The sequence below is a fragment of the Flavobacterium selenitireducens genome, from assembly GCF_014748335.1.
GTDB classification, from domain to species: Bacteria; Bacteroidota; Bacteroidia; order Flavobacteriales; family Flavobacteriaceae; genus Flavobacterium; species Flavobacterium selenitireducens.
In genome coordinates, this window is the sequence record NZ_JAAVIY010000002.1 from 461,372 (window position 1) to 518,003 (window position 56,632).

Consider the following 56,632-nt stretch of genomic DNA (forward strand, 5'->3'; position numbering starts at 1 on the left):
ATTCCCAAGTTGATCGTGCTCGAAGCCGATACGAACGAAGTCCGCGCGATTTGGGGCCCGCGCCCAAAGGCGGCTTCCGATTTCATCGCGTCCTATAAAAGCCAGTACGGTTCCATTGACGAGACGGCGCGAACCGAGCTCCATCTTTGGTATACGAACGACAAAGGAATTTCTACCCAAATCGAGCTGCTCGATCTCATGGAGGAAGTCGAGATGGCGCTCTACGCTAAAAGATAACGAGTCCCAACCCGAAACTTATCGATTTGATCTGGCCTGTATGGTCAAGCGAGAAACCGTATTGGGAAAATTCGGCAAAATACGATACGCCGTCGAGCCCTTCAAATCCGATGCTTGTCTTCCAGTAATACCCGTTTTTGTCGCCATGTCCCAATCCTAAAACCCAACCGGCTCCGGGTTGGATCACGAGCCTCTTGTAATCGTTGATCCTGGGTGCGATGCGTATGTTGTTGTAAATTGGGATTGCGATAAGTTTTTCGGAAAGACGCCATTCCGTCCCGGTGTGTATTCCCGAGGCGAACCAACGGTTCAAATGGATGCCTAGCCCGAATTTCGTGTTGATTCCGTCGGGCAGGAATTTAAGATTGTCCACATCGGCCTGTTTGTCGAAATGGTGGCGCAAGGGTAGGGCTACACCGAACGACACATATGTGATGCGTTTCTCGGGTTGTGGTTGGAATTCCGGGATAAATTGCGCTTTCGCGGAAAATCCGATAAAAATGAAAACGAGGAAAAGGTTATTGACGAGTGAGCGCATTTTGGAATTCTTCTGGTGTCTTAGCTAAAGTTACACCATAATCCCCAATTTTGGTGCGTCTCAAAGCAGTCAAATGCGCGCCCGAGCCCAATGCTTTTCCGAAGTCGTAGGCGATCGAACGGATGTATGTTCCCTTGCTGCACGAAATCCGGAAGTCTACCTCGGGCAAGGCGATGCGCGTCAGTTCAAACTCGTAGACAGTGGTTTTACGCGAGGCGATTTCAACCTCTTCTCCTGCGCGTGCGTGCTCGTAAAGCCGTTTTCCGTCTTTTTTGATAGCCGAAAAAATAGGCGGCTTTTGATCGATTTCGCCCGTAAATTGTCCAGATGCGATTGCCAAAAGTTGGGCTTCCGTAATGTGGTCTGTCGGGAAATGCGCGTCGATTTCGGTCTCGAGATCGTAGGAAGGCGTCGTCGCACCGATGTGGAACGTGCCTGTATATTCCTTTTTTTGGCCCTGGATGTCGGAAATGCTCTTGGTGAATTTCCCCGTGCAAATGATCAAAAGGCCAGTCGCCAACGGATCCAAAGTCCCGGCATGTCCGACCTTGATCTTTTTGAGTCCAAGCTCGGATTTAAGCAGCCACTTGATTTTGTTGACGGCCTGGAACGAGCTCCACGTAAGCGGTTTGTCGATGAGCAACACTTGCCCTTCGAGGAAGTCTTCGGCGGTCGGCATCAGTTGTAATTGAAGTAAATCAGCAAAATGATTCCCGCGACGATGCGATAATAGCCCCACGGCTTAAAACCGTATTTTTTGATCACGCCTATGAAAAACTTGATCGCGAGGATGGCCACGACAAAAGCGATGAGGTTGCCGACGAGGAATAATTTGAGGTTTTCCGGCCGCTCGAAAAGCAACTCATAACCTTTGAGGCCGGTGGTGTGGTAGGTTTTGACGAAAACCGAATATACCGTTACGGCAAGCATCGTCGGTACGGCCAGGAAGAACGAAAATTCGGCTGCGGTTTCCCGATTGAGTTTTTGCTGCATGCCGCCAATGATCGACGCGGCGGAACGACTTGTTCCCGGCATCATCGCCAAACATTGCCAAAACCCAATGGTGACGGCTTTTTTTATCGTGATTTCTTCTTCGGATGTAATCGTCGGATTTTTGAAATATTCGTCTATGAACAGCAAAACGATCCCGCCAACGATGAGCATGCAGGCGATGGGAATAGGCTTGCCGAGGATGGCGTCGATATAGTCGTCCAAAAGCAAGCCGAGTCCTAATGCAGGAATGACGGCGCATGCAAGTTTTATGTAGAAACTGAACTTCCGGAAATCGAAAAATTTTCTCCAATACAACGCGACCACGGCCAAAATCGCCCCGAATTGAATCGCAACCTGGAACAGCTTCGTAAAATCGTCGTCCTGTATTCCGTAAAACGAGCTCGTAAAAATCATGTGGGCCGTCGAGGAAACCGGCAAGTATTCGGTAAGTCCTTCGACGATGGCAATGATGATGGCCTGTAGGTAATTCATTAATTAGCGAGTGTGATAATTAGCGAATTAGCGAATTGGAGAGTGTAACAATTAGTTAGTCAGAACTTTGCAAAACAAAAATTTTTGTCGCAGCAAAGTGCATTCGCTAATTGACCACATTCGCTAATTCGCTAATTCTTTTTAGGGTTTTTAAGAATGGCGAAAATCGTCACGCCGAATCCTATCAACACGACAGTCGGAGCCAGACGGATGCGCCTGAAGTCGAAAACCGATTCGTTGAATACTTTGGGATCGTCGCTTCCGCCTCCAGACATCAGGATGAATCCGAGAGCGATGACCGCAATCCCGATCAAAAGAATTTTATAGTTGACTTTTTCAAACAGAAAGTCTTTGTTGTCTTGATTGTTTTCCATTTCAGTGTTTTTTTAGAAAGACCGAACAATGACGGCAACGTCACACTTCGGACAAATAAAAAGGTAATCGTTTCGAACTCCCGGACATTCGCTGTGCGGATAGATCGATCAATACAGATCGTCGGTACGCAAATTCAAAAAGCGTTGCGTGGCGATGAACGTGCTGATCCAGGTAATGATGACGCCGGCGACCAGGACTCCGACCAAAACGGCTCCCGTCATCAATTCGTCCCGCAACACGCCAAGTGCCGGATAGTTCGTATCGAGATAATACAAAAGCCCGATCAGCGCAATGACGGCCAAAACCGCTCCGATAATTCCCAATCGTATGCTTTTCCAGATAAACGGTCGGCGAATGAATGATTTCGTCGCGCCCACCATTTGCATCGTCTTGATGATAAACCGGTTCGAGTGGATCGATAGCCGCATCGATGAATTGATAAGCAAAACGGCGATCAACGCCATGATTCCGGAAATGATCAGGACCCACATACTGACTTTTTCGACGTTGTCATTTACCATCGTGACGAGTTGTTTGTCGTAATAGGCGTCGGCAAGCATCGGATTTTCGCGCAGGTGGCTCTGGATTTTCATGATGCTGTCATTCTCCACGTAATTCGCGCGCAAATGGATGTCGTAGGAATTCAACAGCGGATTCATGCCAAGGAATTCCATGAAGTTCTCGCCAATGTCTTTCTGCAAAGCTTGTCCGGCCTGTTCTTTCGAGACGAAATTGTAATCCTTGACCCAAGGGGCATTGCGCAATTCTTCACGGAAAGCCGTGTGCGTCGAGTCCTGGGCTTCGTCCTTGAAGTAAACCGTCAAAGGCACGGTCTCCTTGAAATCGTTCGTGAGGTTTTTGGAGTTGATTACGAAAAGCCCGAGTACGCCGAGCAGGAACAACATCAAAAAAATGCTCAGGACAACAGAAAAATAAGACGAAATCAACCTGCGTTTCTGGAACCGGTCAAACTTGGAGATCATAGGCGCTTATAATGAGGCGTAAAAATAAAAAAGAAAATCGGGTTACGCCGCAAAAGCTTGATAAACTAACGCACAAAGTTTTAAGATTCGGGTGCAAAACGTAACTTTGTGCGGCTTTGCGTATCGCGCGGTTTTGTTCAGGCCAAGGTGTTTTTGACATCTGTGGAAATTTGCTGAATCTGCGCCATTCGCAACCGGATAAAAATTCACGTTATTTCGGACATGGAATAACGAACAACGAATAACCAATAATGAAGTACATACCAAACGAAATCGAAGCCCGCTGGCAAAAATATTGGGCCGAAAACAACACGTTCGCTGCCTCCAACCATTCTGAAAAGCCCAAGTATTTCGTACTTGACATGTTTCCGTATCCGTCGGGAGCAGGGCTTCACGTCGGGCATCCGCTGGGTTATATCGCAAGTGATATTTATGCGCGCTACAAACGCCACCAGGGTTTCAATGTTTTGCATCCGCAAGGCTATGACAGCTTCGGTTTGCCTGCCGAGCAGTACGCGATCCAAACCGGTCAGCATCCGGAAAAGACTACGCGCGAAAACATCGCCCGTTACCGCGAACAGCTCGACAAAATCGGGTTTTCGTTCGATTGGGAGCGCGAAGTCCGCACATCGAATCCCGACTACTACAAATGGACGCAATGGATTTTCATCCAGCTTTTCGAATCGTGGTACAATTATGATTCCGATAAGGCCGAATCGATAAAAGTGCTGATCGACAAGTTCGAGAGAAACGGCAACGCCAACGTCAATGCGGCTTGCGATGACAATATTGAAGATTTCGACGCTGATTTCTGGAACAATTTATCCGAAAAAGCCAAGCAAAGAATCCTTCTTAAGTACCGCCTGACATACCTTGCTGAAACTGAAGTCAATTGGTGTCCCGGTCTGGGAACCGTTTTGGCCAACGACGAAATCGTCAACGGTGTTTCGGAGCGAGGCGGATTTCCCGTCGTCCGCAAGAAAATGACGCAATGGAGCATGAGGATCTCTGCTTACGCCGAACGTTTGCTGCAAGGCCTGAACGAAATCGAATGGACGCAATCGCTCAAAGATGCCCAAACGAACTGGATTGGGAAATCGGTGGGCGCTTCCGTAAAATTCCAGGTTACGGGCTACGAAGAGGAAATGACCGCAGATGAGGACGATCCGATAATCGAAGTCTTCACGACGCGTCCCGACACGATTTTCGGCGTCACGTTTCTCACGCTTGCGCCCGAACACGAATTGGTTTCACAAATTGTCACCGACGAACAAAAAGCCGCGGTCGACGCTTACATCGAAGCCACTTCCAAGCGTTCCGAACGCGATCGTATGGCAGATGTCAAGACGATTTCCGGCGTGTTTACGGGCGCTTATGCGACGCATCCGTTCAGCGCACTGCCTATTCCGATCTGGATTGGCGACTACGTCCTGGCCGGATACGGAACCGGAGCCGTCATGGCCGTTCCCGCGGGCGATCAGCGCGACTACGATTTTGCCAAACACTTCAACATTCCGATAGAGAACATTTTTGAAGGTGTCGACATCTCAACCGAAGCCTATTCAAGCAAAGACAATATCAAGCTCAAAAATTCGGATTTTTTGAACGGTCTGGATTACAAATCGGCTACGAAAAAAGTGGTGGAGGAACTCGAGCAGATAAAAACCGGAAATGGCAAGACAAACTACCGTTTGCGCGACGCCGTTTTCTCCCGCCAACGTTATTGGGGCGAGCCGTTCCCGGTGTATTACAAAGAAGATCTGCCTCAGATGATCGAGCTTGAGCACCTGCCGATCGCGCTTCCCGAAGTCGAGAAATATCTTCCTACCGAAGATGGCGCGCCGCCACTGGGAAATTCGAAAGAATGGGCTTGGGATACGATAAACAACAAAGTCGTTTCGAACGATCTGATCGACGAGAAGACGATTTTTCCGCTTGAGCTAAACACGATGCCGGGCTGGGCGGGAAGTTCGTGGTATTGGTTGCGTTATATGGACGCCCACAATGACAAGCGTTTCGTATCGGAAGAGGCAGAGCAATACTGGCAGAACGTCGACCTCTACATCGGCGGAAGCGAACACGCGACGGGCCACTTGCTCTATTCGCGTTTCTGGAACAAATTTTTGTACGACCGCGGTTTTGTTTCCAAAGACGAACCGTTCAAAAAATTGATCAACCAGGGGATGATTTTGGGGACGAGTGCGTTTGTGTATCGACTTGACGGTACCAACACATTTATTTCAAAGAATAAAATCGAAGGTAAAAAAGTTCAGCCGATCCATGCCGATGTTTATTTGGTAAACGCTTCAGACGAACTCGACATAGAAAGTTTCAAAAATTGGAGACCTGATTTTGCTTCCGCGGAATTTATTTCGGATGAAAACGGCAAATTCTACGTCGGACGCGAAGTCGAAAAAATGTCAAAATCCAAGTACAACGTCGTCAACCCGGACGATATCTGCAACGAATACGGAGCCGACACCTTGCGACTTTACGAAATGTTCCTCGGCCCGCTTGAACAAGCCAAACCGTGGAACACGGCTGGAATCACGGGCGTCTTCGGATTCTTGAAAAAACTCTGGAAGCTCTATTTTGACGATAGCGGATTGATCGTAACATCGAATCCGGCGAGCAAAGATGCGCTTAAGACGCTCCACAAAACCATCAAGAAAGTACAGGACGACATCGAAGGATTCTCGTTCAATACGTCGGTTTCCCAATTCATGATCGCGGTAAACGAATTGACGGCGATGGATTGCCACGAACGCGTCATTCTTGAGCCACTTGCGATCCTGATTTCGCCTTACGCGCCTCACATTGCCGAAGAATTGTGGCACAGGCTCGGACACGAAGGCAGTATTTCAGCGGTGCACTTCCCGGTTTTCAATCCGGAGCATTTGGTGGAAAGCAGTAAGGAATATCCGGTTTCGTTCAACGGAAAAACGAAATTCTTCATTGAGTTGCCGCTCGACCTGAACCCGAAACAAATCGAGGAGATCATTCTCAAGGATGAACGCGCACTTGCACAACTCGGCGGAAGCGCTCCCAAAAAAGTGATTGTCGTTCCGGGAAAAATCATCAACATCGTGTTGTAAATGAGGAAATACCGCGCGTCTCTCGATACATCGGCAAAAATCATCACGATTTCGATTGTGGTGCTGTTTGCCGTTATCGTCGCCGGAATTTGGGCCGATTATAAAACGGGAGATGCGCTCGGGCCCTATCTCTATCCGACGTGTTTCCTGCCCGCGATCCTCGTCGCGGCTTACTCGTTCGCCCCTTCGGGTTATTCGCTGGGCGACAAAGGAATCGCAATCCATCGGGTTTGGGAAAATGGTTTGATTCCATACGATGTTATCGAGAGCGTTTCCAGGATTGATAAGGTTGCCAGCAAAGGCTTGATCCGGACGATGGGCAACGGCGGATTGTTCGGATATTACGGTTATTTCAGCAATCGCGAATGGGGAGCGATGACGTGGTACCTGACACGCAGGCGCAATCTGTTGGTTATTAAGACGAACACGTCCAGATTTTTGTTATCGCCTGATGATTTGGAAGATTTTGAAGCGGCGTTGCAGTTAAGGTTGAATAGGAATGAGTTGTCGGTTTAACAATTTTTACGGATAAACTGTATTGGGGAGGTTTTTTGAAGGCGTAATTTTGCGTTGGGAGGGAGCGACAGCGCATCATCGACGTTTCCAGATTTAACAAAACTCCAACATGACAATTTGGCAAATGGTTTGAAATTTGTTCACAGCGCGTCAAACTAAATACACCAATAATTATGAGCTACTGGATCCTGATCATTATCATTATGGCCGCGAGTTGGGGCGTCGGACAGATGTTGAAAAGCAAATTCGAAAAATACTCCAAGATACAACTCCGGAATGGGTTGACTGGCGCAGAAATCGCCACTAAAATGTTGCACGATCACGGTATTTTCGACGTAAAAGTCATCTCCACACCGGGCCGTCTTACCGACCACTACAACCCAACCGACAAAACCGTAAACCTTTCCGAGGCAGTCTATAATCAACGCAACGCCGCCGCCGCCGCAGTCGCTGCTCACGAAGTCGGGCACGCCGTGCAGCACGCCACGGCTTATAGCTGGCTGCAATTCCGTTCTACGATGGTTCCTATAGTGAATGTCACGAGCAGCCTCGTCCAATGGATCTTGCTTGCGGGAATTTTGCTCATCAATACATTCCCTGCCTTATTGCTCATCGGGATCGTAATTTTCGCGTTGACGACGATCTTCTCTTTCGTGACGCTTCCGGTTGAGTACGATGCCAGCCATAGAGCTTTGGCCTGGCTTGAGAACAAGAACATGGTGACGCGCGAAGAGCACGCCGGCGCGAAAGATGCACTCAAATGGGCCGCCAGGACGTATGTTGTTGCCGCAATCGCATCGCTTGCCACACTGCTTTATTACATCTCAATCTACAATAACCGGCGATAACAAATACGGGGAAACGGTGTAGCATCATTTTAAATTTCCGATTTCACCTTCTGCAAAAAAAATCCGTCTCCGTGGCGGATTTTTTTATTTGGTTTAGCCAAATCCGCCGTTCGTATACTTTCAGAATAAATTGACGAAGCGACGGTTAATTTTGAAATCAAAACCGAAACCTATGAAAACACGATTTCTGATACTGTTATTGAGCGTCCTATTTTTGGGTGCGTGCAGCGACGACGACGCAAAACCGGCCGTCAACCAATTGACGCTCGCCGGAGAATCCCATCAGTTGAACCTTGCCCAATACGACTCGTTCGATGCCTCGCTGACTAATTTTACGTTGATGTATTATCCGGGAGGATCGCATGCGCTGAACTTCGTATTTGGGTCGATCGACGAGATTCCGAACGGAAAGTACACCTATAAGGCTATCGATGCTCCGGATTTTGATTCGGATACCAATTTCGCCGGAGGCAATCTTTACATCGAACCACAAAATGACCCGATTCAGATAACCGGAGGAACGGTGCGTTTTTCAAAAGTCGGGGAGGATTATAAAATCGTGTTCGACGTCGAAACATCGGCGGGACGCGTGAAAGGGAATTTTCAAGGACCGATAATCCAAATCTGAACGTCACGCCATCGTGAATTAGTAATTCCAACATCCGAACATGAAAAAGACAATCTTGCTGATTATCTGCATATTTGCGCTACTATCATGCGGTGACGACGACAAAGCGCCCGTGGTAAGCGAAGTCCGGCTCGAAAATCAAACGTACGCGCTCGATCAGGCACATTATGACAGCTTCGAATCGGCTTACGTTTATTTTGAAATTACGAATTCGCAAAGCCTGCACATGGTCCGCCTTGTTTTTAAGCAAATCGACGCCATGCCCAACGGCACTTATACGCTGCTGTCGCCTGACGATCCTGATTACGATCCCGCACTACATTTTGCGGGAGGTGCCGTATATCCCGCTTTAGACAAAGCCCCGATCCCGTTTGTAAGCGGGACGGTCAGGTTTTCGCGCTCGGGAAGCCGGCACACGATCGTATTCGATATCGAAACCACTCAGGGAAGTCTTGAAGGTACTTATGCCGGGCCTATCGTTCCGTGATTTTGGCAGCTATTCCCGCTGTCCGCTGTAGCCCTCAGTGGCCTATCGTGTTTTGCACACGTTTTTCCGGCTTCTAACGTCGCCGTCAAACTGTGGCAAATCCTAGATAGCCCAATTTCGGGGCTGCCGCTTCCATCGGGGCTTGACAACACACTGAGGTTTTGAAAAATTCGACCGTCGATTGAAAAGTTGTCGAAAGTAGGAATTCCTAAAGTCATCGCTTCATCGGTTGCGGCTTATGTTGTCTCATCCAAGTCCTGATGTGCTCGATTTCCTTTTTGTTGCCCGCATCCGAAAGCGTGTCGAATTTTTCAAAATCAATAAAATGGCGATTGGTGATATCATACAGCAAATCGGCGATAAGCCAGTTGAATTTGTGCAAAACCCTATTGTCCGAAAAATCCCGCCAAAACGAATAGCTCGGGATATAATCCTGGTTGGCTAAATGCGGAAGCAAGATTTCTGCTTCGTCCAGGCTTAGCTTCATATTCCGTATTTCGACGAACGGATTGATCACGTCATACTTTTTCACGTTTTGATAAGGATCTTGTTCGATTCGCGGAATTGAACTGAAAGCGATCGACTTTTGTACATCTTCGTAGAAAATTCCGCCTGGTTGTGAGGTTTGCATACAATTAAGTAAGTGAAGCCGATCAATTAAAAACGCGATTTGCTTTTTACGGGAGAGCGTCCTCTGTATTTTTTGCCAGCCCGAACTGTCGGGAATTGTAAGTTTCTTGAAATCTTGCGTGCGCCTTCGAAGCTGTTTGGCCAGGTTAACGGCGACTTCACGATACTGGAAATTTTCGTATTCGGGTGCGTCGACGTATGTTGCGAATTCAATCGCGGTTTTATAGTCGCGGTCGATCGAATATGCAGACAACATCTCGTTGAAATACAGGTTGGCAAACGCTTCGCCGGTTGTTTTTACATCGAACGGACTTCCGTATGCAATCACTTTCCTACAAAGATCGTCACGCCCGATCTCGCGTAGCCACGACGCTTTTAGGGAACTTTTTACTGTTTCGCAACCTCGGTATGGGCAATGAACCATCGATGGTGAGCGCTTATTCTGCACATCGCGTTCGGCTATCTGTTCCGGGTTCATGTTTTGGATGTCAATTATATAAAGCTTGGTAACTTCCGTTTTTACGCCATTGAAAGTCAATAACGATATTCGGTCTGCGTTTTCAAAAAGAATCCAGCCGGCTACTTTTTGGACAGGCTCTTTCATCTCAATGGTCACGGGTTTCCCGAATTGTGGGACATCGAATCGATTCAACTTCGAAAACAGTGCGATGGTTTCGTCAAAAGACAACCCGTCATTGTTCAAAATGGGTTGCGAGAAAGCCGTCAATGCGAACAGGCTTATCAAAAGCGCGGCGGTTTTTTTCATCGAATTTGACTTACAACTTACGGTTGCAGTTGCTGTGGAATCTTTTATAACTGAATCTGCCTTTCAATCTGCTGATCGAGCGAGATAAACGTTTCCGTTCTTGAAACGCCCGTGATCGGCTGAATTTTTTTGTTGAGCAACTGCATCAGGTGTTCGTTGTCGCGGCAGATCATCTTGATCAGGATCGACCAGTTTCCTGTGGTATAATGGCATTCGAGAACTTCGGGGATTTTTTTGAGTTCGCGCACCGCCTCGGAATTACTCGAAGCTTTTTCAAGATAAATCCCCACGAAGGCCATCGTCGAATAACCCAAAACCTTGGTGTTCACAACGAATTTCGAACCGGATATCACGCCGGCCTGCTCCAGTTTGCGCAACCGCTGATGGATCGCTGCTCCGGAAATTCCGATCTTGTTGGCAATCTGCAAAATGGGTTTGCGCGCATCTTCCATCAAATCGCGCAGGATTTCCTTATCGATGCCGTCGATTTCGAGTTGTAGGGAATTGATCTTCATGGCTTCCGGTTTGAAAGCGAAGATACGGTTTTGGCTTTTAAAATGGAACAGGAACGCGCTTAAAGCCGATCTTGGTATTTTGCGAGAATGTCGATGATTTCGTAAAATGCCTTTTGCCCTTCCTTATTCGTAAAGTTGGTATTGACGATCACATAGCGCCCGATTTTCGTCTTTGGGTCTATGAACATCAAGCTCGAAACGCCAGGGTCGCCTCCCGTGTGCCCAATCAATCCGGTAGGGCCGAATCCGATGAAAATGCCCACATTGTACGATTCACTGTACGGATTTTTCTGGTTGCGGTTTTTAAATTTCGCGTCGTCCAACTGCGGTCGGAAATATTCGGCATAGCTCGCTTTGGACAACAATTTTCCTTTGCCTTGATAACCGTTGATGAGTTCGCTTATGAATTTCGACATATCGTCGGCGGACGTCACGAAGTTGCCGTCGGGATACGTCGTCAGTTCATAAAAAGGCAACGGTGTGGCAGGATTTGCGTAAAGCCTCGAATACGATTTGGAATCTACCATCGAGAAGCCCCAGCCGGAGGCGTTCATCCTGAGTGGTTTCATGATGTGTTTTTCGGTAAACGTCCCAAACGGAACGCCGACGGCCTGAGCTACCACATAGGCGGCCAATGCCGTTCCCGTATTCGAATAGTCGTAGGTTTCGCCCGGTTTGCCCACGTAAACATCGTCTGCGTAATATTTTCCGTCAGGTGTGAGCACAGCCTTTAGGTAATTTTCCAATGTCATGGCCTGCGATCGCGGAATGAACTTTTGATCTTCGTGCGAAAGCGGCAAACCATCGAGATTTTGGTCAGGTTTGAGAAAATAGTTGTGGTTGAGGTAGGCGTCCGTGTCTACGATAGAAGACGTATGGGTAGCCAACTGCCGCAGCGTGATAGGAACGTTCGGGAAACTCGGGTTCGAGACCTTGAACGGAAGGTACAAATTGATGTCGTCGTCGAGCTTGAGCTTGCCCATTTCCTGAGCCTTCATGATCGCAATTCCTACGACCGTTTTGGAAACCGACGCGATATTCTGTATGGTTTTGGAAGTGTAGGGTTTGCCCGATGCGACGTCCGAAGAGCCGAATCCCTTTGTGTAAAGCGTTCCGTCCGCATTTGCGATGGCCACCGAAAAACCGTTGAAAAATCCTTTTTCCTGGAGCGCGCTGAGTTCAGCATCGAGCGCTTTGCCGGCGTCCCGATCAGGTTGTTGGGCGAAACAAGTCGCGCAAACCAAGAAGACGAAAAGTCTCGCGTATCGCATCATATCAGTTTGTCCGGGTTGTAACCGATGTACGGCATTTCGGTTTCCTTGAAAATCACACCGTATTGTTCGAGTTCGGCGAGTATAGGATCATACACTTCCTTGGTGATAGGAAGCTGGACGCCCGGAGTCGTGATTTTTCCGTTAAGGATAGCCAACGTCGCCATCGCCACCGGCAATCCGACGGTTTTCGCCATCGCGGTGTACGTCTGGTCGTCCCCGATACAAACCATTTTCGAGTCGATCTGGTGTTCTTCTCCATCGAGTTCATACCCAAATTTGTGGTACATCACGATCATGTCCTTATCGTCCGGGTTCAAAGTCCATTTCTCGCTGAGGATTTTTTCGAGGATTTGAGCCGGAGTCGCCTCTTTAAGCCCGACGATTTTCTTCGGATTGAAAATGTCGAGTTCGAGCAATTTGTCCCAAATGATATCGTCCTGTTCGATTCCCAATTGCAAACGAAGCTTGATTTCAACGGAATCCGTAGGATGATAGGGCAAAAACAGGTTCAGGAATTCGCGGTAGGAAATCGTTTCCGAATTGTCGATCACATAACTGTCGTCGGTCAAGCCCAATTGCACGAAAACATTCCACGCACGCGAATAACCGACGCGGCGAATCGTTCCCCTGTATAAGGTCAGGACGTCATCCAACCCGTAAACGCTGCGGTATTTGAGCGAATCGCGGTTGGCGTAGCCTTCGAATTTCCCGTAACCTTCCACTTCGAAAAATTCGGTGCGACGGAACAATTTATGGTACGGAATGTACTTGTACTTGCCTTCCTGGATGAACTTTGCCGCTCCGCCCTGACCGGCCAGGACGACGTTTCTAGGCGCCCACGTAAACTTGTAGTTCCATAAATTGTCGTCAGATTCCGGGGCGACGAGACCGCCGCAAAACGACTCGAACAGCAACATTTTCCCGCCTTTTTCGCGAATTTCATCGATGACTTTCATCGCGCTCATATGGTCGATTCCGGGATCGAGCCCGATTTCGTTCATAAAAACAAGGCCGTTCGCTTTCGCGCTTTCATCCAAACTTGCCATCGCATCGCTTATGTAAGAAGCCGTGACCATGTGTTTTTTGAGTGCGATACAATCTTTGGCCACCTCGATGTGCATGTGGGCCGGCAGCATCGAAATCACGATATCCGACTTTTCGATTTCAGACATCCGCTGGGTTTTGTCCTTGATATCGAGGGCGATCGCAGTAGCGTTTTTATGGCCGTTCGCCTTGCGTTGTGCGAGCTCTATCGATAGGTCGCCAATGGTAAGGTGAAGGTTTTCGACATCGGATTTTTCAAGCAGGTATCGAATCAGGGACGAAGCCGAACGCCCGGCTCCAATTATAAGGATGTTTCTCATTTTTGAAATTCTGTTGCGCCAAAGGTAAACGCGACGACTTTAATATCAAAATCCAGATCGATTGCGTTAACTTTGTGGGATTCGTGCTGGTTAGGCCGACTTCACAAATAGAAATCTTTACAAATGGATAGGAAACTGCTCGTAGCCGGTTCTTTCTTCGGAATGACAGCGATTGTTTTAGGTGCTTTCGGGGCTCACGCATTGAAAGAAGTCTTGACGCCCGACCAATTACAGACGTTTGAAACCGGAGTCAAATACCAAATGTACCACGCGCTGTTGTTGTTGATGGTCGGAGTGTTTTCCGGCGTTTCGGCAAAAGCGAAAAAGGCCGTTTTTTGGCTTGTGACGGTAGGCGTGATCCTGTTTTCGGGCTCCATTTATTTGCTTGCGACGAACGCGGTTGAAAACTTTAACAAAATTATCGGACCCGTAACACCTCTTGGCGGAACGTTGTTAATCATCGGCTGGTTTGTACTTCTTATCGATTTTTTTCGTCAAAAATCTTAAAATTACGAAATCGTTATAGTTGATATGAATTAATTTCTATTTTTGTCTCGCAAAACAACTAGTACGAACCATTTTTATGGAGAATTACGCTCAAATTACGAAATCGATTTCGCTTTCCAGATACGGAATCGAGAATGCGGAAGAAATCATCTACAATCCAAGCTACGAGCAACTGTTTGAAGATGAGCTGAATCCGGCCCTGCAAGGGTTCGAGAAAGGGCAGATGTCCGAACTCGGGGCCGTCAATGTCATGACCGGGGAGTTCACGGGGCGTTCCCCAAAAGACAAATATATTGTCAAGGACGAGACCACTAAAGACACGATTTGGTGGACTTCTGAAAAAGCCGCAAACGACAATAAGCCGATTTCTCAGGGAACTTGGAATGCGCTTAAGGAAACGACCGTTAAGCAGCTTTCCGGCAAGAAATTATACGTTGTGGACGCTTTTTGCGGAGCCAACGCCGACACCCGTCTCAAAGTGCGTTTTATCATGGAAGTGGCCTGGCAGGCACATTTCGTCAAAAATATGTTCATCCGCCCGACTGAAGAAGAACTCGATAATTTCGGCGAGCCGGATTTCGTGGTAATGAACGCGTCTAAAACGCATTTCGAGGATTACAAGGCGCACGGCCTGAATTCCGAGGTCTATATCGCCTTTAACCTTACCGAGAAAATGCAGCTTATCGGCGGCACCTGGTACGGAGGCGAAATGAAAAAAGGGATGTTCGCGATGATGAACTATTACCTGCCGCTTCAGGGAATGGCGAGCATGCATTGTTCGGCTAACAAAGGGAAAGATGGAGATGTTGCCGTGTTTTTCGGATTGTCCGGAACCGGGAAAACGACGCTTTCCACAGATCCAAAACGCGAACTTATCGGCGACGACGAGCACGGATGGGACGATCACGGCGTCTTTAATTTCGAAGGCGGATGTTATGCAAAGACCATCAACCTGAACAAGGAAGCCGAACCGGACATTTTCAATGCGATCCGACGCGATGCGCTTCTGGAAAACGTAACAGTCGACGCCGACGGAACAATTGATTTCAACGACGGTTCGGTAACACAGAATACGCGCGTTTCCTATCCGATCAATCATATCGACAATATAGTGAAGCCGGTTTCTAAAGCCGGTCACGCATCAAAAGTGATTTTCCTTACGGCCGACGCTTTCGGAGTCATGCCTCCGGTGGCAAAATTGACGCCTGAGCAGACACAATATTATTTCCTTTCTGGATTTACAGCAAAGCTTGCCGGAACGGAGCGCGGAGTAAACGAGCCCCAACCAACGTTCTCGGCCTGTTTCGGCAAAGCTTTCCTAACGCTTCACCCGTCAAAGTACGGAGCGGAACTCGTGAAGAAAATGGAGCAGCACAATGCAACGGCCTATATGGTCAACACGGGTTGGAACGGTTCGGGAAAACGCATTTCGATTAAAGATACGCGTGCCATTATCGACAGGATTCTTGACGGATCCATCGAGAGTGCCGAAATGCACCAGCTTCCTGTGTTTAATCTGAGCGTTCCCAACGTGCTTGAAGGTGTCGATACCGAGATCCTCGATCCAAGGAATACATATGCAAATGCGTCCGAATGGACGGAGAAAGCGAATAACCTCGGAAAACTCTTTGTAGAGAATTTCCAACAATATACAGATACGTCTGAAGCCGCAAACCTGGTGAAAGCCGGGCCGCAATTGTCTTAGTTTTTTTGATTTTTAGAGGTTACGAAAGAGCGCTGTCACACGTTGACGGCGCTTTTTTATTTTGGGCTAGGTCCTCGCTTTGCTCGGGCTCAGGTGACGCCAAGCCACGAAGCGGCGAAGGCGCAAAGGATGGTTTGTCACGCATAAAAAAAGCCGTCTTTCGACAGCTTTTATGTTATTGGAAAAAAATTACTTTTCCTTATTAACCTTAGCAATGTACTTGTCCAGCGCCATCGTCATGCTCGGCGCTTCAGGTGACGGTGCCATGATATCGACGCGCAATCCGTGAGCTTCGGCCTCTTTCTGAACCGAAGTTCCGAAAACCGCAATCCTTGTTTCGTTTTGTTTGAAATCAGGGAAGTTCATGAACAGCGACTTGATTCCGGTCGGGCTGAAAAACGCGAGAACGTCGTAGTAAACATCAGCGAGGTCGGAAAGATCGCTCATTACCGTGCGATAAAACGTTCCCACTGTCCAGTCTACTTTGAGGTTGTTGAGCGTTTGAGGCGCATCCGGATTTTGTGCATCCGAAGCAGGCAAAAGAAATTTCTCGTCTTTGTACTTTTTGATCAGAGGCGACATGTCGGCGAAATCTTTCTGCCCGACATAAATTTTGCGCTTGCGGTACACGACATATTTTTGCAGGTAAAACGCGATGGCTTCCGACTGGCAGAAATATTTCAACCCTTCGGGAACCTTATAGCGCATTTCCTCAGCAACGCGAAAGAAATGATCGACCGCATTCTTACTGGTCAAAATAATGGCTGTATATTGGCTGATATCGATTTTCTGCTGGCGGACTTCTTTCGCAGGAACGCCCTCGACATGAATGAAAGGCCTGAAATCGACCTTCACTTTATGCTTTTGAGACAGCTCAAAGTAAGGGGAATTTTCTACCTTGGGTTCCGGCTGAGATACCAGAATAGTTTTCACTTTGTTTGGCATTTTCTAACTTTTTGTAAACCAATAATACATGAAATAGTAGGGCGCTATTTCGAGTGCGCAAAGATACAAAATAAAATAGAACAACTTGCCTAGTAATATGTTTTGATAATTTCTTAATGATATGGCATACGTGAGTACGTTGATTATCAAAATGGAACCGATTATCGCGAATATGACAGTTTTCGATGTGCCCGAACTGAAATACAGGATGATGTCAACCGGTAAAAGCAACAACCCGATGTAGGTGCGATAGCTTACTTTCTGGAGATTGAATTGTTCGACGAACTCTTCGATATTGAACGACGAGGCAATTATCTTCTCGATCAGGTATTTGCAAAGGATAAAAACGCCGAGCAAACCAAAGATCCTGATAAACAGCAGCCAATCGCCTTTTTGCCCGAATCCGAAGTTGTAAAAAGCGATTTGTATAAAGAAGGCCAGCGAAACCAAATGGATCACGAAAAGCGATACATTGAACCAGCTCATCAAACTGCCGTTGTCGCGATACACCTTGATGTATTTGTCCGAAATGCCCAGCTTCGAGAATTCCGCGAACCGCGTCTCGAATACCGAGCGCGTCAGGGCGATCAGCGCCAGGCAACCCAAAAAGATCACAATGGCCCAATCTCTGTTTTCAACCAATCTCGGAATCAGGAAACTTTCATTCATATCGCTGCAAAAATACTAAAAACACAAGCGGAATTATTATAATTTTCTTGGGATTCATCTGATGCAAATACCTTATTTTTGCCCCGAAATACGCACTTCATGAGCGACGGACTGGTCATTATCCCAACCTATAACGAAATCGAGAACATTGAAAGTATAGTTCGCGCCGTAATGACCTTACACCACCAGTTCGACCTTTTGGTTGTCGACGACGGCTCGCCTGACGGAACCGCCCAAAAAGTGATCGAGCTTCAATCGGAATTTGCGGGAAGGCTCCACATCGAACAGCGACAGTCGAAATCCGGATTGGGAACCGCTTACGTACATGGATTTAGATGGGCGCTTTCCCGTGAATACGCTTATGTTTTCGAGATGGATGCGGATTTTTCGCACAATCCGTCCGACCTTGAAAAATTGTACGAAGCTTGTCATTTTGCAGGTGCCGATGTTGCCATAGGCTCGCGATACGTAACCGGAGTGAATGTCGTGAATTGGCCGCTTGCGAGAGTGCTGATGTCGTATTATGCCTCTCGGTACGTCGAAATGGTGATGGGAATGGGCATAAACGACGCCACGGCCGGGTTTATGTGTTACAAACGCGAAGTGCTCGAAGGCATCGGTCTTGACAAAATAAAATTTGTCGGCTACGCGTTCCAGATTGAAATGAAATACCGCGCCTTCGCCAAAGGGTTTAAATTGGTCGAAGTGCCGATCATATTTACCGACCGAACCAAAGGTCAATCGAAAATGAGTTCCGCGATCTTCAAAGAAGCCATGGTTGGCGTACTTGGACTGCGATGGAAAAAAATGCTGAAAAGACTCTAATGAATAGGATTTTAATCAAGAATGCCAAAATTGTAAACGAAGGGAAAATCGTCGAAGGCGACGTGCTCATCGAAGGCGAAATCATAGTTGAAATTGCCGAATCGATAAGCGCCAAGTCATCGGACACCAAAATCATTGACGCCGAAGGAAACTACCTGATTCCGGGCGCGATCGACGATCAGGTGCATTTTCGCGAGCCGGGGCTGACACACAAAGGCGATATTAGTTCGGAATCGAAAGCCGCGATTGCCGGTGGCGTGACCTCGTTCATCGAGCAACCCAACACGGTCCCGAATGCGGTAACACAGGAAATTCTTGAGGATAAATACCAGATCGCATCCGAAAAATCCTACGCGAATTACTCGTTCATGATGGGTGCCTCAAATGACAATCTGGAGGAAGTGTTAAAGACGAATCCTAAGAACGTCGCCGGAATCAAGATCTTTCTCGGGTCGTCGACAGGAAATATGCTCGTGGACAATGAGGCCGTCCTTGAACGCATCTTCAGTTCCACGCCTTTACTGATTGCGGTTCACTGCGAGGACGAACAGACCATCAAGGACAATCTTGAAAAATACAAAGAGGAGTACGGAGAAAATGTTCCGGTAACGGCCCATCATCTTATCAGAAGTGCCGAAGCGTGTTACAGTTCGTCTTCGAAAGCCGTGGCGTTGGCCAAGAAAACCGGAGCGCGCCTTCACGTTTTCCATCTTTCGACGGCCAAGGAAATGGAACTTTTCCAGAACAATATCCCGCTTGAGGACAAAAAAATCACGGCCGAAGTCTGTGTGCACCATTTGTGGTTTACAGATGCCGATTATGCCACGAAAGGGAATCTGATAAAATGGAATCCTGCAGTAAAGACCGAAGCCGACCGCGATGCATTATGGGAAGCCTTGCTCGACGGACGCATCGACGTCATCGCCACCGATCACGCGCCTCACACGCTCGAAGAAAAAAAACAGCCCTACTTGAAGGCGCCATCGGGTGGGCCGCTTGTGCAACACTCGGTCGTGGCGATGTTCGAAAAACATTTCCAGGGAAAAATTTCCGTTGAGAAGATCGTCGAGAAAATGTGCCACAATCCTGCAAAATTGTTCAGGATCGAAAAGCGCGGATTTATCAAGGAAGGTTTCTATGCCGATTTGGCTATCGTGAATCCGGCTTCCCCGTGGACGGTCAACAAATCCAACATTTTATACAAATGCGGATGGTCGCCATTCGAAGGATTCAGCTTCAAATCGCGCATTATGCATACTTTCGTGAACGGACAGCACGTTTTTGCTTCCGGAAAGGTCAAGGAAATTAAAGCCGGTCAACGCCTTTTGTTCGACAGATGAGAAAAATCGTAACAATAGCCTTGGTTTATCTGCTTGCTGCCTGCGGAAATTCGGTTGAGAAGCCTGACAAATTGGTCGCCGAAGACAAAATGGTCGACATTTTTTACGACCTGGCGCTGCTTGAGGCAATAAAAGCCCACAAGCCGAATTTGATCCAAAGATCCAAAGATCCGAACCAATACATCTACAAAAAATACGGCATCGACAGTTTGCAGTTCGCCCAAAGCAATCGCTATTACGCGTCGGACATCAGGCGATACAAACGGATGTACGGACGCGTCGGCAAACGTTTGGAAGGCAACAAAAAAACGCTGGATTCGATTGTTGCGAAAAAGACCGGCCAACCAGGTGTGGAAAGCATCGTAAAGTAACTATTTACGGCGCTGGACATCCACCGCTTTCCTGATGCAATCGCGAATTGGCGTAAATTCGAATGAAGGCAACGCATTGCGCAACCTGGCGTTCGAGAATCGCCTGTGACGGTGAAGCGCTTTGGAGGTTTCTCTGAACAACCTGCGTTTTTTACCGAACAATGAGGCGATCCAATCGGCGAAAACCGCAAGTTTAGTGAGAAAAACGCCTGCTTCATATTTCGGTCGGTTCACTTGTAGCGCATCGGCAATCTCGAAAGCCACATCGCGCAAAATACGATGTTCGGAAATGACGATGAACCGCTCTCCCGAAATTTCACTTTCCGTCAGGGCCACCATCGCCGAAACGACGTCGTCTACGCCCACAAATCCTGTCGAGCCCTCCGTGTAGAATGGAAACCCTTTCTCGATTGAAGAAAAGATGACGCCGCTTCCCTCGTTCCAAAATCCTGGGCCGAGAATGATTCCAGGCACCACGGCGACGGTTTCAAGGCCTTCCTGCCAACCTCTCCAAATTTCCATTTCGGCTCCGTATTTCGAAATGCCGTAATCCGAATGGTGTTTTTCAGGATTCCACTCGGTTGCCTCATCGAGCACGTCTTCTCCCTCTTTCAAATCGCCCAACGCCGCCACCGAACTCACATGGCAAAGTTTCTGTACACCAAAATCGATTGACAGGTTCACAACGTTCGCGGTTCCTTCAATATTCACTTTCCGCAATTTTTCTTCGTCTTTCGCATCGAACGAAATTAGCGCCGCACAGTGGTAAACGCGCTCGATCCCGGGAAATGCCTTTTCGAGAGCCGGAACATCGAGAATGTCGGCCTCGATCCAATCGATTTGGGAGAACAAGTCCGCCTTTCCGTAAAGGTTGAAGAGATTTTGCGTCTTGACCTTGCCTAATTCCGATCTGAAAAGACCGCGTACACTTTCGCCTTTTTCGAGCAAATGCAAAGCGAGATGGGAGCCGACGAGGCCGGTTGTTCCGGTGATGAGGTTCATTTTGTAAAATTAGCGAATTAGCGAATTAGCGAATGGGATAATGATGACTTTTTACGTATGATCCATTGTGTCTATTCTCAGGCTTTGATGTGATTCGAGACAGGCGATAAACACCAGACGGTAATTATCATTAGTTTGGTTTTCGGATTTTTTTAACGGTTGGATAATGCTAATCGAATACGGTTAAAAGTGCCTTTTTGGAGCGAAATCATTCGCTAATTCGCTAATTTTCTAATCCGCTAATTAATATCTTTGCCGAAATTTATTTTTCATGAAAAACCTAGTAGAAGAACTCAAATGGCGCGGGCTTTACCACGATGCCATGCCTGGAACCGAAGAGCAACTTTTGAAAGAGGCGACCACGGCGTATATTGGGTTCGATCCTACTGCCGATTCGCTCCACATCGGGTCGATGGTGCAAATCATTTTATTGTGCCATTTGCGAAAGTTCGGGCACAAACCTTTGGCATTGGTTGGAGGCGCGACCGGAATGATTGGCGATCCTTCGGGAAAATCTGACGAACGGAATTTGTTGAATGAGGAAGCTTTGGCTAAGAATGTCGCGGGAATCAAAAGCGTTTTATCGCGCTTTCTGGATTTCGACGCCACTGACGCGAACGCTCCGGTTTTAGTCAATAATTACGATTGGATGAAGGAATTCTCGTTCCTTGATTTTGTGCGCGACGTCGGGAAAAGGATTACGGTCAATTACATGATGGCGAAGGATTCCGTCAAGAAGCGCCTGACCGGTGAAATCGGGGATGGCATGTCGTTCACGGAATTTACTTACCAATTGATACAGGGTTACGATTTTTACCATTTGCACAAAGAATACAATTGTGTGCTCCAAATGGGCGGCTCCGACCAATGGGGAAATATCACCACGGGAACGGAATTGGTCCGTCGGATGAACGGTCATGAGGCGAAGGCTTTCGCATTGACTACGCCGCTTGTAACGAAGGCCGACGGTTCGAAATTCGGCAAATCGGAAAGCGGTAACGTGTGGCTCGATTCCGATAAGACGTCGGTTTATAAATTTTACCAGTTTTGGGTGAACGTGTCCGATGAGGATGCCGAAAAATACATCAAGATTTTTACGTTCTTGGACAGGGGAACGATTGAAACATTGACAGAAGAACACCGTCAGGCGCCTCATTTGCGTGTGCTGCAAAAGCGCTTGGCCGAGGAAATTACGACGTTCGTACATTCAAATGAAGAATTGGAAAAGGCGATAAAAGCGTCGAATATCCTGTTCGGCAACTCAACGGCCGACGATCTCAAATCGCTGGACGAACAGACGTTTTTGGAGATTTTCGACGGCGTTCCTCAGGCTGAGATCGCAAAGTCCGAACTTACGGCAGGCTTGGATATCGTATCGGTAATGAATGAAAAGTCGGGCTTTATGAAATCGAACGGCGAGGCGAGACGCGCATTGCAGGAAAATTCGATTTCGGTAAACCGCGAGAAGATTGCCGATGGTTTTATCCTGACCGAAAACGATCTGATAAACGGAACTTTCGTGCTTTTGCAGCGCGGAAAAAAGAACTATTTCGTGTTGCGTTTTACGTGATTCGAAACGGACTTGATTTATAGCCGCTAGTTCGCAATACTCATATTCGCCAATTCGCGGCTATATTATTTTTACACAGACCGGAAAATCCAAAGCACTCGCGACGACCTGTTAGAGGATTTTAAGGCGACAAGTATATCGGCAAACAGTTCGAGATAATCCACTTGTGACAAGCGCCTAACTTTATTTATAGCCGCCAATTCGCGAATTCGCGGCTATTATTTTTTACTCTGACCGGAAAAATCCAGAACAAGCACGACGATAGGTCGAAAAAATTTAAGGCGATAAGTCTATCGGCAAACGGTTCGAGGTAGTCCAACCGTAATAAGCGCCGAACTTTATTTATAGCCGCCAATTCGCGAATCCGCGGCTATATTATTTTTACACAGACCGGAAAATCCAAAGCACTCGCGACGACCTGTTAGAGGATTTTAAGGCGACAAGTATATCGGCATTCGGTACGAGGTAGTCCAACCGTGACAAGCGCCGAGCTCTATTTATAGCCGCGAATTCGCGAATCCGCGGCTATTATTTTTTACACAGACCGGAAAATCCAATGCAAGCACGACGATATGTCGAAAAATTTAAGGCGACAAGTCGATCGGCATTCAATTCAGAGTAGTCCAACTGTGACAAGCACTGAGCAATATCTGCAGCCGCCAATTCGCGAATCCGCGGCTATTATTTTTTACACAGACCGGAAAATCCAATGCAAGCACGACGATCTGTCGACAAAATTTAAGGCGACAAGTCAATCGGCAAACGGTTCGAGGTAATCCACTTGTGACAAGCACTGAGCAATATCTGCAGCCGCCAATTCGCGAATTCGCGGCTATTATCTTTTAACACAGACCGGAAAATCCAAAGCACTCGCGACGACCTGTTAGAGGATTTTAAGGCGATAAGTCTATCGGCAAACGGTTCGAGGTAGTCCAACCGTAATAAGCGCCGAACTTTAGTTGTAGACAAGAATTCGCGAATCCGCGGCTATTATTTTTTACTCAGATCGGAAAATCCAGAACAAGCACGACGATAGGTCGAAAAAATTTAAGGCGATAAGTCTGTCGGCATCCGGTTCGAGGTAATCCAACCGTAACAAGCGCCTAGCTCAAGTTGCAGCCGCCAATTCGCGAATTCGCGGCTATTATTTTTGCACACGCAGAAAAATCCAAAGCAAGCACGACGATATCTCGAAAAATTTAAGCAGATAAGTCGATCGGCAAACGGTTTGAGGTAATCCACTTGTGACAAGCGCCGAGCTCTATTTATAGCCGCGAATTCGCGAATTCGCGGCTATTATTTTTGCCCACGTAGGAAAATCCAAAGCAAGCACGACGATATGTCAAGAAATTTAAGCAGACAAGTCGATCGGCATTCGGTACGAGGTAGTCCAACCGTGACAAGCGCCTAGCTCTATTTATAGCCGCGAATTCGCGAATTCGCGGCTATTATTTTTTACACAGACCGGAAAATCTAAAGCACTCGCGACGACCTGTTAGAGGATTTTAAGGCGACAAGTATATCGGCATTCGGTTCGAGGTAATCCACTTGTGACAAGCACTGAGCAATATCTGCAGCCGCCAATTCGCGAATTCGCGGCTATTATTTTTGCACACACAGGAAAATCCAAAGCAAGCACGACGATATCTCGAAAAATTTAAGGCGATAAGTCTATCGGCATCCGGTTCGAGGTAATCCAACCCGTGACAAGATGAGGTTCATCGAGCAACTTTTCCATATCGACCGCCTTGAATTCGTCGTACAATTCTTCCTTCATCAAATGAGCGGAGAGCTCGAACACGTATTGATCGTTGGAATCGAGGTAATATTCCATTTCGTCATACCGCTGATAGCGCTCGTGATCCCAAGCCATGACCACAGAAAAGAGCTTCGACTGTTTGGGTTCGAGTTTCATCAACGAACTCGCGATATAGTCGCGCCGTCTTTTTAGAAGCAACTCGACATCACGGTTTTCGCTGCGGACGGAATTCAGCTTGCGCTCCATTTCAGCATCGGACATCCAGGTCGCGACGCCGAAAGTGAAAACTCCGGGCGCGTCGACAGGTTTGCCATCTTGGAACAATCGGTAGTGGACGTAAGCCGAAGAAGAACTCGAAATTTGCGGAATGAAACCCTCGGTTGTCGTGAGAAAGAAGGCGATGGGACGATCGGTTTCGTTTGTGAGCGAATACGAAATATTGTAGAGACGTACTCCGGTTTTCGAACGGTCGGTCTTGATGTCGAGCAGTCCTATCGCAAGCGGCTTTTGGGCCAACATCGAGCATCCGGTAAGCAACAGCAAAACGAATCTCATAACACCATTAAATTACATCCTCTGATGTCCGAATTGTCGAAACGGCCTAATATTTCGAAACTTCCGTCGGGATATTTTTTGCCCAAATCCTGTGTCGCGATAAACGCACACGAATTGATATTGGCCAGGTCGATCACGTTGACGCCTCCGGTTTTCCCGGGATCGACGTAAGACAGGGCATCTTCGGTATCACGGGTTAGGATCTGCATCCAGTTCGGACACTCAAAAATCCCTTCTCCAAGCGAATACGCCTGCGAAAGCAATTCCGTCATGCCGTATTCCGAATGTATCGATGAGACTCCAAATCCCTTACAGAGGATATCGTGCAATTCCTCCCGGATCATCTCCTTTCGCTTGCCTTTCATGCCGCCGGTTTCCATGATAACGGTATTTTGCAGCTCAAATTGCTGCATTTCCACGAGGTCGAGCAGGGCATAGGTAACGCCAATCAGCAATACGTTTTTCCCGGACATGTCAAGCGATGTCAGTTTTTGGATGAGCTCGTCGTAATTGTTGAGGTAAAATCCACTGTCCGGATTGTTCGAGCCTTCAATGAGATCGTTGACCATATAAATCAATGAGGAACCTTCGCGGTCGAGATAACTCGGCAGCAACGCCAAGACCACGTAATCTTCGATGTTTCCGTAAAATTGTGAGAATGCCTGGCGGAAGCTGCGTTCGTACAAGGAAACGTCCGTGACAAGATGTTTGCTCGTGATGGCGCCCGTCGTTCCCGAACTCGTAAACGTCTCCTGAACCTGTCCGTTTCCGGTAATCACATCGCGGGATTTGAAGAATTGTATTGGAAGAAACGGAATTTGCGCAAGCGATTTGACGAGATGGATTTCGGTTCCCAAAAAGTTGCAGAATTCGCGGTACACCGCATTGTTCTCGTACTGATAACGAAAGACTTTCAACGCGATTTTGTCGAATTGCTTTTGCGAAGAAATGTTGAAGATGTCGTCAGGTGTGATCAAAGGGAAATTGCTTGGATGCAAAAATAGGAAATAAAAAAAGCCCCGCGAACGAGGCTTAGTTTGTATGTCGGAAATCAGATTATTTAATAACCAATTTACGTGTAGCGGTTTTACCGTCTTCCGTAACTTTCAAAACGTAAACTCCTGTTTTCAAAGCAGAAACGTTAACCGTTTGCTCAGTAGAAGTTTTTACGACTTGCTTTCCAAGGATATCGAAAATAGCGACTGATTTTGTGTTGCCGTTATCTGTATCGATGTAAAGTGTTCCGTTAGAAACTGGGTTAGGGTAGACTTTCAATCCAGCGATTTGGTTTTTACCTACGCTTAAGTCGTTGTCAACTAAAGAAACGTTGTCATAGAAGATAGCACCTGAGTTACCGGTATCTTGATAAACACGGAAATCAAGGCGGAAAGCTGTAGCTGTAGCCGGAGCATCCAACGTGTAGGTTACCTGCGTCCATCCAGACGTATTCACCATATAATCTGGTTGTAGGACATCAAGGTTATCAGTAAGTTGGGCGGTGCCAGCTCTCCAAGAAGCCCAGTGTCTTCCGCGAGCGTCGTCTGATTCGTCTTTGTACCAGTAAGAAAACGTGTATTCGTGACCCGGTGTAACAGGAATGTCAGTCCAAGCTGCACGAACGTTGCCAGTTCCTGCAGGAGCTGTAAAACGTATTGAACTTGTTCCGTTCTGAACATTTGCAGCAGCCGTTTCCTGAGCTACGCTTCCACCGTTTGCCGGAACGGTAATCGTCCATCCTGTCGGAGCGCCGTCAGCCCAAGTTTCAAAGTTTCCGTTTGTAACCAAATTCTGCGCGTTGGCAGAAATTCCCAAACAGACAAAAGTTAGTAAAGAGTAGATTTTTTTCATCATCAAAAATTTAGTTCATTTTACGGCAAAGATAAACTGATTTCACACGAGTAAAAAATTTCCAATGTAAAAATTGTATTAAAAAAAAGGCCCCGAAACGAATTCAGGGCCTTTTTAATTACTTGATTATCAATTTTCTTGTGACGGTCGCTTCTCCTTCGCGTATTTTAACAATGTAAACGCCGGGTGAAAGCGATGCGATGTTGAGTTCCTTGCTGACGGTCTGTTGGAGTACCTGTCTTCCCAATACGTTGAAGATCGTCACGTCCTTGTCCATTGAAGTCTTCGATGTGATGAAGATCTTGCCCGTACTCACCGGATTCGGGTAGAAGCCGAGATCCTTTCCCTCCTGAGCCAGAGCGCCCAGGGAAGCGAAAAAGGTGAAAAGCGCAATATAAAAGTAGTTCTTTGCCATTGGTGCAATTTGGTTTTGTAAAAGTACAAAAACAATTTTCAAATACGATGCCAAAATCAAAATGCTGTAAATCATGAGTATTAAAATGAAACTCTATATAAGTGAGGGCGCATTGATAGGGTCAGTTATTGTCTTGAACGCCCGCGAGGGTCGCTTTTAACGCGATCCGCTTGTATGAGATTTCTAAGTGCTGCTGCCTGAGCGGTCGTGGTTCGATTTCTTTGCGCGAGGCGACGATTGAAGTAATAGGGCTGGATCCGGTACTGTCAGGAAGAGTTCGTTTGAATGACCTTGGATGCGGTTGCTACAAATAAAAAAGGCCTGATTAACTTAATAATCAGGCCTTGGTTTTATTAATGTCAAGTCTTAGAGACCAGTCGTCCAGCCAGCAGTCCACGAAGGAGCAGCAATCCCGTTTCCAGCACCTTGAGATGCACCGGCAGTTACGGCGGCAGCAACGTCTACTGAAGTTCCGGCAGTATTTTTACCTACAGTAAGGTTAGTCACATCAGATGCAACAGAAACGTTTGTAGCTTTCAAAGTTGTTCCGATCGCTGCGATAGTTTCATCGTGCTCAAGTGCAAAACCGTTTTTCCAACCTGACAAGACTACGTTCGAGAAAATTCCGCGAGTTCCTCTTCTCAATTTGATAGCGTCATTTTCAGCATATGCAGCAGCGTCAGCAGTACTTCCCGCACCGATAAGGGTAAGGTTAGAGATTGTAGGGTTCGCTATCGGAGTATTTGCAAATCCATCTTCGTAGTTGTCAGCCTCGATACCGCGGTTTCCTTTTCCGAAAGCCACTTTTCCATACCAGTCAGTGTTTGTTCCGATCCATCCTTCAGTCCAGTCGAAAAGATCATCCTCGTTTCCAAGAGCGACAAGACCTTTCGTGTTGACAGTTCCTCCGAAGAATTCGAACCCGTCGTCAGCACCATGAACAGCCTGAACGTATTCTACTACTGTTCCGGAACCAACTCCGAACAACGAAAGTCCGTTGAATTCTTTTAGTTGGTTATAAGCAGCACCAGCATACTCGATTCTCAAGTAGCGAAGAACGCCTGAGTTATCGTTGGCGATAGTTCCACCGTAAGTAAGTTCAGAAACCTCTGCAGAAGCGGTAGACTGCCCACCAGTTACGCGGTTGATCGGCGCTTTACCACAAATTACAAGTCCGCCCCAGTTTCCTGCTGCAGGAGTTGCCAAACCACTTGTCATTACAACCGGGTTGTTTTCAGTTCCGTTAACGAAAATTTTTCCGCCTTGAGCTACAGCGATGTAAGCAGCAGTTCCACCAACACCTTCGATTCTGGTTCCGGCAGGAATAGTAAGGGAAGCACCATCAGCGATCAAAAGTCTACCTGTAAGTTTGTAAGTAGTACCGGCGTTAAGCTGTACTTCTCCATCAGCGATAGTTCCTTGGAAATTGTTAGCGTCGACTACAAAAGATGAAGATGGGGCATTGTTGTCGTCATCAGAACAGCCAACGAAAGCCGCTGCAACAATTGCCAAAGCCATTAATTTTCTGAATGTTGTTTTCATAGATTCTTTGTAAGGATTTTGATAGTTTCAAATTATACGGCAAAGATGCCGCGTCTTTTTCGTTAAGGCGTTAAGCCGATGTAACGGTTTCATTAACATAAGCCTAAGTCTGTATTATCTAAATGTGAAGAACTTAAATTGAACATTAAACAAAAAGGCCGCTCGCGGCGACCTTTATGTGTTTTTTGCTGCGGCTTTAGAACGTATAGTTCAGGCTAAGGCTGATTCCTGTTCCTTTCTTGTAAGTTTGGGAAAGAACATCGCCGTTAGGATTTTCCTGAACTTGCTTGATTGCGGGATTTGTCAGGTTTCTCGCGGTCAAGCCGATGCCGAGGTTTTCATTGAGCTTCGATTTAATGATGAAGTCCAGTGTCCCGACGCTTTTGTCCACGAGATTGCCTCTTTGTTGCGTTCCCAAAGCGTAAATGCGGTCAGAAAACAAATTGTAGGCAACGGTGGCGGTAATGTTTGCACGTTTCTGATTCCATTCCGTAAAGTAAGACAAGTCAGCATTTCCTAACCAATCGGACGCTCCCGTGAACGCGCTTTTACTGTCGGTAAAGTCAACATTCAAATTGGTTTCGGCGGCCACTTTGTCATTGTTGAGCTCTTGTTCGGTATACAGATACGAAACATTTAGACCTGCGCTCAAGCGTTTTGAATTCGTTTCTTCTGTCTTGAAAATGTTTTTACGGACTTCGATCTCGATACCTGCGGCGTATCCGTAATCACCGGAGTTCAGATAAGAGATATCGTTCGTCGAAGAGTTTACGACTGCTTCGTTAATTGGATTTACGATGTACTTTCCGAAAGCCGTCGCAGAGAACACTTCGTCCGATGTTGGGAACATTTCCCACTTCAAATCGAGATTGTAGTTGTCCGATTCATAGAGGTTAGGATTACCAAAGTAAACCTGTGTAGCTCTTTCATAAGCGAAAGGCGCGCGCTCTTTGAACTGCGGAAGCGTGTACGTCTTGCTGAAGGCAAAGCGAAGGTTCTGTTTGTCATTCAGGGAATATTTTACGATCAAGCTTGGGAGAATCGCAGTTTTTGTCAATTCATTTTGTCCTGTCGGAGACAAAGACGTGTCCCATTCCATATTTTGTTTGATCATTTCGCCTCTCAACCCTAAAACGGCCGTCAGGTTTGGATTGAATGTGTACTCGATAGAGCCGAAAGCCGCGTGTACGTCCAGGTCGCCATTGTACGTTTGAGGACGCGTCGCTCCCGGGACTTGTGCGCTTCCGCGGAAGGTAGAAATCTCGAAGAAGCCGTTTGTCAAATTGGTCTGGTTGTAGAAAGCATCGAGGTTGTCCGGATCTACGATATCGCCAAGGTGCGTATTTGTTGCCTTGAAATTGTATTGGGTAGCGGCAAAATCACGCTCTTTCATACGTCCGTTGTAGCCAAGGGTCAATTTTCCGTTGTAATCGCTGTCCCCGTTTTTGAAGATTTTGTAGTCAACCGAAATGTTGGCATTGTATTCTTTTTCGGTCAATTCCTGGAAATAGCGGTTGTTGTTCGGAGCAGATTGGGAGTTGATCGTAAACCCGTTCGCCTGCTCGTTGAATGTGTTCCACGTCCTGTCCGGCTGGTCGTCGTTTACGTTGTTGAACGCTCCCGACCAGTTCAATTGCAATCGATCGGTAAACTTGTGCTCTCCAAGTAATTGGTTAATGAACAATGAGGTTTTCGTGAACGTGTTGATTCTGACGAAACCGTTTCCGTCATTGGCCAAATCGACGATGTAACCGCGGTACTCGTCCGTTTGTTGGTCACTGGTATTGATGAAAAGCGAGTTAAATTTGATCTTGTGGTTCGCGTTGATCTTGTACGCGATGTTCGCCATTCCGGTAGTGTTCGTCGCGTAATTGAACGAGTCGAACGAGTCATATCGCTTGTTGATCACGCCTGTCGGGCTGATGCTTCCGTTGGCTTGTCCGTCGGTAATCGACTGGTATTCGTTAGAAAAAGATCCCGTAGCGAAAAGGCTTAGTTTTCCGCTCTCGCCAACATTCCAGGACTGCCCGCCGCTAATGCCAATCGAACCACCAAACGGACTCTTCGTGTCCATTCCCAAGGTTTCGTAATTGTACTGTGTCAAGGAGTTCGATGGTTTTTTGGTCATGCCGAAACCCGATGCGTTCGGGCTTGCGTGCAACCTGAAATTGTTTTCGGAAACCGCATTAGTGTTGGCGTTTGATCCGATATCGATCCTGAAGGTGCCTTTTCCTCTGTGTTCTTTCGAAACGATGTCCACATTTCCTCCCGCAAAATCGCCATACAATTTTGATCCGTACACTTTGTCGATAGAGACGTATTCCACAATTTCGGTCGGGAAGATGTCAAGGACGATGTTTTTCTTTTCTGCATCGTTGGACGGAATCGGTAACCCATTCATAGTTGAAGCGTTGTAGCGGTCGCCAAGTCCACGGACAAAAATGTTCCCGCTTCCTTCTTGTTTGGTAACGCCGGTAGTTTTTACAACGGCTGCCGCGACATCAGTAACGCCTTTGCGGGACAATTCCTGAGCGCCGATGTTTTGTTTGATTTCGACCGCGTTTTTCTGCTCAAGCAAAAGCGAGCTCTCCTTCTGTCGATTCACCTGCGCCTGCACCTTCACATCCTGCAACGTGTAACTTCCTGCTCCAAGCACTTTGTCTACCGTAACCGTTTCTCCTGAAACGATCGTTACGTTTTCGGTTTGCGTTTCGTATCCTAAAAAGCTATATTCGATGACGTAGGTGCCGGCCTCGAGTGCAAAGGTGTATTTCCCGCTTTCGTCAGTTGTAACGGCATTCGTCGTACCTTTAACAAGTACATTGGCGAACGGAAGCGGTTCGTTATTGAGGTCTTTGTCGGTAATGGTTCCGGTGAGCGTGCCTTTCTGGGCAAACGCGACAACCGAAGTCAGTGCCATCAATAAAACCAAGAGATGTTTTCTCATGAGAAGTGTATGTTTTTTATTTTGGCGCAAAGTAACCGCCTGCTTATGAGGGCAATGTTAACAACCCGTTACGTTTCGGTTTGCAAAAGTTTACCGAATTGTTAACAGATTAAATAATGGTTAATCGCGATTTGACAGATTTTTTTATCTTTACTTTTACGCCGCAAAAACAACTTTTTCATAACAGAATGAAGAAAAAAGAAATCAGGATCTTATTGGTCGATGACGAACCGGATATCCTTGAAATTGTGGGGTATAACCTTTCTCAGGAAGGCTACCAAATATCAACGGCAGAAAATGGCAAGGACGCCATCGCCAAAGCAAAAAAAGAACAGCCGCATCTTATCATAATGGATGTGATGATGCCCGAAATGGACGGCATGGAGGCTACCGAAGCCATCCGCAAAATTCCCGAACTCAGCAATGTTATCATAACGTTCCTTACCGCCCGCAGCGAGGATTATTCGCAGGTTGCCGGTTTCGATGCCGGTGCAGACGATTACATCACAAAGCCTATCAAGCCAAAATTGCTTGTGTCCAAAGTTAAAGCGTTGCTGCGCAGGCTCAAAGACGAGGGTAAAAACGCCGAAACGCTTAACGTCGGAGGAATCGAGATCAACCGCGAGGAATATAAAATCATCAAGGAAGGCGTCGAAATCATCCTGCCGAGAAAAGAATTTGAACTGTTTTACCTTTTGGCATCGAAGCCGGGCAAAGTGTTCAAAAGAGAAGAAATCCTCGACAAGGTCTGGGGCAACGAGGTTATCGTTGGCGGTCGTACAATTGATGTTCATATCCGGAAGCTGCGCGAAAAGATCGGGGAAGAATTGTTCAAAACCATTAAAGGCGTCGGCTATAAGATTGAAGTATAAATGTCGATACAGTTTAAGAAATCCTATCGGTTTGCCGTAAAATCATCGCTTTACATCACGCTTTTTTCCACCGGATTGATGGGCGGGATTCTATGGCTGACCGATATTTCCAACTGGTTGATTGTGGTTTATTTTGCGCTCGCAGTGGGCGCATTTTCATTTTTCGTGCTCCAGTATCGCGTCGAACGCTTTATTTACAGACGCGTCAAAAAGATATACGACGACGTTTCGTTTCTAGAATCGAGCTCGTTCCAGGGTCAACACGTCACGACTGACATGGCCACGTTGACGCGCGAAGTCAAGAAGTTTGCTACAGACAAAAAAGTCGAAATCGAAATGCTCCGGATGCGCGAAGATTACCGACGCGAGTTCCTCGGCAACGTTTCCCACGAATTAAAAACGCCGTTGTTTACGGTCCAGGGCTATCTTTCAACATTGCTCGACGGGGCGCTCAACGACAAAAACGTCCGAAAAAAATACCTCGAAAGGGCCGAAAAAGGTGTGGAGCGCCTGATCTACATCGTCAACGACCTCGACATGATCGCCAAGCTTGAAATGGGCGATCTCAACCTCGACATTGCGGAATTCGACGTCGTGAAGCTGGTGCAGAATGTCTTCGATCTGCTCGAAATCGAATCGACCAAAAAAGACATCTTACTCTCGTTCGACCAGCGCTACAACAAACCGATCAAGGTTTTGGGCGACCCTGAAAAAATTGAGCAGGTCGTCATCAACCTCGTTATGAATTCCATCAAATACGGCAAAGACCAAGGTTCTACCGAAGTTTCCATTGAAGAATTGACCGAGGATAAAGTAGTCGTCCGCATCAACGACAATGGAGAAGGTATCGAAAAACAGTACATACCGCGACTTTTCGAACGCTTCTTCCGCGTCGACAAAAGCGGTTCGCGAGACGCCGGCGGTTCAGGTCTTGGCTTGTCGATCGTAAAGCATCTGATCGAGGCTCACGACGAGAAAATCTTCGTCAAAAGCGAGTTCGGCAAAGGTTCCGAATTCTCATTCACTCTCAAAAAGGCAAAATAAATTCTTCCAGTGAATGGATGTTTCCGTCTGCGGCAAGCCTTGGTACAAATCGACTTCCAATAAATTTTCGATTCGGAATTCGTCTTGTTTTGCAAATGGAACCAGGCCGTCTTTTTTGAGTTTTTTCGCAAGGTATTCCTGCTCGTATTGACCGGGCGTCGGAATAAAAAAACACTTTTTGTTGAGCTGCGCCAAATCCATTACCGTCGTGTAACCCGATCGGCACAGCACCATTTCGCTTTCGTTTATCGCGTTTTCAAGTTCAGATGACGTCATGAAATTGTAATAGGTAACGTTGGCGCACTGTTCCGTTTTTTGCTCGGCTTCGATTTTTCCTTTTACGAAAAGTACTTTTTTACCAAATAATTTTACTTCATTCTTGAGTCGGTTTTCGAGTAGGGTGCGTTGCGGCTCAGGTCCGGAAAGCAAGACCATGAGATCGTTTTTTTTCGGAAGTTCCTTTTTCTGCAAGCGGCTCAGCGGCCCGATGTAGCGCAAATCGAATTCGGGTTTTTTGAGGTGCCCGAGCTTACCCGTCAAATTGGGTTTGTCCTCAAAATCGGGAACCCAGCATTCGGTGTATTTTTTTATGATTTGTCGGTGCAATTTTCCCGTGATCCAACTCGTGTTTCCCGTTAGCACGTTGAGTTGGTGCGTGATAAATACCGACGGCACTTTTTTGGATATCACGCCGAGGCGGTTGTCTGAAATGATGCCCTGCAGATGGTGTTCGCGCACCCATCGCTTTACGATTTTTTTCTCGTCGGAGATTGCGTCGAGCATGCGCGGCAGTCCTTTGATCATCTTCCATTTGAAATCTTCCCCGTCTTTCGGATATTCGATTTTGTACGACGGAAGCTCGAGTGCTTTGAGTTCGGGAAACTCTTTTTTGAGGATTTCCAATGCGACGCCGTCTGAAGCGATGATAGGTGTGTACCCGTTTTCCGACAAGGCTCTGATGATCGGGATGCAGCGTGTGGCGTGGCCCAATCCCCAGTTTAGCGGTGCGACGAGGATGTTGCGTTTTTTCTTGTCGGGCATAGTTGGGTTTTGCGCGCAATTTAAGGAGATTGTTTCCTTTTTGTGTTTGGGGAGGTTTGTTAAAGTGTTAAGGGACTGTTGCGGCGTCGCTTTTTTTGCTGCGCTTGCTGCTTTTCTCGCTGCGCTCGCTGCTTTTCTCGCTGCGCTCGCTGCTTTTCTCGCTGTGCTCGCGGGAGTCTTCGCCTGCCGGCGGGGCCTTCTTTTTCCTCGCAGAAAACCGAGGCACGAGGTTCATAGAAACCTTAAAAAACAATAAATATCAATGAGATAAAAGAAGCAAAAATGCGGGAGCGGCAAACCGCTCGGCGACCTGACAGCTCCTTGCATCGGAAATGAAAAGAACTCGCCGACAAACAATCAGGTTATGGCGCTTTTTGTGACGGCTCAAACAGCTTTTCATTTCTTCGATGCGTCGGAACGTCAGGTGCCCGCCTGCGCGGTTGAACGCCGCGACAAAGCGGAATTTGTTCATTGTTTATCCTCCGCTGCGCTGCGGATAAAGGGGTTTCGGAGGGAACTTTTTAGGTGTGTCTTTGACGGGAATATCGGATACAAAGAAAATTTGTGTTCTAAAAAGACGTGAGAATTAATACAGATTATATGGCGAAAAAGTTCGGGAAGCCGAATTGAAGAGGCCTAGCTCCACAATTTACAACTTTCTTACTTTGCTTAAACCTTCAAATATTCGAAATATATGAAAAGGCAAGCTCAATATTTGGAGTCATTCTGGCGTTAAGTGATTTGGAGTCATTCGGAAGCTCAAAATAAGCCTGTTAAAAGCCTTCGGTACGGTCAAATCGAGCTGGTTTTGGTCGACAAACTTCTTGTTTATAAGCTTCAGACCAATGTCAGCATCCTCTTTTCAAAAATCATAACATGAAAAAATTTTTCGCTTTAGTTCTTTGTGTCATTTCGCTCCATGTTCAAGCGCAGGACAAATTGGTGTTTAACTCGAAATTTGTCCAGAGTGAAGACAAATGGATAGCTTTTAAAGCCGATTCGCTTGGTTCACATACGTTCGGATTTATATATATCGATGCCGATGCGGGTTTGACCTTCGATTACGCAGGTTCGTTTACGGTTCAACCAGATGGACGATTCCTGCTTAAGAATAAATCGACTGAAAGTTCAGTAAAACATAGATTGCAACCGAGCAATCTCCCGGTTGCGATCATTCCTGAATCGCATTTCGGCGAATTGGAAATTCTTAAATATCCGGAATGGTTAAAGCATTACAAAGATGGGGAAGGCACACCGGAACGGTTATATAAGTGGGGCTATATGTATAATAGCTGGGGCGAATGTGCCAAAGCGCTGGAATTTCTCGAAAAAGCGAATTCGATAAATCCTGATTTCAAAGGGTTGAGAGTAGAACTTGGGTTTTCCTACAATTGTCTGAAACAGTTCACGAAAGCCATCGACGTGCTGAAAATAGCAGCACAGCGCGATACGAAAGATGCTTACGTACACAAAGAATTACTCTACTCCCAGATCCACAACAATCAAATCGATGATGCGGTGGCGACTTACGAAAAAGTCATGGCAACCGTCCCTGACAAAACGTATAATGCAGAAAACGCGATCAATATTTTGGGGGGCTACTTTCGCCAAGGTAAATTGAAAGAATTTGACGATTGGGTCAAAAAGACAAAAATTGATCGTGACCCAAAATTCGGGCAGTACGTTCAACCGATGAGACAGGAACTAACTAAAAACTAAAAGTGGCGCTTTGAATAAAATGAGTTTTTGTTCCCGATTACCGATGGACATTTAACGGCGTACATATTTCGGGCGCAGCGCAGCAAGCCCGCAAATCAAATAAATACTTCCGCTTAATTGCGGCGTAAGCGCGCAGGCGGGCACCTGACGCCTCGAAGCGTGGAAGAAGTGAAAAGTTGTTTGAGCCTGAACAGCGGTCCAACAATCGCAAAAAGCCGAGGGCGAGTTTTTTTTATTTCCGACTCAAGAGGCTGTCAGGTCGGCGAGCGGTCCCGCCGCATCCGCATTTTTGCTACTTTTATCTCATTGATATTTATTGTTTGTTAAGGTTTCGATGAACCTCGTGCCTCGGTTTCTGGGAGGAAAAAGTAAGCCCCGCCGGCAGGCTACCCGCGGTAGCGAACTTCTGAAGCGAAGGTGTCGAAAACAAGTACGGCAAAACTCATTCGGGCTAAAAAAATCCCCTATCACACCATTAGCCCGGATGCCGGCAACTAGCCTTTTGCAGAAAAAGCCCTCCTTTTCCCGGCTCAAAACAGCGCCCGCAGCAGCTCGTTTTGCGCCATGGAAAAACCGGCTTATTCAAAAAAGCTAGTGCCAGACAGCCGGAGAAAGCTTCAAAAAACAAAATAAAAGAAAAAGAACTACTTTTGCACGCCTTTAAACTCCACCTCATGGGAAGCAAAAACAAACTCAAGCGATTCAAAGAAAACGAAACTTTCGCCAACGTCATCCAGCCATTGCGCGATGAGGTGCTTTCCGATACCTTTCCGCTTAAAGGAAAATGGAACTCCGATTTCTTCAAAAACGAAAATCCCATCGTGCTCGAACTCGGTTGCGGTAAAGGCGAATATTCCGTGGCATTGGGCGAGAAGTATCCGGAAAAAAACTTCATAGGCATCGACATCAAGGGCGCGAGGTTTTGGAGAGGAGCAAAAACAGCGGTAGAAAAAGGCATTTCCAACGTTGCCTTTCTTCGGACGCAAATCGAGTTGATCGACAAGTTATTCGCAACAGCCGAAGTCTCCGAAATATGGATCACGTTCCCCGATCCTCAAATCAAATACAAGCGCACCAAGCACCGCATGACCAACATGGAATTTTTGGCGCGATACAAGAAAATCCTAAAAGCCGACGGTATCGTCCACCTCAAAACCGATTCGGAATTCATGCACGGCTATACTTTGGGGCTTTTGCACGGGCAAGGCCACGAGGTGCTTTACGCCAACCACAACATCTACCGCAACGAAGGCGCGCCAGAAGAAGTCACTGGAATCCAGACCTTTTACGAACAATTTTATTTGGAACAGGACAAACCGATTACGTATATTAGGTTCAAAATAAAGTAAAATGCAGTACGCGCTGTCGCTGTTCATGGGGCTGTTTGCCTCGATCATCGGGATCATGCCGCCCGGCTTGCTCAATATGACAGCGGTGAAGATCAATCGCAACGAAGGCAATACGAGAGCGTTCGTTTTTGCTATTGGAGCGGCGATCGTGTTGGCGGCTCAAAGTTTCCTGGCGGTCGTTTTTGCCAAATTCCTCGACAAGCATCCTGAAATTATCGTGATGTTACGCGAGGCCGGCCTGGTCATCTTTTCAGGCTTGACGATCTATTTTTTGTTCGTCGCAAAATCATCCCGTCCCAAGAAGAAAATCGTCAAGTTCAAAAGCAAAAGAAGCCGTTTCTTTTGGGGAATGCTGCTGTCGAGCCTCAATTTCCTGACCATCCCGTTTTATGTTTTCCTGAGCCTGACGTTGGCGTCCTACCAAATTTTCAGTTTCGAGACACCATATGTGATCGCGTTCGTGGCCGGAATCCTTTTCGGAACCATGACCGGGTTGTACTTTTTCGTTACGTTTTTTGAACGGATGGAACACCGCACGACCTTTATAATACGCAACATGAACTACATCATTGGTAGCGTCACCGGCATCATTTCGCTGATCACGCTGCTCAACCTGGTTCGCTATTATTGGTAAATGGAGCAGAATTTTTTTCAAAAGGTCTACGAGGTCGCGCGCCAGATTCCCTACGGAAAAGTCACGTCTTACGGCGCCATCGCAAGGGCGATAGGATCCGCTCGCTCGGCGCGAATGGTCGGTTGGGCGATGAACAATTGTCCCGATGACGTTCCGGCCCACCGCGTCCTGAACCGCGCAGGCGTTTTGACCGGCAAGATGCATTTCGACGGGACGAACCTGATGCAACAACTGTTGGAAAGCGAAGGAATCGAAGTCTCGGGCAATCAGGTCGTCGATTTTAAAAAACACTTCTGGCAACCGCCGATCCAGTAGATTTGCGATTGGGCGTTGCCTGCGGCCGGGCTTTCCGCACTCGCTTTTGCCTCGCCAAACCTCAAAGGTTGAAAAAAACCTTTGAGGTTCCCGCTCGCAAAGAGCTCACACAATCGCTCCAATCCCTAACGCGGCCGCGGTCGCCCAAACACCGTATTTGTAAACAAAAGAATTTTCCGAACTTGCGATCGTCCCAGTTCAAAGGCCGGATATTTTCCATAAATTGGCATCTCACAAAAAAGCCCGCCGTTTCCAAGCCAAAAACGGTTATCCGGGAAACCAGACAAGCAACGTCCAACCAACTGTAACCTGATGCAAACCAAACCGCTACCCGAACTTACGAACGAAGAACTGGCAAAGGAAGCCAAAAAGCGCAAAAACAACTACCTGATGGCCTGCGTCATGATCGGTTCCATTTTTGGGATTGCAATTTATGCGACCGTGACGAATGGTTTTGGGATCCTCACGTTTCTTCCCGTCTTCTTTATCCCAATGTTTCGGCCTGCGACAAAAAGCTACAAAGAGGCAAAAGCGGAAATTGAATCGCGTCAGAAAAAAATCCAACCTTAAACTTCAAACCACCAAACAAACCACAAATTCCGTCTTTCCGTCTCTTGGCGCGTAATTCAGATAACCGCCATGCGCCTCGACAATGTTCTTTGAAAGCGTCAGGCCAATGCCGGCCCCGTCTTTCCGCGTGGTAAAGAACGGCAGGAAGATCTTGTCGCGAATCTCGTTTTCGATTCCCTTTCCGGTGTCCGAAATTCCGATAAAAACCCTATTCGGTTCGGTCCAGGATTCGATATGAATCTTTTTTTCCGTTTTCTCCTTCAGCGCCAGGATGCTGTTCGTGATCAGGTTGATGAACACCTGCTCGACCTGTTGGGCGTCCAATTCAATAGCCGATATTAAATTCACATTGTTCTCGATCGCGATTTCTTCCTGTTTTAGGATCGGAACCATTATTTTCACGCAGTTCCCGATCAAGTCGTTGAGGTTCGTCGGTTTTTTGGCAGGCGTCGGAAGCATCGTCAGTTTGCGGTAATTCTCCACGAAAAACGTCAGGTGGTTGCTTCGGTTCACAATCGTCGAAAGCCCGTCGCGGATATCCTGCAAATCATCGGCATCGGGAGTTTCCTGTTGCACGATTTCGTTCAGGCTCTGCGAAAGCGACTGAATAGGTGTCAGGGAATTCATCAGTTCATGCGAAATGACGTTCATCAGGTTTACCCATGCCTGTTTCTCCTTTCGCTCGACGACTTTTTGTATCGAATCGAGCAAAACTACATAATACAGTTCATCAAATGACTGAGTGCAAGAGGTTTGGATAGAAAACGTTTGCAGCTCGCCTTCATCGATACGAATCTCGGCCGACGATTTCATTTCGGCAAAACCGCCTTGCTCAAAAATTGCGGCAAGCGACGGGATTTTTTCGCGCAAACGCTGCCAGTTGCGCAACTTCGGGACGCCGAAAAGCCGCGAGAAATAGTCGTTCATCAAAAATACAGCCCAATCTCCTTCAGATTTTTTAAGGATCAGGATAGCAGAATCGACATTGTCGAGAAGCGAGGCAAAAACCAGGTCGCGGGACGATAATTCATATTGCTTCTTTTTGGCGCTTTGGTAAAGTTGGTAAAGGTTCGTGTAGGTTCCCGTCCGGAAACTTTCGGGCAAACCCGCAGAGAAATCCTCGTGCAGGATCGACAGGATTGTTTTGTCGTAGATCAACGCCCTGTTTTTCGTGTAGAAAAAGAGTTCGGTTATGCAAATCACGCAAACGCAAACAGCCAGCAGCGCGCTGTACGGCATTTTCCCGAATACGAGAAATGAGCCGAGCCCGAGCAGCGCGATGATCAGGAAAATGCGCAGGAACAATGCGGTGTGGAACTTCATATCACTTCGAGCCTAAGTTGTACTTTTCCATGCGACGGTACAATGCCGGGCGTGAAAGCCCGAGTTCATCGGCGGTTTTAGAAATATTGCCCGAGTGTTTGGCAAGCGCTTTTTCTATCGTCTGGCGCTCCAAATCTGAAATTGGCCTGTTTTCATCGAGGCTCACTTCAGGTTGGTAATCGAAAATGTCGAGGTCGGAAACCGAAATCACGCCCGAATCGCTTAAGATCACCGCGCGTTCGATCTTGTTTTCCATCTCGCGTATGTTTCCCGGCCACGGATAGCGCTCGAGCCATTCGAGATTTTCGCTGTCGAAAGCCAGGTTGTGAAGGTTGTATTTTTCAGATTTTTCGGCGAGCAGGAATTCGGCCAAAGCTAAAATGTCCGATTGTCGTTCGCGCAATGGCGGAAGCGTGATTTCCATGGTGTTGATCCGATAAAACAAATCCTCCCGGAAATTTTTGTGCCGGACCTCTTCCGCAATATTCACGTTCGTGGCCGAAATGATCCTCACATCGAGCGGACGCGGTTTGCTTTCCCCAAGCCGGATCACCGATTTCGTCTGTAAGACAGATAGCAACTTCGCCTGGAGATGCAGCGGCACATTGCCGATTTCGTCGAGGAATATCGTGCCGCCCTGAGCCGTTTCGAAGCGCCCGGCCGTGTCCGATTTGGCATCGGTGAACGCCCCTTTTGCATAACCGAACAATTCGCTTTCAAAAAGATTGTCGCTGAGCGAGCCGAGGTCGACGTGCACGAACGGTTGCTCCTTTCGAAGGGAGTGACGGTGGATGTATTCCGCCATCACGTATTTACCGGTTCCGTTTTCGCCCAAAAGCAACACGTTGGCGTCGGTTTTGGCAACCTTATCGGCTACGGCATACACTTGTTTTATCTTGGCCGACGTGCCGATAAAGTAGGATTTGTCACCCGAAAACGCAATCGGTTTTTTCTGTCGGCGCCTGCTCTCGGCCACCGCTTTTTCGACGACATCGAGCAATTTTGTGTTTTCCCAAGGCTTCATCATATAATCGAACGCCCCGATTTTAATGCCTTCGACGGCGGTTTCTATCTTTCCGAACGCGGTCATCAGGATTACGCACGTATTCGGATACAAATTCGATATTTCGCGCAACCAGTGGATGCCCTCGCGACCGTCTTCAAAGCCGATGCGATAGTTCATGTCGAGCAGCACGACATCGGGTTTGTGTTCGGCCAAAAGCTGGTAGAGCGTTTTGGGATTACTTGTCGTCAGGATCGTTTCGAAATGCTTTTTGAGCGCCATTTTCGCGGCGAAAAGTATTTCTTCCTGATCGTCTACGACCAAAATCGTGGCTAGTTTTTTCCTCATGTGCGTTTGCTGTCCGAAAGTGTACGGTCACTGTCCGAAATCGGACACCTCAATTATTCGGTAACTTTTTAACTAATTGTAAAACAGCGACTTGACGATTTGTTTTTCGTTGGCACGATTATGCCAAATGGTTATGCGTAAAACAAAAAGTCATGGACACCGTCATCATTCGTAAAAGTAAAAAATTAAAGGTTGCAACCATTGCGGGCGTTGTGATTTCGGCTTTTTTACTCATGGCATATTTCTCGTTTTCCAAGAAACGTTCGCTAAATGTAGTGGCCTCCGAAATTATGATCAAAACGGCATCCCAGGAACAGTTCGAGGATTTTATAACGTTCGAAGCACGCGTCGAGCCGTTGCATTCGATGTTCGTCAACATCGTCGAAGGCGGATCGGTTCAGGAGATTTTTGCCGAAAACGGAACGCATGTAGAGAAAGGCCAGGCGCTTGCCAAAATGTACAACCCGAATTCCGAATTGGGATATATGACGCAGGAGACCGCCATCATCGAGCAAATGAACAACCTCAATGTCGGGAAGCTGAACATACGCAACCAGGAACTTGGGCTTATTAAGGATCTGTCCGGTATCGAACACGATTACAACGACGCAAGACGGCTTTATGAACTCAATAAAAAGTTGTTCGAAAAAGACGTGATCTCGCGCAACGACTGGAATTCGTTCGAAGAAAATTTCCGCTACCAAACCGAACGCCGCAATCAGATAAAAGAAAGCGTGAACCGCGAAAAGAGCAGCAACCGCATCCAGGTCGCCCAAATCGACCGCTCGATCGCCACGATGGAGAAAAGCCTTGAGATCCTGCGGCAAAACAAAAAGAACTTCCTGATCACCGCAACGCAATCGGGTACGTTGACTTCGTTTGAGCCGATCATCGGGAAAACGTACCAAGCGGGCGAAAGCATCGGAAAAATCGATTTGCGCCAAGGCTATAAACTCGTCGCGGACGTAGACGAATTCTATCTCGAAAAGGTCGCCGTCGGCCAAAAGGGAAATATCGAAATCAAAGGGCAAACCGTCGAAGTAACGGTGATCAAGGTGCTTCCGGAGGTGAAAGGCGGGCGGTTCCAGGTCGAACTTGCATTCGCGAAAGACGCCAATCTGACGCTTCAACAAGGCGTTACGTTTGGCGTGCGGCTCATCTTGTCCGGAAAGGAAAAACAAATAGTCGTACCGAAAGGGCAATTCTTCCAGGAAACGGCCGGCAAATGGATATTCGTTGTGAACGGCGCGAAAGCAGAACGACGGGAAATCAGGCTCGGACGCGAAAACCCGGAGTATTACGAGGTAATTTCGGGCCTGAAACCGGGCGAAAAAGTGGTCGTTTCATCTTATGTCGATTACAAAGATGTAGACGAACTGCGGTTGAGTCAATAATGAATAATTTAAGTCCGGCGACTCCGATTATAGCGATTTCATCAATCATCATATCATCAATTTCGCCCTAATCAGGCGGTTCGCGAGGCGGAGCATAATCAACTTCGTCTCGCCACGATCCAGGGTTTCAATCACATCAATCAATCAAAATCAATCTTTAAATCAAAAAAAATGAAACATCTTATCACCACAGCGCTTTTACTGGTTTCGGCAGTGATGGCCGCGCAGCACTTGAAGGTTTCGGGCACTCATTTCGGCCAGGGCGTCGATAGCAAAAAGTGGAGCAACACAACCAGCCAGGAAAAAACATCGGCGACATTCAAGTCGTTTACGGGAGAAACGTACGTGGCTTTCGTATCCGATAAGGATCTCGATCTCAAATTGGATTATGAGCTCCGACTTTCAGAAGGTGAAGCCGATGTCGTATTTTCGGGCAACGGAACAGAAGACCATCTTGCCAAGCTTCACGTCGACAACGATGGCAAAGGCAAGGCGCAGCGCTCAAAAACCGTCCATCTCAAAGCCGGAGTCGAATATCGTTTGGTATTCAGAGGCGAAAGGTCAAAAGGTATATTTGTGTGCAACTGGAGCGAATCATCAACAATCGGCAATGAATAAGCAATAGTGATTGGACGGATATCCATCACCAATTATCAAAAAACATCGACGAACTATTAATTATTCATTATCAATTTTTAATCAAAAGAAAATGATCACCATCAATAACCTCTCAAAAGTTTTCCGCACGGAAGACGTCCAGACCACCGCACTCAACGGCATCAGTTTAACGATCAACCAAGGCGATTTCCTGTCGATAATGGGGCCGTCGGGTTGCGGAAAATCAACGTTGCTCAACATCATCGGATTGCTCGACAGCCCGAGCGGCGGCAGTTACTTGTTGCTCGATAAGGAAATGGTCGGGCTTAAGGAAAAGGATAGGGCCGAAGTCCGCAAGCACAATATCGGATTCATCTTCCAAAATTTCAATCTCATAGACGAACTCTCCGTGTTTGACAACATCGAATTGCCGCTTATTTACAATAAAGTTCCGGCTTCCGAGAGAAAAAACAAAGTCGCGCAAATCGCAGAAAAACTCGGAATCGCCCACCGTTTGAAGCATTATCCGCAGCAGTTGTCCGGAGGCCAGCAGCAACGTGTGGCCGTGGCGCGTGCGTTGGTCAACGATCCGAAAATCATTCTTGCCGATGAACCGACAGGAAACCTAGATTCCAAAAACGGTAACGAAGTCATGGAACTCCTGACCGATTTACACGCAAAAGGAGCCACGATATTGATGGTGACGCACAGCGATTACGATGCTTCGTTTTCCCAACGCACGATTCACATGAAAGACGGTGTGGTGTTTTCAGAAAAGCACAACCAGCGCAACGTCGATGTATTTATGGACGCAAAAATCTGAGCCATGCACAAGATCATCTTCAAATTCGCCACCGTGGTCACCACTGCGATCGTCAGCCATACGACAAGCCCGAAACTCGAATGCCCGAGAATTCTTAAACCTGAAATCAGGGTAGAAAAAGTAAAAGCGAACGATTTCGCTCCCGAAGTAAAACTCGTGTCCAACAAAAAAACCGCATTGTCATGATCAGGAACTGGATCAAGGTTTTTATCTATCACCTCAGGCAGAACAAATTGTTCTCATTCCTGAACACGTTGGGACTGGCGATCGGGATCAGCGGCATCATCTTCGCGGTTTTGTACTGGAACGACGAGCAATCCTATAACGACTGGAATCCCGAAAAAGACAGGGTTTTCCAGGTAATCAACGATGTCGGAGGCGATGTGAGCTGGCCGTATTCGTCTGAGCCTACGGGGCGTTATCTCTTAGCTTCAAGTGCTGACATTTCGGGTTATTGCTATACCGAAACCGGCTATCACAAAGACGTAGTGCGTTTTCAGGACAAGAAGGTGCTCGTCGAGAAAATCTTTGAAAGCCAACAGCAATTCTTTGACTATTTTCCGTTTGAATTCGTGGAAGGCAACGCGTCTTCTGCATTGGCCGACGAAAGCAGCATCGCCATCGGTGAGGCGACGGCACATAAGATTTTCGGAGGCGAGAAAGCGCTCGGCAAACAAGTTTTCATATCCAAAAAACCGTATATCGTAAGGGGAGTTTACCGGGTTCCGGGAAAATCGTCGATGGCACCTGAAATCATCACGCGCAAGATCGACCAGTTTTTGAGAGACAACAAAGACCAATGGGGAAATTTCAACTTCAACCTCATGCTCAAGCTCAAAGATCCGTCCGACAAGCAAAAAGTCGAACGGCAACTCGAGAAAATTTACCTTGAAAACCGAACCGCCAAGTATGCCAAAGAAGCAGGGCTTTCGCTTGCCGAATTCGTAAAGAAACACGGTCAGACCAAAGTGACGCTGGAGCCGCTTTCGAGCACAAGGCTGCATTCGTCGGTAGACGGTTATCCGGAAGGTAAAGGCAACTACAAATTCCTGCTGATCATGTCGGCTTTGTCTGTGCTGATCCTGTTGTTGTCGATCGTGAATTACGTGAACCTGGCCACGGCGAGCGCCATCAAACGCGCCAAGGAAGTTGGTGTCCGCAGGATTATCGGCGCAAGCAAGTCGAACATCGTCTGGCAATTTTTATGCGAAACGGTCGTCACCACGATTTTTTCCATATTGCTTGCGTTAGCCATAGTCGAGCTCGCGCTGCCGTATTACAACGAATTCCTCGACAAAGACCTGATCATGAACGGCAGCCAGTTTTTTGCCAAACTGATCGTGATTTTCCTTGCCGTGATCTTGGTTGCGGGAATCTTCCCGGCTGTCTACGTATCGAATTTCGAAACGCTGAAAGTGCTCAAAGGCAACTTCGGGCGCAGCAAAAGCGGTGTCTGGCTGCGCAACGGAATGTTGGTCCTGCAATTCGCGATCGCGACGTTTTTCGTCATCGGATCCCACATCGTCTACGAGCAGGTCGAATTTATGAGTACGAAAGACCTCGGGTTCAAAGGCAATCAGGTCGTCGACATCGTTTATCGCAACGACTACGATTGGCGCGAGCCGGATTACCAGAAAAAACTGCTGAACCGTTACCGCGTAATGAAACAGGAATTGCTCAAGATTCCCGGCGTCACGGCCGTCACGGGTGGTGCGTTTTCGTTCGGTAACGACGCCAATTCCTCGTCCGGGTTCAATTACAAGGAAACCCAAATGGTCCAGGCCAAGAACATGGCTGCCGATTTTGAATTCCTCGACATGATGAACATCAAGATCGCCCAAGGCCGCAAACTGTCGCCTGAATTTGCGTCCGATACGATCAATTCCGTACTCATAAACGAAACGGCTTTGCGTCAGATGCAGGAGAAGGCACCGCTCGGCAAAAAATTCAAGTGGAACAACCACGAGTTTACGATAGTGGGCGTCGTCAAGGATTTTCACATCGCCGGCCCGCAACAGGAAATTCCTGCGATGATCTTTTTCCACTACAAAACCGTCGACTGGATGATCAACAACACGAACCACGTCATGGTCAAGCTCGATCCTGCCCAAGCCGGGGAGGCACTCGAAAAAATCGAGAAATTCTGGGTAAAGAACGTCGACAACGAATTCCCGTTTACGTATGATTTCGTCGACAAGAATTTTGAGCGCACTTACAAAGCTTTCGTAAACCAGCGCAATTTGTTCCAGTTGCTGAACGCCGTTGTGATCGTGATCGCCCTTTTCGGATTGTTCGCCCTGGCGTCGTTCTCGATTGAAAGGCGCATGAAGGAAATTGCCATCAGGAAAACGTTGGGAGCCGAGACGAGTTCGCTGCTCAGGGAACTGTCGAAGCAATATTTGGTGTTCTGCATCGCAGGGTTCGCCATCGCGTTTTTCCCTACGCGCCTCATCCTTTCGAAATGGCTTGAAGATTTCGCCTATAGGATCGAGATCGCGACGATGCCTTTCCTTATCGGATTCCTGGTCCTGGTTACCCTTACCATAGCGGTTGTAGTCGCAAAAGCATACAAAGCCACGCGAATCGATGTTTTGCAATATCTCAAATACGAATGATATGAAAGTACTTTTTACAGCATTACTGATTTTGGCCGTTTCGGTCGGATTCGGTCAGAAAAAAATCAAATCGATAGACGCCACGGTCGCCGCGGTAGACATACGCGAAGGCGCGAAATTTCGCAAAAACGCCTGGCGGATTTCGCCTGAGGTCACGCCGGACGTGTTTACGACCTCAAGCGACAAAGTGACGTTTTATACCGACAGGGATTCGATCACGGTGAAAGTCGATCGGAAAAAGCCAATCGATTTCATCATCAAATTCGACGGCAAGGATGCCTTGACCCGAATCGCCTACGAGCCGAGCTTTCTCGACAAATTGAGAGCGGCAAAAACGTACGACCTTAAAGAGAAAGCGCAATTGCCCAAGTTTTCTTACCAATCGAAGGACGACGCTTATCTCGTCACGTTGCGAAACAAGTTCAAGCTCGATTCGATAGCCGGAGAAGGGAACCAGACTTCGCGAATCCTGAACCTGATGCACTGGATGCACAACACCGTGCGCCACGACGGCTCGAGTCCGAATCCCGAATCGCGCAATGCAAACGACCTGATCGCGATTTGTAAAAACGAAAACCGTGGCGTGAACTGCCGCATGATGGCCATCGCCCTCAACGAGTGTTACCTGGCACTCGGAATCAAGTCGAAATTCGTTACGTGTATGCCGAAAGAGGAAAATTTCGACGATTGCCACGTGATCAACATGGTCTTCAATACCGATTTGAACCGCTGGATCTGGGTCGACCCGACGTTCGCCGCTTATGTGATGGACGAAAAAGGGGAGCTCCTCGGGATAGCCGAAGTTCGCGAACGCCTCATTTCCGGGAAAACGCTGATCCTGAATCCCGATGCGAATTGGAACCGGGAAGAATCGCAAACTGCCGATTATTACTTACAGACGTACATGGCCAAAAACCTGTATCGCATCCAGGTTCCGGTAAGCAGCCAAGCCGATTTCGAGACGTGGAAAGACGGTCAGCAAGCACAATATGTGGAATTGCTTCCGCTTGACGGAATTTGGCAAACGAAGGCAAAAACCGTCTACCAACGCGACGAACCCAAAATGGAATTCGTGTATTATCAGACAAACAATCCGGACGCTTTTTGGGCAAAGCCGGAATAGCGATTACATTTTTTAGTTTTATCTGTTTAGGCGGTGGGATTGTCCTGCCGCTTTTCTATTTTTGGGCAAATCGAAAAGTATGCGATTCGAAATTCCCTTCGACCCGGAACACTATAGGCAAAAAAGCGCCGTCCTATTTGACGTATTATGGGAAAAGGGACGTAAAGCCCGCATCAAGTTAGGAATAGCCAGCGTCGTACTTGGGGCGTTTGGTTCCTTCGCCATCATCGGGAACAGCGATTTGGGATATATTTTTGTCTGTATTTCGGCCATTCTTGGCATCGTGGTCTGGCGCAATTATTATTTTCAAAGGAGGAGCCGCAAGGAAATGGACACTATAATCGACAGGACGCTTTCAAAGCAAACGGCGGAAAAAACGATAGTGGAATTCACAGCTGATTTTTATTCGGCTGAAAATGCGGACGAACATTACAAACTCGCCTGGAAATCATTTAGGTCTTATCGCGAGATCCGGCAGACGCTCTATATTTTTGGAGACACCAGTTTGTCGTTTGCGATTTCGGAAACTGAACTTGGAACCGAAGATTATCAAAAAGTGCGATTTTTGATCAGTTCCGTCCTGCCCGACAGTTCGTTGTGGAAGACCATGTAACCTCAAACAGGCGTTGTCAGAAGCTGACGTTTCGGCACTTACCCAAACTGAAAAAGCAGCCTTTCCAGACTGCTTCGTATCATCAATGTTAAACTTTTGTTTTATGTAATTTGGTGTTAGAAACGATAACCTGCCGATAGCGAAACCACGCTGTTGCGGGTTTTGTCGTTTGAGCCGTCGTCGTTGATGTTCACGAACCCGACGTTGGCGCGGACGCTGAAAAAGATGTCGTTCTTGAGTTTGTATTCCACATCGCCTACCAACCCGATGTCGATTGGCTTGACGTCGTCCTTGATGTCGTTTTCGTTTTCGTCCCGGTCGCCAAAGACCACGCTGTCGTACTTTTGCTTTGCGCTTAACAGCACGCCGACTTGTGGACCAGCTCCAACGCTAAGGCCTCTGACTTTGGCAAAATGATACTTGACCAAAACCGGCATGTTGAGGTAGAAAAGCTCGACGCGCATATTCTCGTATCTCACCTCTCCATCCCAATATTCATCTCCGCTTTCGGCTCCTTGCATCGATAGCAAGAGCTCTGGCTGAACAGAGAAGTTTTCGTTGAAATGGTAATTCACCAAACCGCCGACGTGAAAACCGGCAAGGGCTTCGGCTTCTTCAAAATCGCCCGCAAACGTACTGAGTTGGGCACCGGCTTTTACGCCAAATTCGAACTTTTTTTCCTGGGCTTGAGCCGATAAAGCGCTCACGGCAAGTGCTGCCGCACAGATGATTAATTTTGTCATGATTGATTGATGTTGATTGATGATGGCGCAAATGTAGAACGGTCTTGTGAGGTCGCAAAACCTTGATTCTTAAACATTTCTTAAATGGTACAAAAGGCCCATTTTGATAGTTTTGGGATTTTTTTCCGAAGATTTTTTATGGGAAAACGTTGTAGTGGCGCGGTTTGTCGATTGTTGGGACATTTCGCTTTTCCGAGGGCAACATCCAATTCCTAGAAATTAGGATTGCGAGTTCCGTTCAACGGTCGGAATCTTGTTTTTTAGACTTGGAATCCGATTCTGAAATCACATTCCGACATCCTATATTAGCTTTCGGAAGCTAACTTGGGGAACAAAACGGTAATCTCCAAAATTGTGCGGTTCGGAAAGTGCAACCCAAATGGACAAATCAACAAATGAGCGAACAATAACAATTAACGAATTTTAACCTCCAAAACGCGATTTCAATCGACAATTATCCATTGCCAGTTCTCATTTCCAACCTATCTTTGCAATCTGAAATCAGTCTTAATAAAGGCTGTCCTACAACTTATGAAACTCGACAGAAAAGAAATACTCAACGTTCTTGAAACCATAACGATAGCCGGAGAAGGCCAGAATATGGTAGAAAGCGGAGCCGTCAAGAACGTGCTCACATTTGGCGATGAGGTCGTGGTAGACCTCGTACTTTCGACACCCGCGATGCACATCCGCAAACGCGCCGAAGACGACATCAAGAAAATCATACAGGAACGATTTCCTGCCGTTACCTCTATTAAAGTCAATTCCAAAGTCGAAGTGCCGGAAAAAAATACCGAAAACCAGATCAAGGGCAAGGAAATTCCGGGCATCTCCAATATCGTGGCGGTCGCTTCGGGAAAAGGTGGTGTCGGAAAATCTACCGTGACGGCCAATCTCGCCGTGACGCTGTCTAAAATGGGCTTTAAAGTGGGCGTTCTCGATGCCGACATTTACGGGCCATCGATGCCGATCATGTTCGACGTGGAGTTGGAAAAGCCGGTTTCTGAAGTCGTCGATGGCAAATCGAAAATGAAACCCATCGAAAGCTACGGAATCAAGATCCTGTCGATCGGATTTTTTACCGCACCCTCACAGGCTGTTATCTGGCGCGGTCCGATGGCTTCAAAAGCGCTCAATCAAATGATTTTTGACGCCAATTGGGGCGAACTCGACTTTCTTTTGATCGACCTGCCGCCGGGAACTGGAGATATCCATTTGTCGATCATGCAATCGCTGCCCATCACAGGCGCCGTCGTGGTAAGTACGCCTCAGGCCGTGGCTTTGGCCGATGCGAAAAAAGGTGTTTCAATGTTCCTTTCCGATGCGATCAACGTGCCGGTTCTCGGGATTATCGAAAACATGGCCTATTTCACTCCGGAAGAATTGCCTGAAAACAAATATTATATTTTCGGGAAAGAAGGTGCGAAAAACCTTGCAGAAGACCTCGGAGTTCCGTTCCTGGGCGAAGTGCCGCTCGTGCAATCGATACGCGAAGCCGGAGATTTCGGGCGTCCCGCTGCCTTGCAAACCGCATCGGGCATCGAGACCGTTTTCGAAGAGATCACGCGCAATGTCGTGCAGGAAACCGTGAACCGCAATCAAAGCCTTCCGCCAACCGAGGCCGTTAAAATAACGACGATGGCGGGATGTTCCGCGGTAAAAAAGAATTAGATAATTTGAAAATGACATTCGGGTCAAAATCGAATTTCGGTTTATAAATAAAATCCAGTATTAATTGAAAGTTTGCCATTTGTGGAAACCATCATTTCCAAATTTTCAAATTTTCAAATTTCCAAATTAGATGGATACAACAGAACTAACCCAAACCGTAGAGCGTGCTCTCGAAGAAATCCGGCCGTTCCTCAACAGCGACGGAGGCGACATCACGCTGGTTTCTATCGAAGAAGACAAACACGTCACGGTGCGTCTGCAAGGCGCCTGCACCAACTGCAGCGTCAACCAGATGACACTCAAGGCCGGAGTGGAAACCACGATAAAGAAATATGCGCCCCAAATCGAGACGGTAACCAACGTCGCCTGATTTTTTTTGGCGTGCCGCCGGCCGGAAGATTTAGTAAAGCAGTGACTCCGCGAAGCCGGCGTCGGGCTGTCCGCTTTTATCTTTTGCCAAACCTCAAAGGTTTTGAAAACCTATGAGGTTTCAACAAAAGGATAACCGCTTCCATCCCTCACGCAATCTGCAATTGTTTAAAGTTTAAAGTCCGATGTTGGCTGAAGAAGCCCGGAACTCTAAACCTTAAACTCTAAACATCAAACAATGATCAAAACCGACATCCTCATTATTGGAGCCGGCCCCACCGGACTCTTCGCCGTCTTTGAAGCCGGCCTGTTGAAACTCAAATGCCATATCATAGACGCGCTGCCGCAAATCGGCGGGCAATTGTCTGAATTGTATCCCAAAAAACCCATTTTCGACATTCCCGGTTTTCCGGAAGTCCTCGCAGGCGACCTGATCAAGAACCAAATGGAACAGATCAAGCAGTTTGAACCCGGTTTCACCTTGGGCGAACGCGCCGAGACCATAGAACACCAGGAAGACGGAACGTTTATCGTCACCACCGACAAAGGCACGCAACATCACGCCAACGCCATTGCGATTGCCGGAGGTTTGGGAAGTTTCGAGCCGCGAAAGCCGGTCATTGAAGACATTGAATTTTATGAGGACAAGGGCGTGGAGTACTTTGTTAAAGATCCGGAGCGTTACCGTGGAAAACGCGTCGTGCTTGCCGGCGGAGGCGATTCGGCTCTCGACTGGAGCATTTTTTTGGCGAACGTGGCTTCCGAGGTGACGTTGATCCATCGCAGGAACGAATTTCGCGGTGCACTTGACTCCGTAGAGAAAGTCCAGGAATTGAAGCATCAGGGCAAGATCAGATTGATTACGCCTGCCGAAGTCATCGGTTTGAACGGGTCCGAAAAACTTGAATCCATAGACATAGAGGAAAATGGCGCCCACCGCAAGCTGGAAACCGACTTTCTGATACCGCTTTTCGGGCTTACGCCAAAGCTTGGCCCTATCGCCAATTGGGGATTGGAGATCGAAAAAAATGCGATCAAGGTCAACAATGCTTTGGATTACCAAACCAATATCCCGGGCATTTACGCTATCGGAGACGTGAACACTTATCCAGGCAAGCTCAAACTTATTTTGTGCGGTTACCACGAGGCGACGCTCATGTGCCAGTCGGTTTACCAGCGCATGAACCCGGGCAAGAAATACGTTCTGAAATACACGACGGTTTCCGGTGTCGACGGTTTTGACGGCACACGTAAAGAAGCAGAGAAAGCGGTCGTGAAATCGATCGACTGATTTTTTAAACCTCAGAGGTTTTTAAAATCTTTGAGGTTTTCCTCCAAAAACCTAATCTCCCAAAATCCCACGCGATGTCCGACATCAAAATCACCATAATCGACCGCGATGGCGCATCCCATGAGGTCGACGCCCCAACCGACATGAACATGAACATCATGGAACTTGTGCGTGCCTACGAACTTGCACCCGAAGGTACGATCGGGATTTGCGGCGGCATGGCCATGTGCGCCTCCTGCCAATGCTACGTGGTCAACGACGTAGATTTACCGGAAAAATCTGATGATGAAGAGGCGATGTTGTCCGAGGCGTTCCATGTAAAACCCAACAGTCGCTTGGGCTGCCAGATCAACATTACGCCGGAAATCGAAGGTTTGGTTGTCGAATTGGCACCGGAATACTGATTCCGTCGTAGCGCCTTCGCAATTTCATTCATGTAATCAATCGTCTAGCGCCTCGAGTGCCCTGGGCAAAATTCTTTCGACGAATAAAGCATACGCACTTTGGGATGGATGAAGCCCGTCGGAAGCGACCAGCCAGGGATTCTGGATCCCAGATTGGGTAATGTCCGTAATGTAAACGAACTTGATCCCTTCGGAGGCGCAATAAGCGGCAGCAAAATCATTGTATTGTTGCAACTCCTGGGTTATTAGCGGCGCATTTGGCGAATTCTGGGCATAAGGCGTGAAGGCATAGTCGGGAATCGAAATCACGATCACGTTGTTTTTGTCATTTCTCCCAAGCGTTACGGCGCGATTTACGAGTTGAGGGAATTCGGTTTGATACACCGAAAACGGCTTGTTTTGGTATTGGTTGTTGACACCGATGAGCAACGTAACCAAGTCGTTGTCGCTTGCCAGATCGGACGATTGGATTGCCGAAAGGAGATTCGTCGTCGTCCAGCCAGTCGTGGCAATGATTTCCAGATCGACAGCATTACCCGGCATTTCCTGTTTGATCGCGACTTCGAGTTGGGCAGGGAATCGACAGGTGGCACAAACATTTTGCCCTATCGTATAGCTGTCGCCCAAAGCGAGGTACTTTATGGCGCTAACGGGATTCTGCGGATCCGGATTTTGCGGATTCGGATTTTGCGGAACAGGATTTTGCGGAACCGGATTTTTCGGATTTGACGTCATTTCGCCCGGCTGCATATCGTCCGATCCGCACGAAAATGCGAGGAAAAAACTGACTATCGCTATGTAAAATGTGGCCTTCATATCTAAAGGTACGTAAAAATGCAGGTTTTGGACTTCCGATCTTGTCGGTGTCCTAGATCCAAATCATTTCAACAGCATTTGCTCCCAACCTGACATGCCAAAACGAAAAAGCTCTTTATAACCGATGATGGCAATAAAGAGCTTTAGTTTATTTAAGTCAATACGATGACTTGTGACGTTGCGGATTATTTGAACGCGGCAAAACCTGTGACGTCCATCCCCGTGATAAGCAAGTGGATGTCGTGCGTGCCTTCGTATGTGATGACCGATTCAAGGTTCATCATATGACGCATGATCGAATATTCGCCCGTGATTCCCATTCCTCCGAGCATCTGACGGGCTTCGCGTGCAATTTCGATCGCCATGTTCACGTTGTTGCGTTTGGCCATCGAGATTTGTGCGGATGTCGCCTTTCCTTCGTTGCGGAGAACGCCCAAACGCCATGTCAGCAACTGTGCTTTGGTAATTTCGGTGATCATTTCGGCCAACTTCTTTTGCTGAAGCTGGGTCGCACCTATCGGTTTGTCGAACTGGATACGCTCTTTCGAATAACGCAGCGCCGTGTCGTAACAATCCATTGCCGCTCCGATTGCGCCCCAAGCGATTCCGTAGCGAGCCGAATCAAGACAGCCAAGCGGCGCACCAAGACCGGATTTGTTGGGAAGCAGGTTTTCTTTAGGAACTTTTACATTGTCGAAAATCAATTCGCCCGTAGCCGACGCGCGCAACGACCATTTGTTGTGGGTTTCAGGCGTCGTGAATCCTTCCATTCCGCGTTCCACGACCAGTCCGTGGATGCGTCCCGACTCGTCTTTGGCCCAAACCACCGCGATATCGGCAAACGGAGCGTTCGAAATCCACATCTTGGCACCGTTCAACAGGTAATGGTCGCCCTTGTCTTTAAAATTTGTGACCATTCCGCCAGGATTGGATCCGAAATCAGGCTCGGTCAAGCCGAAGCAACCGATGAATTCGCCTGAAGCCAGTTTGGGCAACCACTTCATGCGTTGCTCCTCGTTCCCGTATTTCCAAATCGGATACATGACCAAAGACGACTGGACCGATGCCGTCGAGCGAACTCCTGAATCGCCTCTTTCGATTTCCTGCATGATCAACCCGTATGAGATCTGGTCGAGCCCCGCGCCTCCGTATTCCTCCGGAATGTACGGCCCAAAAGCACCTATTTCGGCCAGGCCGTTGATGATCTGTTTAGGGAATTCCGCCTTTTGGGCGTAGTCTTCTATGATTGGGGAAACTTCGCGCTTTACCCATTCACGGGCCGAATCGCGCACGAGTTTGTGTTCGTCGTTGAGCAATTCGTCGAGAAGGTAATAATCAGGCGCTTGGAACAAGTCTGGTTTCATTGTTTACATCGTTTTTGCGCCGCAAAAGTAGGGAGATTTTTGGGAATGGCAACTTAACGAAACCGATTTCGCAGGCTAGCGACTTGGGAACTTTGCGACAGCACTAAAAAAATCGGTCGCTGACAAAAAAATATTTAAGTTGCATGCAACGGAACGCATCCGATTTTCGTCTACCAAACGAATTACCTCGGGAGTTCCTCCCAAAATCAGTTGACCAAACAATTTTCAATCGTCAAAACATGAAAAACATTTACATCGTTCTCATCGCGTTAGTTTGCGCACAAGTGGCCAATGCGCAAATCAGGGGCAAAGTCGTCGACGCAAAATCGGGCGAATCCATCCCGTACGCGAACATTCTCATCAACAATTCCGACAGCCAGATCTCAAATGGCGAAGGTTATTTTACAGTTTCTGCTGCCAATAGTTCAGATGATACGCCAATTGTGATCAGTTGTATGGGTTACGCCGGCATAAAAACCACCGTTGGCCAGCTGCAGTCGCGCGACGGAATGGTGCGTCTTGACGAGGTTACTTACGAACTCGACAATGTCAACCTCGCGGACCGTCCGACCGCGGAGTCCATAATGGCCGGTGTGAAGCAAAACCTCAAAGCGAACTACGCGATGAACATGAAGCATTCCAAAGACGTGCTTTTTTTGAGGGATGTCGTGTCGTTCAAGCCTTCCAAATTGAATTTCGAGATTACGAAGTCGACCGGTTTTACCAAAAAAGGGCTAGGGGAAGCCAACGCTGAGATCAGTAAATTCACGTCGAGCCTGATCTCACATCCGCCAAAGGAATTTACTGACATGCTCGGAAATTACTATACCTCTCCAAAAAAAGAGGCTGA

56 protein-coding genes (2 of these 56 cut by a window edge) are annotated in these 56,632 nt (G+C 47.5%); 31 read left to right on the forward strand and 25 right to left on the reverse strand.

Annotated features, from left to right (window positions below):
* On the forward strand, positions 1–237 hold the 3' portion of the coding sequence (locus HC229_RS05485; protein WP_191019450.1) for a thioredoxin family protein. The gene continues 387 nt to the left of window position 1, outside the view; the window shows 237 of its 624 coding nt (coding positions 388–624); its start codon lies beyond the left edge, outside the window; the stop codon is at positions 235–237.
* On the opposite strand, the gene HC229_RS05490 is transcribed toward HC229_RS05485, so the two are convergent.
* The 5 genes from HC229_RS05490 to HC229_RS05510 form a co-directional block, all read right to left on the reverse strand.
* Positions 227–775, reverse strand: a complete 549-nt coding sequence (locus tag HC229_RS05490) for a hypothetical protein (RefSeq protein WP_191019451.1) — start codon at positions 773–775, stop codon at positions 227–229. The two genes, HC229_RS05485 and HC229_RS05490, sit on opposite strands and share 11 nt — an antisense overlap.
* Entirely contained in the window at positions 756–1,454 is a 699-nt protein-coding gene (gene truB, locus HC229_RS05495) for a tRNA pseudouridine(55) synthase TruB (RefSeq protein ID WP_191019452.1), read from the reverse strand. Before truB ends, HC229_RS05490 begins: the two co-directional genes overlap by 20 nt.
* Positions 1,454–2,260: an undecaprenyl-diphosphate phosphatase gene (locus HC229_RS05500; RefSeq protein ID WP_191019453.1), complete on the reverse strand. Its 807-nt coding sequence runs from the start codon at positions 2,258–2,260 to the stop codon at positions 1,454–1,456. The genes truB and HC229_RS05500 overlap by 1 nt, the downstream gene beginning before the upstream one ends.
* A gap of 131 nt (positions 2,261–2,391) precedes the next feature.
* Positions 2,392–2,634, reverse strand: a complete 243-nt coding sequence (locus HC229_RS05505; RefSeq protein WP_191019454.1) for a DUF3098 domain-containing protein — start codon at positions 2,632–2,634, stop codon at positions 2,392–2,394.
* A 108-nt stretch (positions 2,635–2,742) separates the two neighbouring features.
* Complete coding sequence (locus HC229_RS05510; RefSeq protein WP_191019455.1) at positions 2,743–3,618, reverse strand: cell division protein FtsX; 876 nt, start codon at positions 3,616–3,618, stop codon at positions 2,743–2,745.
* A 251-nt stretch (positions 3,619–3,869) separates the two neighbouring features.
* Here HC229_RS05510 and leuS point away from each other — a divergent pair, with 251 nt between their 5' ends.
* From leuS to HC229_RS05535, 5 genes are all read left to right on the forward strand, one after another.
* Complete coding sequence (gene leuS, locus HC229_RS05515; RefSeq protein WP_191019456.1) at positions 3,870–6,713, forward strand: leucine--tRNA ligase; 2,844 nt, start codon at positions 3,870–3,872, stop codon at positions 6,711–6,713.
* Entirely contained in the window at positions 6,714–7,229 is a 516-nt protein-coding gene (locus HC229_RS05520) for a PH domain-containing protein (RefSeq protein WP_191019457.1), read from the forward strand.
* 173 nt (positions 7,230–7,402) lie between these two features.
* Positions 7,403–8,077, forward strand: a complete 675-nt coding sequence (locus HC229_RS05525) for a zinc metallopeptidase (protein WP_191019458.1) — start codon at positions 7,403–7,405, stop codon at positions 8,075–8,077.
* Between the two features lie 172 nt (positions 8,078–8,249).
* Entirely contained in the window at positions 8,250–8,705 is a 456-nt protein-coding gene (locus HC229_RS05530) for a hypothetical protein (protein ID WP_191019459.1), read from the forward strand.
* A 40-nt stretch (positions 8,706–8,745) separates the two neighbouring features.
* Positions 8,746–9,192 carry a hypothetical protein gene (locus HC229_RS05535; protein WP_191019460.1) on the forward strand — a complete coding sequence of 149 codons (447 nt, stop codon included), beginning with the start codon at positions 8,746–8,748 and terminating at the stop codon, positions 9,190–9,192.
* A gap of 214 nt (positions 9,193–9,406) precedes the next feature.
* Here HC229_RS05535 and HC229_RS05540 read toward each other — a convergent pair whose 3' ends face one another.
* From HC229_RS05540 to HC229_RS05555, 4 genes are read right to left on the reverse strand one after another with little or no spacing between them, the layout of a single operon-like run.
* Complete coding sequence (locus HC229_RS05540) at positions 9,407–10,588, reverse strand: hypothetical protein (RefSeq protein WP_191019461.1); 1,182 nt, start codon at positions 10,586–10,588, stop codon at positions 9,407–9,409.
* A 44-nt stretch (positions 10,589–10,632) separates the two neighbouring features.
* Positions 10,633–11,103 carry an Lrp/AsnC family transcriptional regulator gene (locus HC229_RS05545; protein WP_191019462.1) on the reverse strand — a complete coding sequence of 157 codons (471 nt, stop codon included), beginning with the start codon at positions 11,101–11,103 and terminating at the stop codon, positions 10,633–10,635.
* 59 nt (positions 11,104–11,162) lie between these two features.
* Positions 11,163–12,377, reverse strand: a complete 1,215-nt coding sequence (locus HC229_RS05550) for a serine hydrolase domain-containing protein (protein ID WP_191019463.1) — start codon at positions 12,375–12,377, stop codon at positions 11,163–11,165.
* On the reverse strand, positions 12,374–13,741 hold the full coding sequence (locus tag HC229_RS05555; RefSeq protein ID WP_191019464.1) for a saccharopine dehydrogenase family protein: 1,368 nt from the start codon (positions 13,739–13,741) through the stop codon (positions 12,374–12,376). The genes HC229_RS05550 and HC229_RS05555 overlap by 4 nt, the downstream gene beginning before the upstream one ends.
* 123 nt (positions 13,742–13,864) lie before the next feature.
* On the opposite strand from HC229_RS05555, the gene HC229_RS05560 reads away from it, so the two are divergent.
* On the forward strand, positions 13,865–14,248 hold the full coding sequence (locus HC229_RS05560; protein ID WP_191019465.1) for a DUF423 domain-containing protein: 384 nt from the start codon (positions 13,865–13,867) through the stop codon (positions 14,246–14,248).
* Between the two features lie 76 nt (positions 14,249–14,324).
* Positions 14,325–15,953: a phosphoenolpyruvate carboxykinase (ATP) gene (gene pckA, locus HC229_RS05565; protein WP_191019466.1), complete on the forward strand. Its 1,629-nt coding sequence runs from the start codon at positions 14,325–14,327 to the stop codon at positions 15,951–15,953.
* Positions 15,954–16,142: 189 nt separating this feature from the next.
* Here the strand turns inward: pckA and HC229_RS05570 are convergent, their stop codons facing one another.
* Positions 16,143–16,898 (reverse strand): uroporphyrinogen-III synthase, encoded by a 756-nt coding sequence (locus tag HC229_RS05570; protein WP_191019467.1) that lies wholly within the window; start codon positions 16,896–16,898, stop codon positions 16,143–16,145.
* 3 nt (positions 16,899–16,901) lie between these two features.
* A complete protein-coding gene (locus HC229_RS05575; RefSeq protein ID WP_191019468.1) occupies positions 16,902–17,567 on the reverse strand; it encodes a DUF4271 domain-containing protein in 666 nt (221 codons plus the stop codon).
* A 99-nt stretch (positions 17,568–17,666) separates the two neighbouring features.
* Between HC229_RS05575 and HC229_RS05580 the strand changes: the two genes are divergently transcribed.
* From HC229_RS05580 to HC229_RS05590, 3 genes are read left to right on the forward strand one after another with little or no spacing between them, the layout of a single operon-like run.
* Positions 17,667–18,392, forward strand: coding sequence for a polyprenol monophosphomannose synthase (locus HC229_RS05580; protein ID WP_191019469.1), 726 nt, complete (start codon positions 17,667–17,669; stop codon positions 18,390–18,392).
* The gene (locus HC229_RS05585; protein WP_191019470.1) at positions 18,392–19,732 is read left to right on the forward strand and encodes a dihydroorotase; all 1,341 of its coding nucleotides are present in this window, start codon (positions 18,392–18,394) and stop codon (positions 19,730–19,732) included. Before HC229_RS05580 ends, HC229_RS05585 begins: the two co-directional genes overlap by 1 nt.
* Positions 19,729–20,103, forward strand: coding sequence for a DUF4296 domain-containing protein (locus HC229_RS05590; protein WP_191019471.1), 375 nt, complete (start codon positions 19,729–19,731; stop codon positions 20,101–20,103). Before HC229_RS05585 ends, HC229_RS05590 begins: the two co-directional genes overlap by 4 nt.
* On the opposite strand, the gene HC229_RS05595 is transcribed toward HC229_RS05590, so the two are convergent.
* On the reverse strand, positions 20,104–21,105 hold the full coding sequence (locus HC229_RS05595) for an NAD-dependent epimerase/dehydratase family protein (protein ID WP_191019472.1): 1,002 nt from the start codon (positions 21,103–21,105) through the stop codon (positions 20,104–20,106).
* Positions 21,106–21,376: 271 nt separating this feature from the next.
* Between HC229_RS05595 and tyrS the strand changes: the two genes are divergently transcribed.
* The gene (tyrS, locus tag HC229_RS05600) at positions 21,377–22,675 is read left to right on the forward strand and encodes a tyrosine--tRNA ligase (protein ID WP_191019473.1); all 1,299 of its coding nucleotides are present in this window, start codon (positions 21,377–21,379) and stop codon (positions 22,673–22,675) included.
* A 1,657-nt stretch (positions 22,676–24,332) separates the two neighbouring features.
* Here tyrS and HC229_RS05605 read toward each other — a convergent pair.
* The 6 genes from HC229_RS05605 to HC229_RS05630 all read right to left on the reverse strand — a co-directional run bounded on the left by HC229_RS05605 (position 24,333) and on the right by HC229_RS05630 (position 31,741).
* Positions 24,333–24,989, reverse strand: coding sequence for a hypothetical protein (locus HC229_RS05605; protein ID WP_191019474.1), 657 nt, complete (start codon positions 24,987–24,989; stop codon positions 24,333–24,335).
* A complete protein-coding gene (locus HC229_RS05610; RefSeq protein ID WP_191019545.1) occupies positions 24,986–25,966 on the reverse strand; it encodes a LuxE/PaaK family acyltransferase in 981 nt (326 codons plus the stop codon). The genes HC229_RS05605 and HC229_RS05610 overlap by 4 nt, the downstream gene beginning before the upstream one ends.
* A 79-nt stretch (positions 25,967–26,045) precedes the next feature.
* The gene (locus HC229_RS05615) at positions 26,046–26,837 is read right to left on the reverse strand and encodes a T9SS type A sorting domain-containing protein (protein WP_191019475.1); all 792 of its coding nucleotides are present in this window, start codon (positions 26,835–26,837) and stop codon (positions 26,046–26,048) included.
* Positions 26,838–26,955: 118 nt separating this feature from the next.
* Positions 26,956–27,252 carry a T9SS type A sorting domain-containing protein gene (locus HC229_RS05620; RefSeq protein WP_191019476.1) on the reverse strand — a complete coding sequence of 99 codons (297 nt, stop codon included), beginning with the start codon at positions 27,250–27,252 and terminating at the stop codon, positions 26,956–26,958.
* A 366-nt stretch (positions 27,253–27,618) separates the two neighbouring features.
* A complete protein-coding gene (locus tag HC229_RS05625) occupies positions 27,619–28,794 on the reverse strand; it encodes a hypothetical protein (protein ID WP_191019477.1) in 1,176 nt (391 codons plus the stop codon).
* Positions 28,795–28,990: 196 nt separating this feature from the next.
* Complete coding sequence (locus HC229_RS05630; RefSeq protein ID WP_191019478.1) at positions 28,991–31,741, reverse strand: TonB-dependent receptor; 2,751 nt, start codon at positions 31,739–31,741, stop codon at positions 28,991–28,993.
* 188 nt (positions 31,742–31,929) lie between these two features.
* Between HC229_RS05630 and HC229_RS05635 the strand changes: the two genes are divergently transcribed.
* Together HC229_RS05635 and HC229_RS05640 are read left to right on the forward strand one after the other, a co-directional pair.
* A complete protein-coding gene (locus HC229_RS05635) occupies positions 31,930–32,613 on the forward strand; it encodes a response regulator transcription factor (RefSeq protein WP_191019479.1) in 684 nt (227 codons plus the stop codon).
* A complete protein-coding gene (locus HC229_RS05640; RefSeq protein WP_191019480.1) occupies positions 32,614–33,657 on the forward strand; it encodes a sensor histidine kinase in 1,044 nt (347 codons plus the stop codon).
* Here the strand turns inward: HC229_RS05640 and HC229_RS05645 are convergent.
* Positions 33,631–34,698, reverse strand: a complete 1,068-nt coding sequence (locus HC229_RS05645; RefSeq protein WP_191019481.1) for a glycosyltransferase — start codon at positions 34,696–34,698, stop codon at positions 33,631–33,633. The two genes, HC229_RS05640 and HC229_RS05645, sit on opposite strands and share 27 nt — an antisense overlap.
* A 259-nt stretch (positions 34,699–34,957) precedes the next feature.
* Positions 34,958–35,170, reverse strand: a complete 213-nt coding sequence (locus tag HC229_RS05650; protein WP_191019482.1) for a hypothetical protein — start codon at positions 35,168–35,170, stop codon at positions 34,958–34,960.
* A 404-nt stretch (positions 35,171–35,574) separates the two neighbouring features.
* On the opposite strand from HC229_RS05650, the gene HC229_RS05655 reads away from it, so the two are divergent.
* The 5 genes from HC229_RS05655 (at position 35,575) to HC229_RS05675 (ending at position 39,285) form a co-directional block, all read left to right on the forward strand.
* On the forward strand, positions 35,575–36,417 hold the full coding sequence (locus HC229_RS05655; protein WP_191019483.1) for a tetratricopeptide repeat protein: 843 nt from the start codon (positions 35,575–35,577) through the stop codon (positions 36,415–36,417).
* 674 nt (positions 36,418–37,091) lie between these two features.
* Positions 37,092–37,766 carry a tRNA (guanosine(46)-N7)-methyltransferase TrmB gene (gene trmB / locus HC229_RS05660; protein WP_191019484.1) on the forward strand — a complete coding sequence of 225 codons (675 nt, stop codon included), beginning with the start codon at positions 37,092–37,094 and terminating at the stop codon, positions 37,764–37,766.
* A 1-nt stretch (position 37,767) separates the two neighbouring features.
* Positions 37,768–38,400 (forward strand): lysine transporter LysE, encoded by a 633-nt coding sequence (locus tag HC229_RS05665; RefSeq protein WP_191019485.1) that lies wholly within the window; start codon positions 37,768–37,770, stop codon positions 38,398–38,400.
* On the forward strand, positions 38,401–38,715 hold the full coding sequence (locus tag HC229_RS05670; RefSeq protein ID WP_191019486.1) for an MGMT family protein: 315 nt from the start codon (positions 38,401–38,403) through the stop codon (positions 38,713–38,715).
* 312 nt (positions 38,716–39,027) lie between these two features.
* Positions 39,028–39,285 carry a hypothetical protein gene (locus tag HC229_RS05675; protein WP_191019487.1) on the forward strand — a complete coding sequence of 86 codons (258 nt, stop codon included), beginning with the start codon at positions 39,028–39,030 and terminating at the stop codon, positions 39,283–39,285.
* A 3-nt stretch (positions 39,286–39,288) separates the two neighbouring features.
* Here the strand turns inward: HC229_RS05675 and HC229_RS05680 are convergent, their stop codons facing one another.
* Complete coding sequence (locus HC229_RS05680; protein ID WP_191019488.1) at positions 39,289–40,608, reverse strand: sensor histidine kinase; 1,320 nt, start codon at positions 40,606–40,608, stop codon at positions 39,289–39,291.
* Position 40,609: 1 nt separating this feature from the next.
* Positions 40,610–41,959, reverse strand: coding sequence for a sigma-54-dependent transcriptional regulator (locus HC229_RS05685; protein ID WP_191019489.1), 1,350 nt, complete (start codon positions 41,957–41,959; stop codon positions 40,610–40,612).
* A gap of 152 nt (positions 41,960–42,111) precedes the next feature.
* Here HC229_RS05685 and HC229_RS05690 point away from each other — a divergent pair, with 152 nt between their 5' ends.
* The 7 genes from HC229_RS05690 (at position 42,112) to HC229_RS05720 (ending at position 49,124) form a co-directional block, all read left to right on the forward strand.
* Positions 42,112–43,353 carry an efflux RND transporter periplasmic adaptor subunit gene (locus tag HC229_RS05690; RefSeq protein WP_191019490.1) on the forward strand — a complete coding sequence of 414 codons (1,242 nt, stop codon included), beginning with the start codon at positions 42,112–42,114 and terminating at the stop codon, positions 43,351–43,353.
* Positions 43,354–43,524: 171 nt separating this feature from the next.
* The gene (locus HC229_RS05695; protein WP_191019491.1) at positions 43,525–43,971 is read left to right on the forward strand and encodes a hypothetical protein; all 447 of its coding nucleotides are present in this window, start codon (positions 43,525–43,527) and stop codon (positions 43,969–43,971) included.
* 91 nt (positions 43,972–44,062) lie between these two features.
* Positions 44,063–44,773 (forward strand): ABC transporter ATP-binding protein, encoded by a 711-nt coding sequence (locus HC229_RS05700; protein WP_191019492.1) that lies wholly within the window; start codon positions 44,063–44,065, stop codon positions 44,771–44,773.
* 3 nt (positions 44,774–44,776) lie between these two features.
* Positions 44,777–44,959: a hypothetical protein gene (locus HC229_RS05705; protein WP_191019493.1), complete on the forward strand. Its 183-nt coding sequence runs from the start codon at positions 44,777–44,779 to the stop codon at positions 44,957–44,959.
* Positions 44,956–47,388 carry an ABC transporter permease gene (locus tag HC229_RS05710; protein WP_191019494.1) on the forward strand — a complete coding sequence of 811 codons (2,433 nt, stop codon included), beginning with the start codon at positions 44,956–44,958 and terminating at the stop codon, positions 47,386–47,388. Before HC229_RS05705 ends, HC229_RS05710 begins: the two co-directional genes overlap by 4 nt.
* Position 47,389: 1 nt before the next feature.
* On the forward strand, positions 47,390–48,511 hold the full coding sequence (locus tag HC229_RS05715) for a transglutaminase domain-containing protein (RefSeq protein WP_191019495.1): 1,122 nt from the start codon (positions 47,390–47,392) through the stop codon (positions 48,509–48,511).
* Positions 48,512–48,590: 79 nt separating this feature from the next.
* The gene (locus HC229_RS05720; protein ID WP_191019496.1) at positions 48,591–49,124 is read left to right on the forward strand and encodes a hypothetical protein; all 534 of its coding nucleotides are present in this window, start codon (positions 48,591–48,593) and stop codon (positions 49,122–49,124) included.
* Positions 49,125–49,240: 116 nt separating this feature from the next.
* Here the strand turns inward: HC229_RS05720 and HC229_RS05725 are convergent, their stop codons facing one another.
* Complete coding sequence (locus HC229_RS05725; protein ID WP_191019497.1) at positions 49,241–49,867, reverse strand: porin family protein; 627 nt, start codon at positions 49,865–49,867, stop codon at positions 49,241–49,243.
* A gap of 531 nt (positions 49,868–50,398) precedes the next feature.
* Between HC229_RS05725 and HC229_RS05730 the strand changes: the two genes are divergently transcribed.
* From HC229_RS05730 to HC229_RS05745, 4 genes are all read left to right on the forward strand, one after another.
* Positions 50,399–51,538, forward strand: coding sequence for an Mrp/NBP35 family ATP-binding protein (locus HC229_RS05730; protein ID WP_191019498.1), 1,140 nt, complete (start codon positions 50,399–50,401; stop codon positions 51,536–51,538).
* A gap of 130 nt (positions 51,539–51,668) precedes the next feature.
* Entirely contained in the window at positions 51,669–51,908 is a 240-nt protein-coding gene (locus tag HC229_RS05735; protein ID WP_191019499.1) for a NifU family protein, read from the forward strand.
* 237 nt (positions 51,909–52,145) lie between these two features.
* A complete protein-coding gene (locus tag HC229_RS05740) occupies positions 52,146–53,198 on the forward strand; it encodes an NAD(P)/FAD-dependent oxidoreductase (RefSeq protein ID WP_191019500.1) in 1,053 nt (350 codons plus the stop codon).
* A gap of 74 nt (positions 53,199–53,272) precedes the next feature.
* A complete protein-coding gene (locus HC229_RS05745; RefSeq protein WP_191019501.1) occupies positions 53,273–53,602 on the forward strand; it encodes a 2Fe-2S iron-sulfur cluster-binding family protein in 330 nt (109 codons plus the stop codon).
* A gap of 36 nt (positions 53,603–53,638) precedes the next feature.
* Here HC229_RS05745 and HC229_RS05750 read toward each other — a convergent pair whose 3' ends face one another.
* The gene (locus tag HC229_RS05750) at positions 53,639–54,418 is read right to left on the reverse strand and encodes an SGNH/GDSL hydrolase family protein (RefSeq protein WP_191019502.1); all 780 of its coding nucleotides are present in this window, start codon (positions 54,416–54,418) and stop codon (positions 53,639–53,641) included.
* 185 nt (positions 54,419–54,603) lie between these two features.
* Positions 54,604–55,782, reverse strand: coding sequence for an acyl-CoA dehydrogenase family protein (locus HC229_RS05755; RefSeq protein WP_191019503.1), 1,179 nt, complete (start codon positions 55,780–55,782; stop codon positions 54,604–54,606).
* Positions 55,783–56,021: 239 nt separating this feature from the next.
* On the opposite strand from HC229_RS05755, the gene HC229_RS05760 reads away from it, so the two are divergent.
* Positions 56,022–56,632, forward strand: partial view of a carboxypeptidase-like regulatory domain-containing protein gene (locus tag HC229_RS05760; protein WP_191019504.1) — the start only. It continues 910 nt past the right edge of the window; only the first 611 of its 1,521 coding nucleotides appear in the window; it begins with the start codon at positions 56,022–56,024; its stop codon lies off the right edge, out of view.

What these genes read in the sequence shown, in the direction of transcription:
- HC229_RS05740 (WP_191019500.1), top strand. Translation starts at nt 52,146, where the DNA reads ATGATCAAAACCGACATCCTCATTATTGGAGCCGGCCCCACCGGACTC.
- HC229_RS05540 (WP_191019461.1), bottom strand. Translation starts at nt 10,588, where the DNA reads ATGAAAAAAACCGCCGCGCTTTTGATAAGCCTGTTCGCATTGACGGCT.
- truB (WP_191019452.1), bottom strand. Translation starts at nt 1,454, where the DNA reads ATGCCGACCGCCGAAGACTTCCTCGAAGGGCAAGTGTTGCTCATCGAC.
- HC229_RS05680 (WP_191019488.1), bottom strand. Translation starts at nt 40,608, where the DNA reads ATGAAGTTCCACACCGCATTGTTCCTGCGCATTTTCCTGATCATCGCG.
- HC229_RS05615 (WP_191019475.1), bottom strand. Translation starts at nt 26,837, where the DNA reads ATGAAAAAAATCTACTCTTTACTAACTTTTGTCTGTTTGGGAATTTCT.
- HC229_RS05630 (WP_191019478.1), bottom strand. Translation starts at nt 31,741, where the DNA reads ATGAGAAAACATCTCTTGGTTTTATTGATGGCACTGACTTCGGTTGTC.
- HC229_RS05710 (WP_191019494.1), top strand. Translation starts at nt 44,956, where the DNA reads ATGATCAGGAACTGGATCAAGGTTTTTATCTATCACCTCAGGCAGAAC.
- HC229_RS05695 (WP_191019491.1), top strand. Translation starts at nt 43,525, where the DNA reads ATGAAACATCTTATCACCACAGCGCTTTTACTGGTTTCGGCAGTGATG.
- HC229_RS05690 (WP_191019490.1), top strand. Translation starts at nt 42,112, where the DNA reads ATGGACACCGTCATCATTCGTAAAAGTAAAAAATTAAAGGTTGCAACC.
- HC229_RS05685 (WP_191019489.1), bottom strand. Translation starts at nt 41,959, where the DNA reads ATGAGGAAAAAACTAGCCACGATTTTGGTCGTAGACGATCAGGAAGAA.
- HC229_RS05490 (WP_191019451.1), bottom strand. Translation starts at nt 775, where the DNA reads ATGCGCTCACTCGTCAATAACCTTTTCCTCGTTTTCATTTTTATCGGA.
- HC229_RS05520 (WP_191019457.1), top strand. Translation starts at nt 6,714, where the DNA reads ATGAGGAAATACCGCGCGTCTCTCGATACATCGGCAAAAATCATCACG.
- HC229_RS05525 (WP_191019458.1), top strand. Translation starts at nt 7,403, where the DNA reads ATGAGCTACTGGATCCTGATCATTATCATTATGGCCGCGAGTTGGGGC.
- HC229_RS05725 (WP_191019497.1), bottom strand. Translation starts at nt 49,867, where the DNA reads ATGACAAAATTAATCATCTGTGCGGCAGCACTTGCCGTGAGCGCTTTA.
- HC229_RS05750 (WP_191019502.1), bottom strand. Translation starts at nt 54,418, where the DNA reads ATGAAGGCCACATTTTACATAGCGATAGTCAGTTTTTTCCTCGCATTT.
- leuS (WP_191019456.1), top strand. Translation starts at nt 3,870, where the DNA reads ATGAAGTACATACCAAACGAAATCGAAGCCCGCTGGCAAAAATATTGG.
- HC229_RS05550 (WP_191019463.1), bottom strand. Translation starts at nt 12,377, where the DNA reads ATGATGCGATACGCGAGACTTTTCGTCTTCTTGGTTTGCGCGACTTGT.
- HC229_RS05620 (WP_191019476.1), bottom strand. Translation starts at nt 27,252, where the DNA reads ATGGCAAAGAACTACTTTTATATTGCGCTTTTCACCTTTTTCGCTTCC.
- HC229_RS05580 (WP_191019469.1), top strand. Translation starts at nt 17,667, where the DNA reads ATGAGCGACGGACTGGTCATTATCCCAACCTATAACGAAATCGAGAAC.
- HC229_RS05735 (WP_191019499.1), top strand. Translation starts at nt 51,669, where the DNA reads ATGGATACAACAGAACTAACCCAAACCGTAGAGCGTGCTCTCGAAGAA.
- HC229_RS05530 (WP_191019459.1), top strand. Translation starts at nt 8,250, where the DNA reads ATGAAAACACGATTTCTGATACTGTTATTGAGCGTCCTATTTTTGGGT.
- HC229_RS05670 (WP_191019486.1), top strand. Translation starts at nt 38,401, where the DNA reads ATGGAGCAGAATTTTTTTCAAAAGGTCTACGAGGTCGCGCGCCAGATT.
- HC229_RS05700 (WP_191019492.1), top strand. Translation starts at nt 44,063, where the DNA reads ATGATCACCATCAATAACCTCTCAAAAGTTTTCCGCACGGAAGACGTC.
- pckA (WP_191019466.1), top strand. Translation starts at nt 14,325, where the DNA reads ATGGAGAATTACGCTCAAATTACGAAATCGATTTCGCTTTCCAGATAC.
- HC229_RS05575 (WP_191019468.1), bottom strand. Translation starts at nt 17,567, where the DNA reads ATGAATGAAAGTTTCCTGATTCCGAGATTGGTTGAAAACAGAGATTGG.
- HC229_RS05505 (WP_191019454.1), bottom strand. Translation starts at nt 2,634, where the DNA reads ATGGAAAACAATCAAGACAACAAAGACTTTCTGTTTGAAAAAGTCAAC.
- HC229_RS05720 (WP_191019496.1), top strand. Translation starts at nt 48,591, where the DNA reads ATGCGATTCGAAATTCCCTTCGACCCGGAACACTATAGGCAAAAAAGC.
- HC229_RS05715 (WP_191019495.1), top strand. Translation starts at nt 47,390, where the DNA reads ATGAAAGTACTTTTTACAGCATTACTGATTTTGGCCGTTTCGGTCGGA.
- HC229_RS05545 (WP_191019462.1), bottom strand. Translation starts at nt 11,103, where the DNA reads ATGAAGATCAATTCCCTACAACTCGAAATCGACGGCATCGATAAGGAA.
- HC229_RS05560 (WP_191019465.1), top strand. Translation starts at nt 13,865, where the DNA reads ATGGATAGGAAACTGCTCGTAGCCGGTTCTTTCTTCGGAATGACAGCG.
- HC229_RS05510 (WP_191019455.1), bottom strand. Translation starts at nt 3,618, where the DNA reads ATGATCTCCAAGTTTGACCGGTTCCAGAAACGCAGGTTGATTTCGTCT.
- HC229_RS05590 (WP_191019471.1), top strand. Translation starts at nt 19,729, where the DNA reads ATGAGAAAAATCGTAACAATAGCCTTGGTTTATCTGCTTGCTGCCTGC.
- HC229_RS05730 (WP_191019498.1), top strand. Translation starts at nt 50,399, where the DNA reads ATGAAACTCGACAGAAAAGAAATACTCAACGTTCTTGAAACCATAACG.
- HC229_RS05635 (WP_191019479.1), top strand. Translation starts at nt 31,930, where the DNA reads ATGAAGAAAAAAGAAATCAGGATCTTATTGGTCGATGACGAACCGGAT.
- HC229_RS05605 (WP_191019474.1), bottom strand. Translation starts at nt 24,989, where the DNA reads ATGAGATTCGTTTTGCTGTTGCTTACCGGATGCTCGATGTTGGCCCAA.
- trmB (WP_191019484.1), top strand. Translation starts at nt 37,092, where the DNA reads ATGGGAAGCAAAAACAAACTCAAGCGATTCAAAGAAAACGAAACTTTC.
- HC229_RS05705 (WP_191019493.1), top strand. Translation starts at nt 44,777, where the DNA reads ATGCACAAGATCATCTTCAAATTCGCCACCGTGGTCACCACTGCGATC.
- HC229_RS05595 (WP_191019472.1), bottom strand. Translation starts at nt 21,105, where the DNA reads ATGAACCTCATCACCGGAACAACCGGCCTCGTCGGCTCCCATCTCGCT.
- HC229_RS05625 (WP_191019477.1), bottom strand. Translation starts at nt 28,794, where the DNA reads ATGAAAACAACATTCAGAAAATTAATGGCTTTGGCAATTGTTGCAGCG.
- HC229_RS05500 (WP_191019453.1), bottom strand. Translation starts at nt 2,260, where the DNA reads ATGAATTACCTACAGGCCATCATCATTGCCATCGTCGAAGGACTTACC.
- HC229_RS05755 (WP_191019503.1), bottom strand. Translation starts at nt 55,782, where the DNA reads ATGAAACCAGACTTGTTCCAAGCGCCTGATTATTACCTTCTCGACGAA.
- HC229_RS05650 (WP_191019482.1), bottom strand. Translation starts at nt 35,170, where the DNA reads ATGAACAAATTCCGCTTTGTCGCGGCGTTCAACCGCGCAGGCGGGCAC.
- HC229_RS05555 (WP_191019464.1), bottom strand. Translation starts at nt 13,741, where the DNA reads ATGAGAAACATCCTTATAATTGGAGCCGGGCGTTCGGCTTCGTCCCTG.
- HC229_RS05645 (WP_191019481.1), bottom strand. Translation starts at nt 34,698, where the DNA reads ATGCCCGACAAGAAAAAACGCAACATCCTCGTCGCACCGCTAAACTGG.
- HC229_RS05570 (WP_191019467.1), bottom strand. Translation starts at nt 16,898, where the DNA reads ATGCCAAACAAAGTGAAAACTATTCTGGTATCTCAGCCGGAACCCAAG.
- HC229_RS05640 (WP_191019480.1), top strand. Translation starts at nt 32,614, where the DNA reads ATGTCGATACAGTTTAAGAAATCCTATCGGTTTGCCGTAAAATCATCG.
- HC229_RS05745 (WP_191019501.1), top strand. Translation starts at nt 53,273, where the DNA reads ATGTCCGACATCAAAATCACCATAATCGACCGCGATGGCGCATCCCAT.
- HC229_RS05675 (WP_191019487.1), top strand. Translation starts at nt 39,028, where the DNA reads ATGCAAACCAAACCGCTACCCGAACTTACGAACGAAGAACTGGCAAAG.
- HC229_RS05535 (WP_191019460.1), top strand. Translation starts at nt 8,746, where the DNA reads ATGAAAAAGACAATCTTGCTGATTATCTGCATATTTGCGCTACTATCA.
- HC229_RS05665 (WP_191019485.1), top strand. Translation starts at nt 37,768, where the DNA reads ATGCAGTACGCGCTGTCGCTGTTCATGGGGCTGTTTGCCTCGATCATC.
- tyrS (WP_191019473.1), top strand. Translation starts at nt 21,377, where the DNA reads ATGAAAAACCTAGTAGAAGAACTCAAATGGCGCGGGCTTTACCACGAT.
- HC229_RS05585 (WP_191019470.1), top strand. Translation starts at nt 18,392, where the DNA reads ATGAATAGGATTTTAATCAAGAATGCCAAAATTGTAAACGAAGGGAAA.
- HC229_RS05655 (WP_191019483.1), top strand. Translation starts at nt 35,575, where the DNA reads ATGAAAAAATTTTTCGCTTTAGTTCTTTGTGTCATTTCGCTCCATGTT.